At 70.6% G+C, this 57,671-nt stretch carries 48 protein-coding genes, 3 tRNA genes and 1 other RNA gene (2 of these 52 only partly in view); 30 read left to right on the forward strand and 22 right to left on the reverse strand.

Going from position 1 to position 57,671, the window contains the following annotated elements; translation table 11 throughout:
* Nucleotides 1-54 carry the 3' portion of a helicase HerA-like domain-containing protein gene (locus EDF50_RS06685; protein ID WP_123518768.1) on the forward strand. It extends 1,968 nt beyond the left edge of the window, so the window shows 54 of its 2,022 coding nt (coding positions 1,969-2,022); the start codon falls outside the window, past its left edge; its stop codon occupies nucleotides 52-54.
* Between the two features lie 21 nt (nucleotides 55-75).
* Here the strand turns inward: EDF50_RS06685 and EDF50_RS06690 are convergent, their stop codons facing one another.
* The 3 genes from EDF50_RS06690 to EDF50_RS06700 all read right to left on the reverse strand — a co-directional run bounded on the left by EDF50_RS06690 (nucleotide 76) and on the right by EDF50_RS06700 (nucleotide 1,828).
* On the reverse strand, nucleotides 76-714 hold the full coding sequence (locus EDF50_RS06690; RefSeq protein ID WP_123518769.1) for a hypothetical protein: 639 nt from the start codon (nucleotides 712-714) through the stop codon (nucleotides 76-78).
* 158 nt (nucleotides 715-872) lie between these two features.
* Entirely contained in the window at nucleotides 873-1,253 is a 381-nt protein-coding gene (locus tag EDF50_RS06695) for an RNA-binding S4 domain-containing protein (RefSeq protein WP_056257719.1), read from the reverse strand.
* A gap of 50 nt (nucleotides 1,254-1,303) precedes the next feature.
* A complete protein-coding gene (locus tag EDF50_RS06700; RefSeq protein WP_123518770.1) occupies nucleotides 1,304-1,828 on the reverse strand; it encodes a YbaK/EbsC family protein in 525 nt (174 codons plus the stop codon).
* Nucleotides 1,829-1,947: 119 nt separating this feature from the next.
* Here EDF50_RS06700 and EDF50_RS06705 point away from each other — a divergent pair.
* Nucleotides 1,948-2,032, forward strand: a tRNA-Ser gene (locus EDF50_RS06705).
* Between the two features lie 383 nt (nucleotides 2,033-2,415).
* Here the strand turns inward: EDF50_RS06705 and EDF50_RS06710 are convergent.
* Nucleotides 2,416-2,907: a GNAT family N-acetyltransferase gene (locus tag EDF50_RS06710; protein ID WP_123518771.1), complete on the reverse strand. Its 492-nt coding sequence runs from the start codon at nucleotides 2,905-2,907 to the stop codon at nucleotides 2,416-2,418.
* Nucleotides 2,908-2,983: 76 nt separating this feature from the next.
* Between EDF50_RS06710 and pta the strand changes: the two genes are divergently transcribed.
* Both pta and EDF50_RS06720 read left to right on the forward strand, forming a co-directional pair.
* Nucleotides 2,984-5,116, forward strand: a complete 2,133-nt coding sequence (gene pta / locus EDF50_RS06715) for a phosphate acetyltransferase (protein ID WP_123518772.1) — start codon at nucleotides 2,984-2,986, stop codon at nucleotides 5,114-5,116.
* Nucleotides 5,113-6,306 carry an acetate/propionate family kinase gene (locus EDF50_RS06720; protein WP_123518773.1) on the forward strand — a complete coding sequence of 398 codons (1,194 nt, stop codon included), beginning with the start codon at nucleotides 5,113-5,115 and terminating at the stop codon, nucleotides 6,304-6,306. Before pta ends, EDF50_RS06720 begins: the two co-directional genes overlap by 4 nt.
* A gap of 116 nt (nucleotides 6,307-6,422) precedes the next feature.
* Here EDF50_RS06720 and EDF50_RS06725 read toward each other — a convergent pair whose 3' ends face one another.
* Complete coding sequence (locus tag EDF50_RS06725; RefSeq protein WP_123518774.1) at nucleotides 6,423-7,103, reverse strand: SDR family oxidoreductase; 681 nt, start codon at nucleotides 7,101-7,103, stop codon at nucleotides 6,423-6,425.
* Nucleotides 7,104-7,157: 54 nt separating this feature from the next.
* Here EDF50_RS06725 and ffs point away from each other — a divergent pair.
* The 4 genes from ffs to recR all read left to right on the forward strand — a co-directional run bounded on the left by ffs (nucleotide 7,158) and on the right by recR (nucleotide 19,847).
* Nucleotides 7,158-7,254: signal recognition particle sRNA small type (gene ffs, locus EDF50_RS06730), an RNA gene on the forward strand.
* Nucleotides 7,255-7,682: 428 nt separating this feature from the next.
* A complete protein-coding gene (locus EDF50_RS16600) occupies nucleotides 7,683-16,673 on the forward strand; it encodes an S-layer family protein (protein WP_158612649.1) in 8,991 nt (2,996 codons plus the stop codon).
* Between the two features lie 147 nt (nucleotides 16,674-16,820).
* Nucleotides 16,821-19,244, forward strand: a complete 2,424-nt coding sequence (locus tag EDF50_RS06770) for a DNA polymerase III subunit gamma and tau (protein WP_123518776.1) — start codon at nucleotides 16,821-16,823, stop codon at nucleotides 19,242-19,244.
* Nucleotides 19,245-19,247: 3 nt separating this feature from the next.
* Nucleotides 19,248-19,847, forward strand: coding sequence for a recombination mediator RecR (gene recR / locus EDF50_RS06775; RefSeq protein ID WP_043595550.1), 600 nt, complete (start codon nucleotides 19,248-19,250; stop codon nucleotides 19,845-19,847).
* A 42-nt stretch (nucleotides 19,848-19,889) separates the two neighbouring features.
* Here the strand turns inward: recR and EDF50_RS06780 are convergent, their stop codons facing one another.
* Nucleotides 19,890-20,699: a DUF1206 domain-containing protein gene (locus tag EDF50_RS06780; protein ID WP_123518777.1), complete on the reverse strand. Its 810-nt coding sequence runs from the start codon at nucleotides 20,697-20,699 to the stop codon at nucleotides 19,890-19,892.
* Nucleotides 20,700-20,856: 157 nt separating this feature from the next.
* Here EDF50_RS06780 and EDF50_RS06785 point away from each other — a divergent pair, with 157 nt between their 5' ends.
* The 8 genes from EDF50_RS06785 to EDF50_RS06820 all read left to right on the forward strand — a co-directional run bounded on the left by EDF50_RS06785 (nucleotide 20,857) and on the right by EDF50_RS06820 (nucleotide 30,101).
* Nucleotides 20,857-22,122, forward strand: a complete 1,266-nt coding sequence (locus EDF50_RS06785) for an aspartate kinase (RefSeq protein ID WP_055971466.1) — start codon at nucleotides 20,857-20,859, stop codon at nucleotides 22,120-22,122.
* Nucleotides 22,123-22,261: 139 nt separating this feature from the next.
* Nucleotides 22,262-23,314 carry an aspartate-semialdehyde dehydrogenase gene (locus tag EDF50_RS06790; RefSeq protein ID WP_123518778.1) on the forward strand — a complete coding sequence of 351 codons (1,053 nt, stop codon included), beginning with the start codon at nucleotides 22,262-22,264 and terminating at the stop codon, nucleotides 23,312-23,314.
* 132 nt (nucleotides 23,315-23,446) lie between these two features.
* On the forward strand, nucleotides 23,447-24,928 hold the full coding sequence (locus tag EDF50_RS06795) for a malate:quinone oxidoreductase (RefSeq protein WP_123518779.1): 1,482 nt from the start codon (nucleotides 23,447-23,449) through the stop codon (nucleotides 24,926-24,928).
* Nucleotides 24,929-25,004: 76 nt separating this feature from the next.
* On the forward strand, nucleotides 25,005-26,180 hold the full coding sequence (locus EDF50_RS06800; protein ID WP_123518780.1) for an Rv2578c family radical SAM protein: 1,176 nt from the start codon (nucleotides 25,005-25,007) through the stop codon (nucleotides 26,178-26,180).
* 172 nt (nucleotides 26,181-26,352) lie between these two features.
* Nucleotides 26,353-27,591 carry a sensor histidine kinase gene (locus tag EDF50_RS06805; protein WP_123518781.1) on the forward strand — a complete coding sequence of 413 codons (1,239 nt, stop codon included), beginning with the start codon at nucleotides 26,353-26,355 and terminating at the stop codon, nucleotides 27,589-27,591.
* Nucleotides 27,588-28,760 (forward strand): hypothetical protein, encoded by a 1,173-nt coding sequence (locus EDF50_RS06810; RefSeq protein WP_123518782.1) that lies wholly within the window; start codon nucleotides 27,588-27,590, stop codon nucleotides 28,758-28,760. The genes EDF50_RS06805 and EDF50_RS06810 overlap by 4 nt, the downstream gene beginning before the upstream one ends.
* Nucleotides 28,747-29,496, forward strand: a complete 750-nt coding sequence (locus tag EDF50_RS06815) for a response regulator (RefSeq protein WP_123518783.1) — start codon at nucleotides 28,747-28,749, stop codon at nucleotides 29,494-29,496. Before EDF50_RS06810 ends, EDF50_RS06815 begins: the two co-directional genes overlap by 14 nt.
* On the forward strand, nucleotides 29,496-30,101 hold the full coding sequence (locus EDF50_RS06820) for a thymidine kinase (RefSeq protein ID WP_123518784.1): 606 nt from the start codon (nucleotides 29,496-29,498) through the stop codon (nucleotides 30,099-30,101). Before EDF50_RS06815 ends, EDF50_RS06820 begins: the two co-directional genes overlap by 1 nt.
* A 129-nt stretch (nucleotides 30,102-30,230) precedes the next feature.
* On the opposite strand, the gene EDF50_RS06825 is transcribed toward EDF50_RS06820, so the two are convergent.
* The 3 genes from EDF50_RS06825 to EDF50_RS06835 form a co-directional block, all read right to left on the reverse strand.
* Nucleotides 30,231-30,307, reverse strand: a tRNA-Pro gene (locus EDF50_RS06825).
* Nucleotides 30,308-30,385: 78 nt separating this feature from the next.
* Nucleotides 30,386-31,306, reverse strand: coding sequence for a metallophosphoesterase (locus EDF50_RS06830; RefSeq protein ID WP_123518996.1), 921 nt, complete (start codon nucleotides 31,304-31,306; stop codon nucleotides 30,386-30,388).
* A 44-nt stretch (nucleotides 31,307-31,350) separates the two neighbouring features.
* Nucleotides 31,351-33,909, reverse strand: a complete 2,559-nt coding sequence (locus EDF50_RS06835; RefSeq protein ID WP_123518785.1) for a transglycosylase domain-containing protein — start codon at nucleotides 33,907-33,909, stop codon at nucleotides 31,351-31,353.
* Nucleotides 33,910-33,959: 50 nt separating this feature from the next.
* Here EDF50_RS06835 and EDF50_RS16805 point away from each other — a divergent pair, with 50 nt between their 5' ends.
* Nucleotides 33,960-34,118, forward strand: coding sequence for a hypothetical protein (locus tag EDF50_RS16805; RefSeq protein WP_167599048.1), 159 nt, complete (start codon nucleotides 33,960-33,962; stop codon nucleotides 34,116-34,118).
* Nucleotides 34,118-34,588, forward strand: coding sequence for a RidA family protein (locus EDF50_RS06840; RefSeq protein ID WP_123518786.1), 471 nt, complete (start codon nucleotides 34,118-34,120; stop codon nucleotides 34,586-34,588). Before EDF50_RS16805 ends, EDF50_RS06840 begins: the two co-directional genes overlap by 1 nt.
* Nucleotides 34,589-34,657: 69 nt before the next feature.
* Here EDF50_RS06840 and acs read toward each other — a convergent pair whose 3' ends face one another.
* On the reverse strand, nucleotides 34,658-36,610 hold the full coding sequence (gene acs, locus EDF50_RS06845; RefSeq protein ID WP_123518787.1) for an acetate--CoA ligase: 1,953 nt from the start codon (nucleotides 36,608-36,610) through the stop codon (nucleotides 34,658-34,660).
* A gap of 368 nt (nucleotides 36,611-36,978) precedes the next feature.
* On the opposite strand from acs, the gene EDF50_RS06850 reads away from it, so the two are divergent.
* From EDF50_RS06850 to EDF50_RS06895, 10 genes are all read left to right on the forward strand, one after another.
* Entirely contained in the window at nucleotides 36,979-38,061 is a 1,083-nt protein-coding gene (locus EDF50_RS06850; RefSeq protein ID WP_123518788.1) for a TadA family conjugal transfer-associated ATPase, read from the forward strand.
* On the forward strand, nucleotides 38,058-39,095 hold the full coding sequence (locus EDF50_RS16605) for a type II secretion system F family protein (RefSeq protein ID WP_158612650.1): 1,038 nt from the start codon (nucleotides 38,058-38,060) through the stop codon (nucleotides 39,093-39,095). Before EDF50_RS06850 ends, EDF50_RS16605 begins: the two co-directional genes overlap by 4 nt.
* 102 nt (nucleotides 39,096-39,197) lie before the next feature.
* On the forward strand, nucleotides 39,198-39,452 hold the full coding sequence (locus EDF50_RS06860) for a DUF4244 domain-containing protein (RefSeq protein ID WP_123518789.1): 255 nt from the start codon (nucleotides 39,198-39,200) through the stop codon (nucleotides 39,450-39,452).
* Nucleotides 39,449-39,835, forward strand: a complete 387-nt coding sequence (locus EDF50_RS06865) for a TadE family type IV pilus minor pilin (RefSeq protein ID WP_123518790.1) — start codon at nucleotides 39,449-39,451, stop codon at nucleotides 39,833-39,835. Before EDF50_RS06860 ends, EDF50_RS06865 begins: the two co-directional genes overlap by 4 nt.
* Entirely contained in the window at nucleotides 39,832-40,212 is a 381-nt protein-coding gene (locus EDF50_RS06870; RefSeq protein WP_123518791.1) for an Rv3654c family TadE-like protein, read from the forward strand. Before EDF50_RS06865 ends, EDF50_RS06870 begins: the two co-directional genes overlap by 4 nt.
* 159 nt (nucleotides 40,213-40,371) lie before the next feature.
* The gene (gene topA / locus EDF50_RS06875; RefSeq protein ID WP_123518792.1) at nucleotides 40,372-43,290 is read left to right on the forward strand and encodes a type I DNA topoisomerase; all 2,919 of its coding nucleotides are present in this window, start codon (nucleotides 40,372-40,374) and stop codon (nucleotides 43,288-43,290) included.
* Nucleotides 43,291-43,330: 40 nt separating this feature from the next.
* Nucleotides 43,331-44,479, forward strand: coding sequence for a DNA polymerase III subunit delta' (locus tag EDF50_RS06880; protein WP_123518793.1), 1,149 nt, complete (start codon nucleotides 43,331-43,333; stop codon nucleotides 44,477-44,479).
* 84 nt (nucleotides 44,480-44,563) lie between these two features.
* Entirely contained in the window at nucleotides 44,564-45,226 is a 663-nt protein-coding gene (locus EDF50_RS06885; RefSeq protein WP_123518794.1) for a TetR/AcrR family transcriptional regulator, read from the forward strand.
* 57 nt (nucleotides 45,227-45,283) lie between these two features.
* Nucleotides 45,284-45,356: transfer RNA gene (locus EDF50_RS06890), tRNA-Thr, on the forward strand.
* Between the two features lie 134 nt (nucleotides 45,357-45,490).
* Nucleotides 45,491-45,685: a hypothetical protein gene (locus EDF50_RS06895; protein WP_148076775.1), complete on the forward strand. Its 195-nt coding sequence runs from the start codon at nucleotides 45,491-45,493 to the stop codon at nucleotides 45,683-45,685.
* A gap of 58 nt (nucleotides 45,686-45,743) precedes the next feature.
* Here the strand turns inward: EDF50_RS06895 and EDF50_RS16610 are convergent, their stop codons facing one another.
* Nucleotides 45,744-45,884 carry a hypothetical protein gene (locus EDF50_RS16610; RefSeq protein ID WP_158612651.1) on the reverse strand — a complete coding sequence of 47 codons (141 nt, stop codon included), beginning with the start codon at nucleotides 45,882-45,884 and terminating at the stop codon, nucleotides 45,744-45,746.
* A gap of 84 nt (nucleotides 45,885-45,968) precedes the next feature.
* Here EDF50_RS16610 and EDF50_RS06900 point away from each other — a divergent pair, with 84 nt between their 5' ends.
* Complete coding sequence (locus tag EDF50_RS06900; RefSeq protein ID WP_123518796.1) at nucleotides 45,969-46,286, forward strand: hypothetical protein; 318 nt, start codon at nucleotides 45,969-45,971, stop codon at nucleotides 46,284-46,286.
* A 26-nt stretch (nucleotides 46,287-46,312) separates the two neighbouring features.
* Nucleotides 46,313-47,623: an O-antigen ligase gene (locus tag EDF50_RS06905; RefSeq protein ID WP_123518797.1), complete on the forward strand. Its 1,311-nt coding sequence runs from the start codon at nucleotides 46,313-46,315 to the stop codon at nucleotides 47,621-47,623.
* On the opposite strand, the gene EDF50_RS06910 is transcribed toward EDF50_RS06905, so the two are convergent.
* The 11 genes from EDF50_RS06910 to EDF50_RS06960 form a co-directional block, all read right to left on the reverse strand.
* Nucleotides 47,606-48,889, reverse strand: coding sequence for a hypothetical protein (locus EDF50_RS06910; protein ID WP_148076776.1), 1,284 nt, complete (start codon nucleotides 48,887-48,889; stop codon nucleotides 47,606-47,608). The genes EDF50_RS06905 and EDF50_RS06910 overlap by 18 nt on opposite strands.
* 81 nt (nucleotides 48,890-48,970) lie before the next feature.
* Nucleotides 48,971-49,312: a hypothetical protein gene (locus tag EDF50_RS06915; protein WP_123518799.1), complete on the reverse strand. Its 342-nt coding sequence runs from the start codon at nucleotides 49,310-49,312 to the stop codon at nucleotides 48,971-48,973.
* 10 nt (nucleotides 49,313-49,322) lie between these two features.
* A complete protein-coding gene (locus tag EDF50_RS06920) occupies nucleotides 49,323-49,631 on the reverse strand; it encodes a hypothetical protein (RefSeq protein ID WP_123518800.1) in 309 nt (102 codons plus the stop codon).
* Between the two features lie 8 nt (nucleotides 49,632-49,639).
* Nucleotides 49,640-50,128 carry a hypothetical protein gene (locus tag EDF50_RS06925; RefSeq protein ID WP_123518801.1) on the reverse strand — a complete coding sequence of 163 codons (489 nt, stop codon included), beginning with the start codon at nucleotides 50,126-50,128 and terminating at the stop codon, nucleotides 49,640-49,642.
* Entirely contained in the window at nucleotides 50,125-51,009 is an 885-nt protein-coding gene (locus EDF50_RS06930; protein ID WP_233570398.1) for a D-alanyl-D-alanine carboxypeptidase family protein, read from the reverse strand. The genes EDF50_RS06925 and EDF50_RS06930 overlap by 4 nt, the downstream gene beginning before the upstream one ends.
* A gap of 11 nt (nucleotides 51,010-51,020) precedes the next feature.
* Nucleotides 51,021-51,554, reverse strand: coding sequence for a hypothetical protein (locus tag EDF50_RS06935; protein ID WP_123518803.1), 534 nt, complete (start codon nucleotides 51,552-51,554; stop codon nucleotides 51,021-51,023).
* 7 nt (nucleotides 51,555-51,561) lie between these two features.
* Entirely contained in the window at nucleotides 51,562-52,443 is an 882-nt protein-coding gene (locus tag EDF50_RS06940; RefSeq protein ID WP_123518804.1) for a hypothetical protein, read from the reverse strand.
* Nucleotides 52,440-53,567 (reverse strand): hypothetical protein, encoded by a 1,128-nt coding sequence (locus tag EDF50_RS06945; protein ID WP_123518805.1) that lies wholly within the window; start codon nucleotides 53,565-53,567, stop codon nucleotides 52,440-52,442. The genes EDF50_RS06940 and EDF50_RS06945 overlap by 4 nt, the downstream gene beginning before the upstream one ends.
* A gap of 9 nt (nucleotides 53,568-53,576) precedes the next feature.
* Entirely contained in the window at nucleotides 53,577-54,524 is a 948-nt protein-coding gene (locus EDF50_RS06950; RefSeq protein ID WP_148076777.1) for a hypothetical protein, read from the reverse strand.
* On the reverse strand, nucleotides 54,521-57,361 hold the full coding sequence (locus tag EDF50_RS06955; RefSeq protein ID WP_123518807.1) for a phage tail tape measure protein: 2,841 nt from the start codon (nucleotides 57,359-57,361) through the stop codon (nucleotides 54,521-54,523). Before EDF50_RS06955 ends, EDF50_RS06950 begins: the two co-directional genes overlap by 4 nt.
* Nucleotides 57,362-57,397: 36 nt before the next feature.
* Nucleotides 57,398-57,671 carry the 3' portion of a hypothetical protein gene (locus EDF50_RS06960; protein ID WP_148076778.1) on the reverse strand. Its footprint extends 101 nt past the window's final position, so only the last 274 of its 375 coding nucleotides appear in the window; the start codon falls outside the window, past its right edge — the gene reads right to left on this strand; it ends in the stop codon at nucleotides 57,398-57,400.

Raw genomic sequence — 57,671 nt, forward strand, 5'->3', positions numbered from 1 at the left:
GCGGTCGTGCGCGAGGTCGTCAAGGGGATCTTCGGCACGCTGCGTCGACGCTGATCCCGAGCCGGCCCGCTCGGGTCAGATGCCGCTGCCGAACGCCCCGAAGAGCACCACGAGGGTGCCCGTCGCGAGGGCGAACAGGCTGCCGGCGACGGTCACGCCGATCCACGGGCGGCTTTCGTACCAGTAGGGGCTGTCCGGGTAGGCCGCGAAGAACTCGCGTCGGGTGAGCGGTCGGGGCAGGACGGTCGTCGGGATGCCGAGCGCCTCGACGACGGCGTCCACCGACCCCTCTGGCCAGTAGGTGCCCCGCATGCGGAACAGGCGGCGTCCCTCGTCGTCGAGGGCGAGCAGCTGGGTGACGGTCTCGGTCGAGTGGTCACGGTAGGTGCGGAGGAGCACGAGCGAGTCGATCTCGTCGCGGCGCAGTCGCACGAAGCCGGGCAGCCAGCCGCGTTTGACGAACTCGGTGCGCGTGACGGCGGCGAACGAGAGGCGGTAGCGCCAGTACATGAGCAGCCCCATCACCACGACGCCGCAGGTGACGGCCAGCACGCCGGCTTGGTGACCGGTCGGCAGCGTCAGCCAGAGCACCGCGATGAGCACGGGCGAGAGGCTGAAGACGCCGGTGAGCGTGGCGCCCCGGGCGAGTTCGCGCCGTGGCAGCACGGTGACGGTGCCGCGCTCGGTCGGCATCGCCGCGTCGGTCGTGCTCATGTCGTCCCCCTGAGGTCGGCGTGACCCCGAGTCCCCCGACCCGAGGCTGCTGCTGTCGGGGCAGCGCCGTGCTTTCAGAGTAGACGATGCGTTCGCACAGATACCGGGTCGATCCACCCCAGTGCGGGGAGCCCGCGATCGGGGGAGTCGAGCGAGTGTCAGCTCTCGGCGCGGTCCCGGAGGCGCTCGATCTCGCGGCGGTCACGCTTGGTCGGGCGGCCCGCGCCGCGGTCGCGGACCGGCACGGCGGCGACCTCTTCGCGCGGCGGCGGTGGGGGAGTGAGGTCGGTCAAGGCCTCGGCCGCGGCCGGTGCGCCGACGCGTTTCACCAGGCAGGTCTTGACGACGACGATGCGCTCGAAACCCGCGATGCGTGCCCGGACCTCGTCGCCGGGGCGGACGGCCTGGGCGGCCTTCACGCGGTCGCCGTTGACCCGCACGTGACCGGCGCGGCACGCGGCGTTGGCGGCCGAGCGGGTCTTGTAGAGCCGGACGGCCCAGAGCCAGGCGTCGACGCGGGCGGACGAGAGGGGCGGCATGCGTCGATGCTACGGGTGGCTGCCGACGTCGACGACCGTGGCGGTCGGGTTCAGAGGTCGTCGTCGGCGACGCGTACCGGGGTGCCGCCGGTCACGCGCACGAGCTCGTCGAACGTCGTGGCGAAGACGGTGTTCGCCGTGCCGGCGCTCGCCCAGAGCACGTCGTGGGCCTCGAGAGCGGCGTCGACGAGCGTCCGCACCGGGCTGGGGTGGCCGACCGGGGCGACGCCGCCGATCACCTGGCCGGTCGCACGCTTCACCTGGTCGGCGTTCGCCCGCATGATCGGGCCCCGGCCGAGCGTCGACGCCACCAGGTCGGTGTCGACGCGGTGGGCGCCACTCGTGAGCACGAGCAGGGCTTCGTCGCCGGTGCGGAACACCAGGCTGCTGGCGATCGCGCCCACCTCGCAGCCGAGGGCTGCGGCGGCCTGGGTGGCGGTGTGCGTGGACTCGTCGAACTCGCGGACCTCGCCCTCGGCACCGGCGGCACGGAGGGCGGCGACGACGGTGCGGGCGCGCGGCGGCAGCGCGGCGGCGTCGAGGTGCTCCGAGGAGGGGCGGTGCGCGTCGGTCATGCCCCCGACGGTAGCCATGAGGGAGCCTCAAGGTCATCAGCGACACGGGCGTCCTCAGGTCACCGCGGAGTCCGGTACGCTGATCTCGGTCGTGCGACGGTTCGCCGTGTGCCCGCCCTGGAGGATTCGCCTAGTGGCCTATGGCGCACGCTTGGAAAGCGTGTTGGGTGCAAGCCCTCAGGGGTTCGAATCCCCTATCCTCCGCGACGAAATGGCTTCTCCCTCCGGGAGGAGCCATTTCTTGTTCTGTGCCGGTCCGGCGCCCTCCGGGCGCGGACGGCTTCGCCGCGCACGAGAAGTCATCGAGTTCGGAAGCCCGAAGACGAGCACATTCACTTGCGGACGGCCCCGCTCGTCGCTGCCTTCGTCTACGCGGTCATCGGCGTCGCCTATGCGATCTCCGGGTGGAAACAACGATCCCGCCGAGTGTCGGCGTGACGTCGACCGCGCGAGGCCATCGTCGGGGCCTCTGCACCTCGTCAACACGGCAGGCACGGCGCCCATCCAAGGGCCGTCCACGTGAACCAGATGGTCTTACCCGTCTTCGTTCACGACGACGGTCGGTCGTGGACCCCGTCGGACAACCCTCAGGCCAGGGGGCGGGTCATGTACCTGAGGTCGAGCCACTCGCCGAACTTCGTGCCGACCTCGCGCAGCACACCGGCGTCGACGAAGCCGAGTGACGCGTGCAACCGCACCGACGCCTCGTTGCCCGCCTCGATCAGCGCCACCATGACGTGCAGGTCGTCCCGCGTGGCCCGGTCGATCAGCTCGGTCATCAGGGCGCGGCCGAGGCCCTTGCCTTGCTGCCCCTGACGCACGTAGACCGAGTTCTCGCAGGTGTGCCGGTAGCCGTCCTTCGCGTGGAACGGCCCGTAGCTGCCGTAGCCGACCACCTCGTCGCCGTCCACCGCGACGATCGCGGTGCGCCGCGCCTCCTGATGGCTGGCCAGCCACTCGCGTCGACCGTCGAGGGTCGGGGCGACGTCGGTCCAGATGGCCTTCGAGTGCGCGACGGCGTCGGCGTGGATCTCGAGGACGCCGGGCAGGTCGGCTTCGGTCGCGGTGCGGATCTGCATGCCGACAGCCTAGGAGGGGCGTCACGGCCTCCGGCTTCTCCGGCGGCTCGAAGGCGGCCGCCCTAGGCTGGCGGGCGTGTCGACACGCATCTACATCACCTCTGCCGAAGGCCACACGGGCAAGTCCACGATCGCCCTGGGCGTGCTCGACACGCTCAGCCACGAGGTGGGCCGCGTGGGGGTGTTCCGACCCGTCGCCCGGTCGACCGACGAGCGCGACTACGTGCTCGAGCTGCTGCTGTCCCACGACAGCGTCGACCTCGCCTACGACGAGTGCGTCGGCGTCAGCTACGACGCGGTGCACGCCGACCCCGACGCCGCGCTCGCCACGATCGTCAGCCGGTTCGCCGCCGTCGAGCGCCAGTGCGACGCGGTCGTGGTGATCGGCTCCGACTACACCGACGTCGGCAGCCCCACCGAGCTGTCGTACAACGCCCGCATCGCCGCGAACCTCGGCGCGCCCGTGCTCCTGGTGCTCGGCGGCCGCAGCGCCGACGGCCAGACCCGGCGGTCGGGTGCCGACATGCGGCAGGTGGCCGAGTTGACCACCGCCGAGCTGCGCTCCGAGCACGCGAGCCTGCTGGCCGTCGTCGCGAACCGGGTCGACCCCGACCACCTCGACGAGGTCGTCGACGGAATCGGTCACGCCCTCGAGGCGTCGCCCACCGGTCGCGTCCCGATCTGGACGCTGCCCGAAGACCGGGTGCTCGTCGCCCCGACGATGCGCGCCGTGCTGCAGGCCACCGGTGCGACCCTGCTGCGCGGCGACGACGCCCTGCTCGACCGCGAGGCGCTCGGCGTCGTCGTCGCCGCCATGTCGATGGAGAACGTGCTGCCGCGCCTCACCGAGGGGGCCGTCGTCGTCGTGCCCGGCGACCGATCCGACGTGCTCGTCGCCACGGTGCTCGCGCACGCGTCCGAGACCTTCCCGTCGCTCGCGGGCATCGTGCTCAACGGCGGGTTCGCCCTCGCCCCCCAGGTCGAACGCCTGCTCGAGGGGCTCGACAGCCCCCTGCCGATCGCCACCACCAGCACAGGTACCTACGACACCGCCCTCGCCATCACCCAGACCCGGGGCCGACTCGCCGCGGACTCGCCCCGCAAGTACGACCTCGCCCTCGCCCTCTTCGAGACGCACGTCGACGGGGCCGAGCTGCTGCGCCTGCTGCAGGTCAGCCCGTCCGGCGTCGTCACCCCCCTCATGTTCGAGTACCAGCTGCTCGAGCGCGCCCGAGGGGCGCAGAAGCACATCGTCATGCCCGAAGGCGACGACGACCGGGTGCTGCGAGCCGCCTCGACGCTGTTGCAGCGCGGCGTCGCCGCCATCACGCTGCTCGGCGACGAGACGGCCATCCGCGCCCGAGGGGCCGAGCTCGGTCTCGACCTCGCCACCGCCCGGGTGCTCGACCCGTTCGACCCCAGCCTGCAGGTGCTCTTCGCGACCGAGTACGCCAAGCTGCGGGCGCACAAGGGCATCGCGGTCTCGCAGGCGATGGACACGGTCACCGACGTCTCGTACTTCGGCACCATGATGGTGAAGCTCGGCCTGGCCGACGGCATGGTGTCGGGCGCCAAGCACACCACGGCGCACACCATCCGGCCCGCGTTCGAGGTGATCAAGACGCTGCCCGACGTTGGTGTCGTGTCGAGCGTGTTCCTCATGGCGCTCGCCGACCGGGTGCTCGTCTACGGTGACTGCGCCGTGATCCCCGACCCGACCGCCGAGCAGCTCGCCGACATCGCGATCTCGTCGGCGCAGACCGCGCAGCAGTTCGGCATCGAGCCCCGTGTGGCGATGCTGAGCTACAGCACGGGCGACAGCGGCTCCGGTGCCGACGTCGAGAAGGTCCGTGCCGCCACGGCCCTCGTCCGCGAACGCCGGCCCGACCTGCTCGTCGAGGGGCCGATCCAGTACGACGCCGCGGCCGACCCGACCGTGGCCGCCGCGAAGATGCCCGAGTCCGAGGTCGCCGGTCGGGCGACGGTGTTCATCTTCCCCGACCTGAACACGGGCAACAACACGTACAAGGCCGTGCAACGCAGCGCGGGCGCCGTCGCGATCGGGCCGATCCTGCAGGGCCTCCGCAAACCGATCAACGACCTCTCGCGAGGGGCCCTCGTCGGCGACATCGTCAACACCGTGGCCATCACGGCCATCCAGGCCGGAACACAGGCCGCCACCACCAGCACCGAAGGAGCCTCCTCGTGAGCACCGTCCTCGTCGTCAACTCCGGCTCGTCGTCGTTCAAGTACCAGCTGATCGAGCTCGACGGCGAACGCACGCTCGCCAGCGGTCTCGTCGAGCGCATCGGCGAGGCGGTCGGGTCGACCCGTCACCGCAACGAGGTCACCGGTGACGAGACCCGCAACGACACGCAGCCGATCGCCGACCACGCGGCCGGTTTCGCCGCCATGCTGAGCGCCTTCGACGCGCACGGCCCGTCGTTCGCCGAGTACCCGCCCGTCGCGGTCGGTCACCGCGTCGTCCACGGCGGTGAGGAGTTCGACCGCGCCACGGTCGTCACGACCGACGTCGAGAAGGCGATCGACCGCCTGTCGGCCCTCGCCCCACTGCACAACCCGGCCAACCTGCAGGGCATCCGCGCCGCGAAGGCCGCCTTCCCCGACGTGCCCCACGTCGCCGTCTTCGACACGGCCTTCCACCAGACGCTCGCCCCCGCCGCCTACACCTACGCGATCGACGCCGAGCTGGCGAAGAAGCACCACGTGCGCCGCTTCGGCTTCCACGGCACGTCGCACAAGTACGTCAGCGAGAAGACCGCCGAGTTCCTCGGACGCCCCCTGTCCGAGCTGAAGACCATCGTGCTGCACCTCGGCAACGGCGCGTCGGCCGCCGCGATCGACGGCGGCAGGTCGATCGACACGAGCATGGGCATGACGCCTCTCGAGGGGCTCGTCATGGGCACGCGGTCGGGCGACATCGACCCCGCCGCCGTGTTCCACCTGCACCGTGAGGCAGGACTCGACTTCGCCGAGCTCGAGACCCTGCTCAACAAGGGCAGTGGGCTGCTCGGCCTCACCGGCAGCGGCGACATGCGTGACGTGCAGGACAGCGCGTCGCGAGGCGACGCCGTGTCCGAAGCGGCACTCGCCGTCTATCGGCACCGCCTGCGGCACTACATCGGTGCCTACGTCGCCCAGCTCGGCGGCCTCGACGCCGTGGTCTTCACGGCGGGCGTGGGCGAGAACAACGCCCTGCTGCGCCGCCGCACGTTGATGGGCCTCGAGTTCTTCGGCATCCACGTCGACGACGACCGCAACGAGCTCGCGTCCCGTGACACGCGCTACATCTCGCCCGAGGGGTCCCGGGTCTCTGTCCTGGTCGTCCCGACGAACGAAGAGCTCGAGATCGCCCGGCAGGCCGCCGCCCTCAGCTGAACGGTCCGGCCGGGGGCGGGACCCGGCCACCCCGAGACGCGAGAGAGCCCCGGTGCGCAGGTCGCGCCTCCGGGGCTCTCGTGCCTCGACCGTGGGTGACGGCCAGGAGGCGCAGGTCAGTACTTGATGGTCGCCAGCGCGTCCGAGACGGGGACGTCACCCGAGACGGCCTCGAACTGCGTCTTGACGGCGGTGCCCTCGATCAGCGCCGTGGCGATGATCTCGGCCACGTCGGCGCGGGGGATGCTGCCGCGCTCGACCGTCGTGCCGACCGACACCTGGCCGGTGCCGGCGTCGTCGGTCAGGCCACCCGGGCGGACGATCGTCCAGTCCAGGCCCTCGCGACGGCGCACGTCGGCGTCGGCCTCGCTCTTCGCGCGCATGTACACCTGGTACACGTCGTCGTCGTTCGCCGCAGGCAGTTCGGCGCGCGCCGGGTCGAAGTCGTCGGTGCCGATGGCCGAGACCATCACGTAGCGCGTGACGCCCGCCTTCTCGGCGGCGTCGGCCAACAGCACGGCGCCGTCCCGGTCGATGGTCAGCTTGCGCTCGGCGCCACTGCTCCCGCCGCCGCCCGCGGCGAAGACGACGGCGTCGGCTCCGTCGAGGTGGCCGGCGAGCGTGTCGACGTCGGTCTTCTCGAGGTCGAGCACGAGCGCACGGGCGCCCGCGGTCTCGAGGTCGGCGGTGTGGTCGGGGTTGCGGACGATGCCGACAGGGTCGTGCCCGGCGTCGGCGAGTCGGCGTTCGAGGAGCTGGGCGATCTTGCCGTGTCCTCCGGCGATGACGATTCTCATGCCCCCAGGCAACACCCCGGGTCGCGGTGACCACTCAGTTGCCGCTAAACTCGTCGAGGCTCCTCACGTGGCGTCATCCAGGCCAACTCCCCCAGGGCAGAAATGCAGCAAGGGTAACCGGGCTCTGGCGGGTGCGTGAGGGGTCATTTCCTTTTCCGGGGCCGAACGCCCCGTGACCCCCCTTCGTGGGGTGGGCGATCCTGGCGATGCCCCCTATGCTCGGCAGCACGACGAGACCGAACCAGCTCGTCGGGAGCGATCAACCACCGCTCCGGCCGCACCCCTCACCACGGTGCGACCTCGCGCGACGGCGCCGTCGCACCCGCACCACCCGATCAGGATCAGGACCGATGAGCCCCTCACCACGGCACGTCAGCAGCACCCGCACCAGGCGAACGACACCGCGCACCGCGCGGTAGTGCCGTTCGCCTCGTCGTCGTCCCCGGACGGCGCCCCCGCGGCGACACGGCGAGACGACAACAGAACAGCAGCACAACAGAACAGCAGCACCTCCCGCCTCACCAGCGGGGGTTCTTCGGATCAGGCGGCGGGCACGTCCCGTCAGGAAGAGGCACACCCATGCGAAGCCAGGCGATCGAGCGTCCCCGGCGCTCCCACGCGTCCCGCGCACTGAAGGCGACGGCGGCCGCCGTCGTCGCGGCGGTGGTCGGCGCGCTCGTCGTCGTCGTCCCCGCCCAGGCGGCCACGACCGATCGCAGCGAGGCCGAGGCCTCGTTGGTCGGCGGATCGGGCATCGTCTCGCTCGACCAGGTCGCCGCCCTCGGCGGGGCCTACTCGGCCTTCGGCACCACGCAGAACCCGCCGACCTCGCGCAACCCCCTGAACCTGAGCGCGCTGCAGCTCCTGAACGTGGGCCTGGGCAACGGCATCCGCCTCCTCGGCGGCAACGGGCTGCTGACCCTCGGCGTCGACGGCCAGTACGCGAACGCCACCGCGACCGGTGCCACGGCCTCGGCCGGCCTCATCGGAGCGGACGGCTCCATCGCCGTCGGCGACGGCAGTCCGGGCCAGGCGACGACGCTGCGCCTCCAGCCGCTACTCGCGCAGGTGCCGGCCACCCAGGGCGTGCTCAGCGACGTCACGCTTCAGCTCGGCGCGCTCTCGTCGCAGATCACCCAGCAGCGCGGTGCCACCGCGGGCACGCCCACGACGGCCTACCAGGTCGCCGGCGCCCAGTACACGATGACCAGCCCCGCGGTCGCGGGCGTCACCTCCTCGCTGCGCAGCACGGTCACCGGCCTCGGGTCGACGGTCAACGCGGTCGGCGGCTCCGCGGCCCTCACGAACGCCGTCGCCCCGGTGACCGCACCGCTCGTCGCCCTCGTCAACGCCGTCCCCTTCGCCAGCGCGGGCCAACCCACCGTCGTCGTGAGAGGCGCAGTGGACCTGACGTCGACCATCGACACCGAGCTCGCGCGTCCCCTCACCTCGGGCATCGTGACGCTGACGCCGTCGACCGGGCAGATCGTCATCGACCTGCAGGCGCTCAACGGGCTTCCGGCGAACAGCGACCTGCTGAGCCCCGCCACCCTCACGGCGGTCACGACCGGCCTGACCGACATCCTGCAGAACCAGTTGCCGACGAACCTCGTCGCCGCGGCGAACAACGCCATCCGGTTGACCGCCCTCACCGTCGACCTGCAGGTCCCCGTGCGTCTCGCCGGGGCCAACCTGTCGCTCGGCGCCACCACCACGACGACGATCGGGCAGCTGATCGACGGTACGACCCCGCCCGACGCCACGGTCGTCACGGCTCCCCTCGGCCTGGGTGTCCTGCTAGGCAGTGTCACGAGCCTCGTCACCACGAGCCTGTTGCCGACCGTGGGCTCCCTCTACTCGCCCGTCGTGAACGGCACGGCCCTCGCCGCGACGACTGACACCCTGCGAATCACGACCGCCGCCGTCATCACGACCCTCGCGCCGCTCACCAGCGTGCTGAACCAGCTCGTCCGCGTCACGATCAACGCCCAGGACGGCGTGGGCTTCCGGGACGGCCGGGGCACCGACGCGGGCTCGAGCTCCGTCCACGCGGTCAGCATCTCGGTCCTGCCGCTCGTGAACGCGTCCCGCGTCGACCTCGCCACCTCCACGGTCCGGGCTTCCGCCCTCGCCACCCTCAGCATCGCCACGCCCACCGCCGGGCAGGTCTTCGTGGTGCCGAACACCCCCGACGCCACCCGCAGCATCGTGCTGACCGGTGCCGGTGAGCCCGGCGCCACCGTCCGCGTCGACCTCGGCGCCGGTCGCACGGGCACCGGCACGGTGGCCGCGGACGGCAGCTGGAGCGTGACCGTCGCGAACGTGCCCGCAGGGGCCTACAGCGCCTCCGTGACCCAGGCACTCGGGGCCGTCACCACCGGACCGGTCACGCGTGACTTCACCGTCGTCGCGCAACAGCCCCTCGTCGTGGCCGCGCCCACCGCGGGACGCGTCTTCACCGTCCTCGACGCCGACGCCACGACCCCCGTCATCGTGTCGGGCACCGCCACGCCCACGGCCACCGTCGCCGTCGACCTGGGTGGCGGCCGCACGGCCACCGCCGTCGTCGCCACGGACGGCAGCTGGACGACGACCGTCCCGGGCGTGCCCGTGGGCGCCTACACCGCGTCGGTGACGCAGGCCCTCGGCGGCGACGTCTCGGCGGCCGTCACCCGGGCCTTCAGCGTCGTCGCCGGCGCGGGCCTCACGATCACGACCCCCACCTCCGGCACCCAGTACCGTCTGCCCGGCGCCGACTCGACCCGTGACGTCACCGTCTCGGGCACGGGTCAGGCCGATGCCCCCGTCGCCGTCTCGCTCGGCGGCGGCCGCGACCTCACCGCCACGGTCGCCTCCAACGGCACCTGGGCCGTGACCTTCCCGGCCCTGCCCGTCGCCGCCTACACGGCCACCGCGACGCAGACCGTGGGAGGCGCGGTGTCCGCCCCGCAGACCACCACCTTCAGCCTCGTGGCCGCGACCGGTGTGACGATCTCGACGCCGGCTCCCGGTGCGACCCTCACGGTCGCCGACGCCACCTCGACCACCCCGGTCACGGTGACGGGCGCCGCCGAGCCGAACGCCCTCGTCCGCGTCGACCTGGGTGACGGCTACGTCGCGACGACGACGGCCGACGGCGCGGGCGCCTGGACGGCGACGGTCTCGGCCGTGCCCGTCGGCACCCGGACGATCAGCGTCACGCAGACGGTCGCGGGCGTCATCTCGCTGCCGGTGACGCAGTCGCTGACGATCGCGGCCGGTGCGCCGCTCGTCATCGAGGCACCGGCGGTCGGCACCACGGTGCGCGTCGCGAGCAGCGCCTCCTTGTCCGACCTCCCCGTCTCGGGCACCGCCCAGCCCGGCGCCGACGTCCGCGTCGACCTCGGCGACGGCCTCACCGGCCGCGTCACGGCCGACGCCACGACGGGCGCCTGGTCGGTGATCGTCGCCGACGTGCCCGTCGGCCAGCGCACGATCTCGGCCACGCAGACCGTCAACGACACCGTCTCGCCCGTGCAGACGCGCGTCGTGACGATCGTCGCCGGGACCCCGGTCGCCATCTCGACACCCGCCCCCGGGGCGACCATCCCGATCGTCGGCGGGAACACGGCCGACGTGACCGTCACCGGCACGGCCGACCCGGGAGCCACCGTCGCGGTCGGTCTCGGAGCCGGCTTCGAGGTGCAGGCCACGGTCGACCCCGCCACCGGAGCCTGGACGGCCGTCATCCCCGACGTCCCCGCCGGGGACCGGACGCTGGGAGCGACGCAGACCCTCGGGGGCACCACCTCGGCACCGGTCACGCAGCCGTTGACCATCGCGCAGGGCACCCCCCTCGACGTGACGACGCCGCTCGAGGGCGCCGAGTACTTCGTCTCCGGCCCGCTCGGCACGACTCCCGTCGTGGTCTCGGGCACCGGCCAGGTCGGGTCGACCGTCGTGGTCGACCTCGGCGACGGGCTGATCGGTCAGACCGTGGTGCCGGTGTCCGGCACCTGGTCCGTCGCGATCGCCGGCGTCCCCGCCGGCCCGCACACGATCTCGGCGACCCAGAGCGTGAACGGCTCGACCTCGGGCGCCGTGACCCGTGACATCCAGGTCAGCGAGGGAGGCGCCGTCGTCATCCAGGCACCCGCCCCCGGGACCCGCCTCGTGGTGGCCGACGACCAGGGCACGGCTCCGGTCACGATCTCGGGCACCGGCGTGGCCGGGCTGCCCCTGGTCGTGACGGTGGACGGCGTCGACCAGACGCCCGTCGTCCCCGACGCCCAGGGCGCGTGGCTGCTCGAGCTGCCCGCCGTCGCCGTCGGGAATCACGCCGTGGGTGCGAGCCAGCAACAGGGTCCCGACCTGCTCGAGGCCGCGCCGACGAACTTCTCGGTGGTGTCGGCGCAGGCCGAACTCACCATCACCGCCCCCGGCGACGGCGACGTCGTCACGGTCGCCGGTGACGACAGCACCACCGCCGTGGTCGTCACCGGCACGGCACACCCCGACGCCGCGGTCCAGGTCACCCTGGCCGGCACCGTCGTGCCGACGACCGCCGGGCCCGACGGACTCTGGTCCGTGACGGTCCCGGGCGTCCCCGTCGGCGACCAGGTCGCGTCCGCGGTCCAGACCGTCGGCGCCACGACGACGACCGTTCCCGTGACCCGGGACTTCGAGGTCCGCGCCGGTGCCGACGTGGCCATCACCACGCCTGCCGGCGACATCCGGTACGTCGTCGGCTCGCCCGACGCCACGCAGGACGTGCCGGTGGCCGGTACGGCCCAGCCGGGTGCCGCCGTCACGGTGACCCTCGACGGCGTCGCGGTCGGCAGCGCCCTCGCCGACCCCACGACCGGCATCTGGTCGGTCACCCTCGTCGGCGTCGGTGTCGGTGAGCGCGTCCTCGGCGCCTCGCAGGCCGTGCGCGACACGGTCCAGCAGGCCGAGACACGCGTCGTGACGGTCGCCCCGGCCGCCGCGCTCACCATCGTGGCGCCGGCCGACGGCGTCCCGATCGTGCTGGCCGACCCGACCTCGACCACGACCCTCGTCGTGTCGGGTCAGGCCGAGCCGGGTGCGGTCGTCCGCGTCGACCTCGGCGACGGCGTCACCGACACGGTCACGGCCGACGCCACGACCGGTGCCTGGACCGTCTCCTTCGACGGCGTCCCCGTCGGCACGCGCACCATCACCGCCACGCAGACGGTGGGCACCTCGATCTCGGCTCCCGAGACGCGGGTCGTGCAGATCCTGGCCGGTGCGCCGCTCGTGGTCCTGGCCCCCGCCGACGGCTCGGTCGTCGACGTGGCCGGTCCCGACGTCCTGTCGACGGTGACCGTCTCGGGCACGGCGGCGGCCGGAGCCACGGTCGACGTCGTCCTCGACCCCGCGACCGGTGCCGACCTGGTGAGCACGACGACGGCCGACCCCGACACGGGCCGCTGGTCCGTCGACGTGGCGGGCGTCCCCGTGGGCACGGTCGACCTGTCGGTCACCCAGAGCATCGGTGGGACCACCTCACCGGCGCAGGAGAGCTCGTTCGAGGTGCGCGCGGCGGCACCGGTCGTCATCCTCGACCCGGACGACTCGGTCTTCACCCTGCTCGACCCGGCCGGTTCGGTCGACGTGCCCGTCTCGGGCACGGCGTCTCCCGGCGCCACCGTCTCGGTGCGTCTGAACGGGGGAGCGGCCGTCGTCACGACCGCCGACCCCACGTCCGGCGACTGGTCGGTGCTCTTCTCCGACCTGCCGGCGGCCGTCTACCAGGTGAGCGCCTCGCAGAGCGTGAACGGCACCAGCTCGACCCCGGTCCTCGCCTCGTTCGAGATCGTGGTCGGCGCCGGATTGGTCGTCCAGCAGCCCACGCCCGGCGCGGTCGTCACCGTCGCCGACGCGACCGCCTCGACGGCCGTCACCGTGAGCGGCACGGCCGAGCCCGGGGCCACCGTCCGCGTCGACCTCGGTGACGACCTCGTCGCCTCGACCGACGCCGACGGCACGACCGGCGCCTGGAGCGTCGTCGTCCCCGGCGTCACGGTCGGCGAGCGCACCCTGAGCGCCACCCAGGCGCTCGCCGGCTCCGTCTCGCCCGCCGTCACGCAGCCGCTCTCGGTCGTCGCCGCGGCGCCGGTCGTGATCGAGCAGCCCGCCCTCGGTGCGGTCGTCGTCGTCGCCACGCCGGACGCCACGACCGACCTCGTCGTCTCGGGCAGTGCCGAGCCGGGGGCCACCGTCACGGTCGACCTCGGTGACGGCCTGACCGCCACGACCACGGCCGACGACGAGACGGGCACGTGGACCGCGACGGTCCAGGACGTCCCGATCGGTGACCGCACCATCGCGGTCACCCAGCTCGTGGGCGGCTCGACCTCGGCACCCGTGACGCGTGACGTCTCGATCGTCGCCGCCCCGGCCGCTCCCGTCATCGTGACCCCCGCCCCCGGAGCGACCGTCTCGCTGCTCGACCCGGCGGGCACCACCGCGGTGCTCGTCACGGGTACGGGCCAGCCCGGAGCCACCATCGCGGTGGACCTCGGCGACGGCCTCACCGCCGATGCCGTCGTCGACCCGCAGGGCGACTGGCAGGCGACGGTCGACGGCGTCCCCGTCGGCGAGTACACGATCTCGGTGACGCAGAGCGCAGGAGGCGCGACCTCGGTCCCGGCGACGCAACCGTTCACGGTCGCGGCAGCCGCGGGTCTCGTGGTCGACCGTCCCACCGACGGCACGACGGTCGTCGTGCTCGCCGACGGTGACACCGCCTCGGTGATCGCGTCCGGCACGGCCCAGCCCGGAGCGACCGTGACGGTCGACCTCGGCGACGGCCTCGTCGGGACGGTCGTGGCCGACCCGGAGACGGGGGCCTGGACCACCACGGTGGCCGGCGTCCCCGTGGGCGACCGCACCGCGTCGGTCACGCAGACCGTCGACGGCGCCGTGTCGGCCCCGATCACCCGGGCCGTGTCGGTCGTCGTGGCCGCGCCGGTCACGATCACCTCTCCGCCCGCGGGGTCCTCCGTGGTCGTCGGCGACGCCGACGACACCACCGACGTCACCGTCACCGGCACGGGTCAGCCCGGCGCCACGGTCGTCGTCCAGGTGGGAGACGACCTGTCCGAGACGACCACGGTGACCCCCGGGGGCACCTGGACCGTCACGGTGGGCGACGTGCCCGTCGGCTCGTACCCGGTCGTCGTGACGCAGACGGTCCCGGCCGGCTCGACGACGCCCGCCACGCAGCAGCTCGACGTCGTGGTCGGCACGCCGGTCACCATCATCGAGCCCGCCGCGGGTGCCACGGTCGTCGTCCTCGACGGCCAGACCACGCCGGTCACGGTGTCCGGCACCGCCCAGCCCGGCGCGACCGTCACGGTCTCGCTCGGTGGAGGCCTCACCCAGACCGTCCCGGCCGACCCGACGACGGGGGCGTGGACCACGACCTTCGACGCCGTGCCGGTGGGGGCCGGGCCGATCTCGGTGGTCCAGCAGTACGGCACCGTGACGACGGTCCCCGTGACCCGGCCGTTCGCGGTGGTGGCGGCGGACCCGATCACGATCACCGACCCCGAGACGGGCACGCGCCTCCTGGTGCTGTCCGCCGACTCGACGGTGGACCTGCCGGTTACCGGTTCGGCGCAGGCCGGCGGGACCGTCTCGGTGACGCTCGACGACGGCACGGCCGTCACGGTCGACGTCGACGACGACGGCACCTGGTCGACCACCTTCACGGGGGTCGGCGTGGGCGAGCACGTGGTGTCCGCGACGCAGACGGTCGCCGGGGTCGAGTCGGCTCCGGTCACGACCACGGTCGTCGTCGAGGCCGCCGCCCCGTTGACCGTCACGGCGCCGACCGACGGGCAGCAGTACCAGGCGGGCGACTCCGGCACCGCGCCGGTCGTCGTCCGAGGCCAGGGACAGCCGGGCGCGCCCGTCGCCGTCACGGTCGACGGGGGAGACCCCGTCACCACGACGGTCGGTGGCGACGGCTCGTGGCAGGTGCCGGTCGTGCTCGGCACGGGGACGCACACCGTCTCGGTCGTGCAGACCGTCGGCGACGCGACCAGCGTCCCGGTCGAGGTCCAGGTCGTGATCGTGCCCGCCCCGGCCGATCCCGCCGCCGCCCCGACCATCACCTCGCCGGCCGACGGACAGCTCGTGATCGACGCCGACGGCGACGGCTTCGTCGACCTGCCCGTCACCGGCACGGGCGAGCCCGGAGCGACCGTCACCGTCACCGTCGGCGGGCTCACGCAGACGGCGATCGTGACCGACGGCGGCACCTGGTCGGTCACCGTGCCGGGCGTCCCGGTCGGCACGCGCACCGTGGTCGTCGAGCAGACGGTCGCGGGCGTCGTGACCGGCACCGCGTCGGTGACCGTCACCGTCGCCCCCGCCGCGGAGGTCGCGCCGCTCGTGGTGACCTCGCCCGAGCAGGGTTCGATCCTGCCGTCGGGGACGGCGGGAACGACCGACGTCCTGGTCGGTGGCACGGCCCAGCCGAACGCCTCGGTGGCCGTCAGCCTGGACGGTGGCCTGCCGGTCACGGTCGCGGTGGACGCCGACGGCAACTGGTCGACCACCGTGGTGGGCGTCGAGCAGGGGCAGCACACCCTGTCCGTGACCCAGACCGTGGGAGGCGCGGTGTCGGCACCCGAGACCGTCGCGTTCACGGTCACCGCTCCGGCGAACACCGACGCCGTGGTCATCACGTCGCCGGCTCCCGGTGCCCTGCTCGCCGACGTCGACGGGAACGGCGTCGAGGACCTCACCGTGACGGGTACCGGAACACCCGGTGCGCTCGTGGTGGTGGACCTCGGCGACGGTCTGACGGGGACGGCGACGGTCCTGGACGACGGCACCTGGTCGGTGGACTTCGCGGACGTCCCCGTGGGCGCCTACGTCGTCACGGCGACGCAGACGGCGGACGCGGGCACGACCACGGCGAGCCAGGACCTCGTGATCGCCTCGGTCGACCCCGTGCTGATCACCAGCCCGGTGGCGGGTTCGGTCCTGCAGGCCGGAGCATCCGGCACGACGACCGTCACGGTCGTCGGAACGGCGGAGCCGAACGCGACGGTGTCGCTGCAGCTCGACGGCGGTGCGGCGCAGGTCGTCGTGGCCGACCCGGAGACGGGTTCGTGGTCGGTCGTCCTGACCGGCGTCGTGGTCGGTCCGCACGTGGTCGCGGCGACGGAGACGATCGGGGGCGCCACGTCGGCCCCGGCCACCGTCGGGTTCTCGGTCTCGGCTGCCGCCGGGACGCCGGGAACCCCCGGGACGCCGGGAACCCCCGGGACGCCGGGAACCCCCGGGACGCCGGGAACCCCCGGTACGCCGGGAACGCCGGGCTTCCCGGGGCTGCCCGGAGCCGGTAACGGCACCGGCACCGGCAACGGAAACGGCACCGGTACCGGCACCGGCAACGGCGGGGGACCGGTCGTGACCGGGTACGGTTCCGGCCTGGCGTACACCGGCTCGGACACCCTCGGCTGGTCATCGCTCGCGGCCTTCGCGTTGCTGATCGGACTCGGCCTCGTGTCGGCGACCCGGCTCCGCCGTCGCGCGACGAGGCCGACCGAGTAGTCCACCCGGCCGAGAGCCGCACCCGAGGGCCCGTCGTCACGACGGGCCCTCTCGTGCGTCCGGGCACCGCCGCGGGTGCCGACGGGGGGCACCCGGCGACGACTCCCGCCGTCGACCGTTGTCGGTGGCCCCGACTACTCTTGCTCTGTGGTCACCGCCCTGTATCGCCGTTACCGGCCAGAGAACTTCGCCGAGCTCATCGGGCAGACGCAGGTGACCGATCCGCTGCGGACCGCGCTGCGGACGAACCGGGTCAACCACGCCTACCTCTTCAGCGGCCCCCGTGGCTGCGGCAAGACGACGTCGGCCCGCATCCTGGCACGGTGCCTGAACTGCGCCGAGGGCCCGACCGACACGCCCTGCGGCGTCTGCGCGTCGTGCGTCGAGCTCTCACGCGACGGCGGCGGCTCGCTCGACGTCATCGAGATCGACGCGGCCAGCCACAACGGCGTCGACGACGCCCGCGACATCCGTGACCGGGCCGTGTTCGCCCCGGCCCGCGACCGTTTCAAGATCTTCATCCTCGACGAGGCCCACATGGTCACCCCCCAGGGCTTCAACGCCCTGCTGAAGGTGGTCGAAGAACCGCCCGAGCACGTCAAGTTCATCTTCGCCACCACCGAGCCCGACAAGGTCATAGGCACGATCAGGTCGCGAACCCACCACTACCCGTTCCGTCTCGTGCCCCCGGCGCAGATGCTCGAGTACGTGCACGAGCTCTGCGAGAGCGAGTCGGTCGAGGCGGCCCCCGGGGTCCTCCCGTTGGTGGTCCGCGCCGGCGGCGGCTCGGTGCGCGACACCCTCTCGTTGCTCGACCAACTGATGGCCGGCAGTGAGAACGGCGCGATCGAGTACGAGCGTGCGGTCGCCCTGCTCGGGTACACCCATGCCTCGCTGCTCGACGACGTCGTCGAGGCGCTCGGCGCCCGCGACGGGGCAGCGGCCTTCGCGGCCGTCGACCGAGTCGTCCAGACCGGGCAAGATCCGCGTCGCTTCGTCGAAGACCTGCTCGAGCGCCTGCGAGACCTCATCGTCGTCGGGGCGACGGTCGAGGGCGCCTCTGCCGTGCTGCGTGGTGTCACGGCCGACGAACTCGACCGTCTCGTGCACCAGTCGCACGCCTTCGGCGCCGCCGAGCTGTCGCGCTCGGCCGACGTCGTCAACCGGGCCCTCACGGACATGACCGGGGCCACGTCGCCACGGCTGCACCTCGAGTTGATGATCGCGCGCGTCCTCGTCCCCGAGAGCGACCAGACCGGACGGGGTGCCCTGGCCCGGGTCGAGCGACTCGAACGACGCGTCGGGGTCGAGGGGCCCGGCGGGGGGGCGTCCACGGCACCCGTGCCGTCGGCCGACGCCCGACCGGCCCAGGTCGGGCCAGCGTCCGGTCGACCCGCGCCCGCCGTCGCGTCATCCGTTCCGGTCGCCACGGCTCCTTCCGCCTCCTCTCGTTCCGCGTCGCCGGTCGAGGCCACCCCGTCGACCGAGGCGGCCGGCGGTGCGTCGGCCGTCGAGAGCGCGACCGCGTCCTGGGCGACGGCAGCTCCGTCGGCTCCGGTCGACTCCGCGGCCCCGGCGACGACCGAACCCGCGCCTCCGTCCGCCGCGCACTCGGCGGCCTGGGCACAGGCCCCCGACGCCGGCCGGGGGGCCGCATCCGGCGCGGCCCCCGTGACCCTCCAGCAGATGCGCGACAGCTGGCCCGAGATCGTCGAGGTCGTCCAGAAGGCGCGGCGCACGGCCTGGATGGTCGTCGTCACGGCCACCGTCGTGGACTTCGCCGACGACGTGCTGACGCTGGCCTTCCCCAGCGCGAACGACGTCGAGAGCTTCAAAAGACCCCAGGGTGCGGCCGAAGGCGTGAGCGAGTACCTGCGACGGGCGATCGTCGACGTGCTCGGCGTCAAGGTCAAGTACATCGCCCGAGTCGAGGGTGACAGGCCCGCGGGGCCCACCCCCGCCGGTGCACCGCCTGCCGCCGCCGCGGCCGCCGCCGCCGCTCCACCCGCCGCCCCCGCCCCGTCGCGTCCCGCGTCGACACCCGCCGACGACGGCCGCACCACGGTCGTCGCGGACGAGACCGTCGAGCCGGCGACTTCCGCGGCGTCGGCGACAGCGGCCGAGACCTCCTCCCGGCCACCGGCACCCGTCGCGGCGCCCGAGCCGGCCGTGCGGCCGAGCGCCGCGGCTCCTGTCACCGGGTGGGACGTCGCGCCCATCCCGCAGACCGCACCTCCCGAGCCCGACGAGCCCGAGCACATCACCGAAGAGCCGCCCGGCGGGGTGCCGACGGTCGATGCCGCGCCTCCGCCGCCCGAGGTCGACGCGGCGTCGGCAGGACGCCCCGCCGCGAGAACGTCCTCGTCACCGGCCCCGGCGCCCTCGGCTCCGGCTGCCTCGACCGGTGCCGGCCCCTCGGTGGCCGAGCGTCGTGCGGCCACCGGCGATCCGCGTCGGGGCATTCCCACCGGGTCGCGCTACGGCGAGGCCGTCGTGCGCGAGATCCTCGGGGCCCAGTTCATCGAAGAAGAGACGATCGCCCCCCGGGTCACGCCTCAGAGAAGCGAGTAGCGCGTGTACGAAGGCATCGTCCAAGAGTTGATCGACGAGTTCGGTCGCCTGCCGGGCATCGGGCCCAAGTCGGCACAGCGCATCGCGTTCCACATCGTGCAGAATGAATCGTTCGACACGTCCCGGCTCGCCGAGTTGCTCGTCGACGTCAAGACCAAGGTCCGCTTCTGCGAGATCTGCGGCAACGTCAGCGAGCAAGAGACCTGCAACATCTGCCGTGACCCTCGTCGTTCGCCTGCCACGATCTGCGTCGTCGAAGAGGCGAAAGACGTCCAGGCCATCGAGCGGACTCGTGAGTTCCGCGGGCTGTACCACGTGCTCGGTGGCGCGATCAGTCCGATCGACGGCATCGGTCCCGACGACCTGCGCATCCGCCAGCTCGTGCAGCGGCTGGCCGACGACACCGTGCAAGAGGTCATCATCGCGACCGACCCCAACCTCGAGGGCGAGGCGACCGCGACCTATTTGTCGCGCATGCTGGCGCCCTTCGGGCTGCGGGTGACGCGGTTGGCGTCGGGCCTGCCCGTGGGCGGCGACCTCGAGTACGCCGACGAGGTCACGCTCGGCCGGGCGTTCGAAGGCCGCCGCCTCGTCTCCGAATGACGACCCGCGCCTCCTGAACCCGCCCTCGGGCACGCTCGCCGGTCAGAGGCGGGCGCGCCGAGCCCGGACGACGCAGTACGCGCCGTAGGCCATGAGCCCCAGGGCCACGGCGGTCAGCACCACGACGCCGAACGGCAGGGCCGCGAGGGCCTTCAGGGCACCGTCGAGGCCCGTGGCCTCGCTCGGGTCGGCGGTGACGGCCGCGACCGCGAAGAGCACGCCGACGACGCCGAGCGCGATTCCCTTGGCCACGTAGCCCGTGACCCCGAGGACGACCGTGCCGCGTCCAGCGGTACCGGCCGGCAGCGTCAGGTCCTCCCGGAACTTCTGCTTCACGCCCTTGACGACGAAGTACGCCCCGACGGCAAGGATGGCGAGCGCGACGACGACGAGCAGCACGACGCCCCCTGGCGCGGCGAGCAGTCGGGCGCTGAACGTCTGGGTCTGCCCCGAGCTGTCCGACGACGAGCCCCGGGCGAAGGTGAAGGCCGTGAAGCCCACCGCGAGGTAGGCGACACCCTTGCCGCCCTCCTTCGCGCGTTCGGCCCAGGCGTCCTTGTCCGTCCCGCGGACGAGGGCGGCCTCGAGCAGTTGGAACAGGCCGAGCCCCCACAGCCCCACGACGATCGACCAGAGCAGGAACACCCCACCCGGCCGCGCTGCGAACTGACCGAGGGCGCCGCCCTGGTCGGCCTCACCGCCGCCGCCGAAGGCGACGCCGAGGGCGATCACGCCGATCATGACGTGCAACAGTCCGTTCATCGCGAAGCCGATGCGGGCGGCGGTCGTCAGCGCTCGGCTGTCCTGCAGGCGGCTGGCGGCGCCGCGGGCCTGGTCGGTGGTGTCGGGCATCGGTCCACCGTAGGGGACGGTCGGGGTCGACGCCCGAGGGCTCGGGCGAGCGGCCCTCGGACCCGTGTGCGTAACACGCGCGCGACACCGAATAGAATCGCCGGACGCAGGCGTGAGCCGTTCTCCGGTGCGCCCACTTCCCTTCTCAGGAGTCACCGTGAGCTTGATCGTGCAGAAATTCGGCGGGTCGTCCGTCGCCGATGCCGAGAGCATCAAGCGCGTCGCCAAGCGGATCGTCGAGACGCGTAAGGCGGGCAACGACGTCGTCGTGGCCGTCAGCGCGATGGGCGACACCACCGACGAGCTGCTCGACCTGGCCAACGAGGTCAGCCCGCTGCCGGGTGGTCGCGAGCTCGACATGTTGCTCACCGCGGGTGAGCGCATCAGCATGGCCCTGCTCGCCATGGCGATCCGCAGCCTGGGCGTCGAGGCCCGCTCGTACACCGGCAGCCAGGCCGGCATGATCACCGACGCCCAGCACGGCAAGGCGCGCATCGTCGACGTCACGCCCGGCCGGGTGCGCGACGCCCTCGACGCCGGGTACGTGGCGATCGTCGCCGGCTTCCAGGGCTTCAACCGGTCCACCGGCGACATCACGACCCTCGGTCGCGGTGGCTCCGACACGACCGCCGTCGCCCTCGCCGCGGCGCTCGACGCCGACGTCTGCGAGATCTACACCGACGTCGACGGCGTCTTCACGGCCGACCCGCGCGTCGTGCCCAAGGCCCGCAAGCTCGACCGCGTCACGAGCGAAGAGATGCTCGAGCTCGCCGCCGCCGGGTCGAAGGTGCTCTACATCCGCGCCGTCGAGTACGCCCGACGCCACGGCGTCACCCTGCACGTCCGCTCGTCGTTCAACAACAACGAGGGCACGCTCGTCGTCAACCCGAAAGAGGGAGAGAACGTGGAAGAACCCATCATCAGCGGGGTCGCGGGCGACCTCAGCGAGGGCAAGATCACCGTCGTCGGCGTCCCCGACGTGCCCGGCAAGGCCGCGCAGATCTTCCGCACGGTCGCGAAGACCGGCGCCAACATCGACATGATCGTGCAGAACGTGTCGGCCGCGTCGACCAGCCGCACCGACATCTCGTTCACCCTGCCGAAGTCCGAGGGGGCGGTCGTGCTCCAGGCCCTCGAGTCCGACCGGGCCGAGATCGGCTTCGAGTCGCTGCAGTACGACGACCAGATCGGCAAGCTGGCGCTCGTCGGGGCGGGCATGCGCACGAACGCCGGCGTCTCGGCTCGACTGTTCACGGCACTCTTCGAGGCCGGAATCAACATCGAGATGATCTCGACCAGCGAGATCCGCATCTCGGTCGTCACCCGGGCCGACACCCTGAACGACGCGCTGCGCGTCGTCCACACGGCGTTCGGCCTCGACGCCGAGGTCGACGCCGTCGTCCACGGCGGCACCGGCCGCTGACGCGCCCCGGCCCTCGACCACAGGAGGCGCGGGCGGCTCCCGCATCGCGCCTCCCGGCCCTGCTCCCGCCGTGCCGGAAGCTGCACCACCGAACCCTTCACCACCGAACCCCATACCACCGAACCCCCAGGAGGCACCCATGGCCGAAGGACTGCGCGTCGGCGTGATCGGCGCGACCGGACAGGTCGGCAAGGTCATGCGCACGCTGCTCGACGAGCGTGACTTCCCGATCGCCGAGATCCGGTTCTTCGCCACCGCCCGCTCGGCGGGCACGACCCTGCCCTTCCGCGGGGTCGACGTCGTCGTCGAGGACGTCGAGACGGCCGACCCCGCCGGTCTCGACATCGCCCTGTTCTCGGCCGGTGCCACGGGATCACGGGCCCATGCGCCGCGTTTCGCCGCGGCCGGCGCGCTCGTCATCGACAACTCGAGCGCGTGGCGCATGGACCCCGAGGTGCCGCTGGTGGTCAGCGAGGTCAACCCCCACGCCATCCGCGAGGCGGTCAAGGGCATCGTCGCGAACCCCAACTGCACGACCATGGCGGCCATGCCCGTGCTCAAGGTCCTCGACACCGAGGCCCCCCTGCAGCGGTTGATCGTCAGCACCTACCAGGCCGTCTCGGGCAGTGGCCTCGCCGGCGCCGACGAGCTGCTGCAGCAGACCCGGGCCGCGATCGAGGGCGACACCATCGGCCTCGTGCACGACGGTCGCGCGGTCGACCTGCCCGAACCGGTGACGTACGTCCGTCCCATCGCCTTCGACGTCATCCCGCTCGCGGGCAGCATCGTCGACGACGGCACGCACGAGACCGACGAAGAGAAGAAGCTCCGCAACGAGAGCCGCAAGATCCTCGAGCGTCCCGACCTGCTGGTCAGCGGCACGTGCGTGCGTGTGCCGGTCTTCACGGGACACTCGCTCTCGATCAATGCCGAGTTCGCTTCGGACATCACGGTCGAGCGCGCCGAAGAACTGCTGCGCGACGCCCCCGGGGTGGTCCTCACCGACGTCCCGACCCCGCTCGAGGCGGCGGGAGCCGACCCGAGCTTCGTCGGTCGCATCCGTCACGACGAGGGCGTCCCCGGTCACCGTGGGCTCGCGTTCTTCATCAGCAACGACAACCTCCGCAAGGGCGCGGCGCTCAATGCGGTGCAGATCGCCGAGCTCGTCGCCGCAGAGCGCGCCCTCGCCTGACCCCACGGCGGCCCGCCGCCCCGATGCGCCGCGGACGCACCAGGCCCCGGTCTCTCGACATCGAGACACCGGGGTCTCGTCGTACGGCGGCCACCCGGGGGCGCCGAGGGGGCCGGGCCTAGACTGACCCTCGTGACCGATGCGAAGAAGCCCGTCGACGTAGCCCTCATCGGGGCCGGCATCATGAGTGCCACCCTCGGTGCCATGATCAAGCAGCTCGAGCCGAGTTGGACGATCCAGATCTACGAGGCGTTGGGTGACGTCGCCCTCGAATCGAGCAACCCCTGGAACAACGCGGGCACGGGGCACTCCGCCCTGTGCGAGCTCAACTACACGCCCGAGCGGTCCGACGGCAGCATCGACACGTCGAGCGCCGTCAAGGTCAACGAGCAGTTCCAGGTGTCGCGACAGTTCTGGTCGTTCCTCGTGGCCGAGGGGGCCCTGCCGCAGCCCGACTCCTTCATCAATTCGACCCCTCACATGAGCTTCGTCTGGGGCGAGAAGAACGTCGAGTACCTGCGCAAGCGCCATGAGGCCCTGCGCGAGCACCCGCTGTTCCAGGGTCTCGAGTTCAGCACCGACGCGTCCGTCATCCGGTCGTGGGCGCCGGTGCTCATCCCCGGGCGGGCCAAGGGCCAGCCCATCGCCGCGACGCGCATCGCCGCCGGGACGGACGTCGACTTCGGTTCGCTCACGCGCCTCCTGTTCTCGTACCTGCAGGGCGAGGGTGCCACTCTCGAACTCGACCACCGCGTGACGAACCTCACGAAGCTCGCGGACGGCACGTGGCGCGTGGCGCTCCGCAAGCAGGTCGGTGGGACGCCGACCACGGTCGACGCGCGCTTCGTGTTCGTCGGTGCCGGCGGGGGAGCCCTGCACCTGCTGCAGAAGTCGGGCATCGACGAGATCAAGGGCTTCGGCGGGTTCCCGGTCAGCGGCGAGTTCCTGCGCTGTGACGACCCCGCGGTCGTGGGAAAGCACCAGGCCAAGGTCTACGGCAAGGCCGCCGTCGGATCACCGCCGATGTCGGTGCCGCACCTCGACACGCGCGTGGTCGACGGGCAGGCCAGCCTCATGTTCGGCCCCTACGCCGGCTTCAGCCCCAAGTTCCTCAAGCACGGTTCGATGTTCGACCTGTTCGCCTCGATCCGGCCGCACAACCTCTACCCGATGATCCGGGCCGGGCTCGCGAACCTCTCGCTGGTCAAGTACCTCGTGGGTCAACTGGCGGCGAGCAAGCAGACGAAATTCGAGGCGCTGCGCGAGTTCATGCCCGACGCCGACCCCAAGGACTGGTACCGCATCACGGCCGGTCAGCGGGTGCAGGTCATCAAGAAGGACCGCAAGAAGGGCGGGGTGTTGCAGTTCGGCACCGAGGTCATCACGGCGGCCGACGGCACCATCGCGGGCCTCCTCGGGGCGTCCCCGGGGGCCTCGACGGCCGTGCCGATCATGCTCAGCGTGCTCGAGCGGTGCTTCCCCGACCGCATCGCGTCATGGAAGCCCCGGCTGAACGCGATGATCCCGACCTACGGCGACGACCTGTCGTCCGACGAGCGGCGAGCCGCCTCGACGATAGGGGCGACCGCCGAGGCGCTGCACATCCACGCCTGACGCCTCCGATCGGGCTGCGACCTCACGTCGCCCGCACCGGGTTGACCCTGCTTCGAACGTGTGTTCGAATGGAGTCATGCGATGGTCCGAGCAAGCGGTCGACACCGAGAACGCCTCGGCGCTGCCCGGCCTGGCCCGGTTGAACAACCTGATCACCTCCGTCACGACTCCCGAGTTCGCGGGTGTCACCTTCCACGAGGTGGTCGCGAAGAGTGCGCTCAACCGCGTTCCCGGTGGCGACTCGGCTCTGCCTTTCGGGTGGACGATCAATCCTTACCGCGGTTGCAGCCATGCCTGCGTGTACTGCTTCGCCCGCCCCACGCACGAGTACCTCGACCTCGACGGCGGCGACGACTTCGACCGGCAGATCGTCGTCAAGGTCAACGTGGCCGAGGTCCTGGCGCGCGAGCTGCACCGGCCGACCTGGCAGCACCACCCGGTCGCCCTCGGCACCAACACCGACCCCTACCAACGCGCCGAGGGTCGCTATCGCCTCATGCCCGGCATCATCGCGGCCCTCGCCGACTCGGGCACACCCTTCAGCATCTTGACGAAGGGCACGCTGCTCCGGCGAGACCTGCCCCTGCTCGCCGAGGCCGCACAGCACGTGCCCGTCGACCTGGCCATGTCGATCGCCGTCTACGACGACGACCTGCAACAGTCGGTCGAGCCGGGCACCCCGACGACGGCGGCCCGCCTCGCCACCGTCTCCGCGGCCCGCGAGCTGGGGTTGTCCTGCTCGGTCTTCATGATGCCCGTGTTGCCGTACCTCACCGACGGCCTCGACCACCTGCACGCGGCGCTCGCAGCCGTCCGCGACTCGGGTGCCTCGAGCGTCATGTACAGCGCCCTGCACCTCAAGCCCGGGGTCAAAGAATGGTGGTTCGCCTGGCTCGAGCGAGAGCACCCCGAACTCGTGTCGAAGTACCGTTCCCTCTACGCGCAAGGCACCTACGCGCCGACGGGCTACCGCTCCTGGTTGGCGGCGCGCGTGCGCCCCCTGCTGCACGAGTACGGCCTCGAGAAGGGGCAGGCCGATCCGGCGACGGGGTCGATGCGGTCCGCGGCACTCGACGACAGTGCGCGATCCTTGCGTCTGATGGGGCTGAACGGCAACGGCAACGGCAACGGCACAGGAGCCGCCCTGGATGTTCTCGACGTGACGACCGGCACCGGTCGTTCGGCCGTCCCGCGAGCCCTCATCGCTCACGAGCTGCCCGGTGGGGCCCGGTCCCAGCCGCGACTGTTCTGAGCGTCCGAGGTCGAGGGTCGCCGGGGGCACGTGCCCCGGTCGGGTGAAACGGGGCACAAACGAAGCGTCCCGCCCGCCCGGCGTCGTCGATGACCCCACATGTCGGGGTACAGCCCGGGTCCGCCTTCTGCCATGATCTCTCCTGACCACGACGACACCACCAGGAGGCCACATGCTGCTGGGCCTCCCCGCCCACCTCGCGTCGGCAGCCGTCGGTGATTCGGTGTCGAGGGCCTGCCACGCGATCGCGGCCACCGTGCTCGCGGCGGCCGCCGCCTTGCTGCTCGCCAAGCAGGCCACCACACCCGACCTGCTGCTCTGGCCTGCCCTCGTCTCGCTCGTTCCGCTGGTGGTACTGCTCCTCGTGGTCGAGCGCACGCGCTCCACGACGGCACACCTCGCCTACCTGATCGTCGGGACCGCCGCCCTGTACTGGTACGCCGTCACCCTCTTCTCGCAGGTCGCTGCGGTGCAGGCGTCGGACGCCTTCTCGCTGTCGTTGCCCAAGATCGCTCTCGTCATGGTCGGCAGCACGGCCGTCGGACCTCGCCGGGGGCTCCTCTGGTCGGCGGCGGGCTACGCGGCCGGCGAGCTCGCGACCCAGTTGGCGACCTGGCACACCGGAGCCTCCCTGCGGCTCGACGTCACCGCCCTGTCGGCGTTCGTTCTCGTGGCCGTGGTGACCGCCCACGCCGAGACGTCGCGGGGGCGCGCGCGGAGGGCCCAGCCCCGGCTGCACCGTGCTGCGCTCGAGCAGCAGGTGCAGGGCATCCGCGTCGACATCGAGCAGCAGGCCGCCGCCCTCGTCCACGACACGATCCTCGGGCACCTCGCGGCCGTGGCGAGCACGCGTCCCGGTGCCCTGCCCTCCGAGACCGCTCGGGCGATCGTCGCCGACCTCGAGGTGCTCGTCGGGCGTGACTGGCTGTCGGCGGACTCCGCGCCTCCCGAGGTCGCCGTGGCGGCTGCGGACGCCTGGGAGCACAGCCGGGTGCACGCCGCCGTCCAACAGTCGCGGTCGGGCGGCCTCGAGGTGTCCGTGACGGGCGACGTCTCGGCGGTCGGTCGTCTCGACCCCGTCACCGCGGACGCACTCGGTCTGGCCGTCGCGCAATGCCTCGTCAACGTCAGCCGACACAGCGGTGTCGGCCGGGCCGAGCTCGTCGTGTTCGGTGACGGCACCGACCTCACCGTGATGGTGATCGACGACGGCGTCGGCTTCGACACGGCGGCGGTGGCCCCCGACCGTCTCGGGCTGACGAACTCGGTCGAAGGCCGTCTCGCCCGTGTCCACGGTCACGTGCAGATCTGGTCGTCCCCTGGCAGCGGCACGTCGATCGTCCTCCGGGTCCCGTTCTCCGTCGCGACGTCGACAGTCGTCGTCACCACCGACGACGGTGTGCCGGCATGACCCCCGCCGTCGCTGCCCGCCCGGCCGCGCGCGCCTCCGGGCGGACGCCCCAGCAGGTCGATCCGCTCGGTGCCCTCGCGGCCCGGCCGATCACCCTGGCAGCAGCTCTCGCCTCGGCGCTCGTGGCCGGCGCGTACACGCTGCTGCGGGCCTCCGACGTCTCGTCGCCGTGGGCCGCGGCCGCGGCGCTCGTCGCCCTCGCCGTGGGTGGTGTCGTGCTCGTCGTCTCGGCCGCGCCCCTCAGGGCGCCGTTCGGGCCCGGGGCGCTCTGGGGTGTGGCCGCGGCGGGCGCGGCGGCGGGCGTGCTGTCGGCCCTGGCCACCGCCGGCAGCAATCCCTTCGTCCGGGACGACTGGGCGGGGATCGCCGCGGGGGTCCTCCTGCTCGGGGTGGCCCCGTACCGCTCGGCGCGCGAGATCCTGACGGCAGGTGGCGTCGTGGCGGTGGTCCTCGCGGTCGTGGTCCTGGTCGAGGCTCCCGGGTTCGTCACGCCGGTGCCCGTCGCGTCGTACGTCGTCGTCGCCCTCACGCCGCTGCTCGCGCTGACGGCAGCCTCCGCGACCTTCTCGGCCGTCTTCGTCGGCCACGTCGAGGGATGGGTCTCGCGGGCCACGGGGTTCCGCAGGGCCAGCACCGACGACCTGCGGGTGACGCTCGCCCGATCGGTCCAGCAGGACCGCGTCACCGTGCTCAACCGCGAGGTCGTGCCGTTCTTCGCGCGGCTGGTCGAGTCGGGCCGGATCGACGAGCGCGACGCCGACGAGGCACGGCGCGTGGCCGACTCGCTGCGCGCCTCCTTGGTGGCCGAGGCCGACGCGACGTGGCTGGCACGGCGTCTCGGGGCCCTCGGCCGCCGGGTCCCGGCCGAGGTCGTCGACCCCGACCGGCTCGCCGATCGTCTGGGCCCCGCGTACCGCACGGCGCTCTGGGCTCTCTTCGCGACGGTGGACGACGGCGAGGCCGTCGACGCCCGCTCGCTCCGGGTCGTGCTCGAGGCCGAGGAGGCGCGGGTCGACATCGCGATCGAGCTCGCGTTCGGGTCCTCGGCCACCGCCGCACGACGGTCGCTCGCCCCCTGTCTGACCGTGCTCCGCCTCGTCTCGGGCGATCTGCGGGTCGACCGGACCCCTTCGCTTCTGACACTAAGGTTTTCTTATGACCAGCACTGAGTCGAGCGGTCGCTCGTCCCATCGTCCGGGCTTCGGCAGGCCCGTCGCAGCACCTTCGTGGGCCACCGTCGGCCCGGGCTCCGAAGTACCGCCCGCGCGTCGCGTCCGACTCGCGATCCTGGACGACCACGAGGTGCTGCTCGACAGCCTCAGCAGCTGGATCAACGTCAACGCGTACGATTTCGACCTCGTCCTCACGGCACACACCTGGCTCCAGCTGGTGCACAGCGACAACTTCCCGACCGACCTCGTGTTCCTCGACTTCCAGTTGAAAGAGCCCGTCTCGATCGAGGCTCGTGTCCGGACGTGCCGGGCTGCCGGGGCCAAGGTCGTCGTGTTGTCCAGCCTCGACACCCGCGAGTCGCGCGAGCGTGCCCTCGAGGCCGGGGCGTCGGCCTTCCTGTCGAAGACCCTCCCGATGCGCGAGGTGATGGACGCCGCCCGACAGGTCATGGGCGTCGCCCGTGACAACTCGCCCCAGCGCGACTGGCGTCCGCTGCCGGCCGGTGCGGCGAACCAGACCCGCCCGAAGCTCAGCGCCGGCGAGGCCGAGGCGTTCCGGTTGTACGTCTCGGGTTTCAGCACGAACGAGGTCGCCGCGCAGATGAACGTCCAGTACGAGACGGCGAAGACCTTCCTCCGCCGCGTGCGTGAGAAGTACGCGAAGGCCAACCGGCCCGCCAGCAAGAAGTCCGAGCTCATCCGGCGGGCCGCCGAAGACGGCTACCTGCAGTAGTGGCCAAGCTCTACTTCCGCTACGGCGCGATGAACAGCGGCAAGAGCACGGCTCTGCTGCAGGCGGCGTACAACTACGAAGAACGCGGGCAGCGCGTGTTGCTCGCCAAACCGGGGGTCGACACCAAGGGCGACGGGGCCATCGTCTCCCGGTTGGGAGTGACCCGGGTGGCGGACGTCACCTTCGCCCCCGACGACGAGGTCCGGCAGGTGTTCCTGGCCCGGCGGGACGCCGTGCGAGACGAGACGGGCTCGAGCCTCGCCTGCTTGCTCGTCGACGAGGCGCAGTTCCTGGCCCCGCATCAGATCGACGACCTGCTGCGCATCGCGATCCTCGACGACGTCCCCGTGCTGGCCTACGGCATCCGGACGGACTTCCGTACGGTGGCCTTCCCCGGTAGCCGGCGGTTGCTCGAGGTGGCGCATTCGCTCGAAGAGCTCAAGACGATCTGCCGCTGCGGTCGCAAGGCGGTCTTCACCGCTCGGACGGTGGGGGACCGGTTCGTCTTCGATGGCGACCAGGTCGCCATCGACGGGCAGCAGGTGACGTACGAGTCGCTCTGCGGCGCCTGCTACCTCGCCGAGTCCGGCGGCCGTCTCGCCTGACCCCGGGCGACCACAAGGCACAGAAAGCACGAAGCCCCACCCGCGGGTGGAGCCGATGTCGTGTCGCCCGAAGGGCGAACCAAGAGCACGAAAGCACATGGCCCCACCCGAAGGTGGAGCCATGTGCTCTGGTCGGGGTAGCGGGATTCGAACCCACGACCTCCTCGTCCCGAACGAGGCGCGCTACCAAGCTGCGCCACACCCCGATGTCTTCGCGTTCTCACGTGAAGCAACCTGACAAGAATAGCCCATGTTCGGGCCTGCTCGTGTCACCCCGGGCGAGCTCAGGCCGTGAGAGTCACGATCACGGCTTCGGGACGGCACGAGAACCGTACGGGGGCGTAGATCGACGTGCCCAGACCCGCCGAGATCTCGAGGTGTGCTGTCTTTCGGGCGTGGCTCCAGGTCGTCAATCCACTGACCTTGCTGCGAGGCAGGTCGCAGTTGGTGACCAGGGCGCCGTAGCCGGGTACCTGGACCTGTCCGCCGTGCGTGTGACCGCCGAAGATGACGTCGGCGCCGTTGTTGACGAACGAGTTGAGCACACGCTGGTACGGCGCGTGGGTGACGCCGATGCTGATGGGGTCGGGCCCGCCGCGATCGTCTTGCCAGCCGACGTTCTCGCGCAGGTCGTCGAGGGCGCCGGGGATGCGGTCGAGGCGGTCCCAGCCTCGGTGGGCGTCGTTGACACCGAACAGCTCGAGTCGCGAGCCGCGCAGCTCGAGTGCCCGTGCCCTGTTGTTCAGGTCGAGCCAGCCGAGTTGGTCGGTGAAGAAGGCCTGCATCCGATCGATGTCGAGGTCGACCGGCGTGCGGTGGGCCTTGCTCGGTCCGCCGAAGTAAGCCAAGGGGTTCTTGGGGGCGGGGCCGTAGTAGTCGTTGGAGCCGTTGACGAAGACCCCGGGGACGCCACGGAAGGGTTCGAGCGCGTACTCAAGGGCGGTGTGGGCGTCTTCGTGGCCGATGTTGTCGCCGGTGTTCACGATGAGGTCGGGTTCGAGCACGGCGAGGCCTCTCACCCACTCCTGCTTCTCGGATTGCCAGGGGGCGAGATGCAGGTCGGACAGGTGCAGGATCGTCAGCGTCCGTGAGCCGGGTTCGAGGACGGGCAGGACCTCGTGCCGCACCGTGAACCGGTTGCGTTCGACGAACACGCCCCAGGCCAGAGCCCCGAGGCCGACGGCCGCGCCCGCTGCTGCGGTCACGGCCGTCGTCTGGAGGGCGCTGGGCCCGCCGGTGCTTCGTGGGCTCACGCGCAGTTGCCCGGGTCGTTGCCGTCCTTGTCGCCGAAGACCGTCAGCCCGATCGCCGAGTCCTTGGCGACCGACGTGGCGGCGGCGGGATTCGTCGAGGCGACCTGGCAGGCGTTCCTGCCGTCTCCTGGAGTGAATCCGGCGATGGACACCTTGGACGTGTCGAAGCCGGCTCCTCCGATCGACTTGACCGCATCGCCCACCTTCTGCCTGGTGACGTCGGGAACGGCCGCGGCACCGCTGCCGTCACTCGTGAAGACCTTCACGGTCGTGCCCTTCGACACGACGGAGCCGACGGCCGGGTCCGAGCCGATGACCTGCCCGGCGGGCAGGGCCGACGGCTGGGTGCCGCCGTCCTGGTACGCCAGCGACACGCCCCTCAACAGCGCCTGGGCCGCCGAGGGGGTCGTGCCGGCCATGTCGGGAACGGCCACGCCCGAGCCTCGCAACACGGCACCGGACGCTTCACCGAAGGGGCCGCCGGGATACACGGTGTTGTTCACGCTCTGCACGGCCTTGAAGTACTGCACGCGGGCATTCGCGTAGCTCGTCACCCCCGCGAGGTTGGGGGAGTTGAAGCTGCGGAGGCTCTTCTTGGGGCCGTCGGCGACTCCCTGCCACACGGCCGTCGCGATCTTCGACGTCGCGCCGATGATCCAGATCTGGTCCTTGAGGTCGGTGGTGCCGGTCTTGCCGATCTCGGGGTAGCCGTCGGCCGGCAGGCCGCCGACGCCGGTGCCGTTCCGCCACAGGCCCTGCATGGCCACCGCGGCGGCCGCGGCCACCTGCGGGTCGACGACCTGGCTGCACGACTGCGGCTGTCCGCCGATGTCGACGCCCTTGTCGTCCTTGATGTTGTCCACGATGATCGGCGAGCAGTAGACGCCACCCGCGGCGATCCCGGCGTAGGCGGTCGCCATGGTCAGCGGAGCGATCTCGTCCGCGGTGCCGAGGATGGTCGACGGGAAGGTCTGCAACTCGCCTCCGTCGGCGCGGTGCACCCCGAGCTTCTTGGCGACGCCGTTGATGTCGGCGATGTCGAGCTTCTCGGCCATGGCGGCGTAGGCCGTGTTCATCGACTTGGCCGTCGCGTCGGCGACGCTCATCTGACCGGGCTGCTCACCCGCGTCGTTCTTGGGGGTGTACTTGTTGCCCCGGCTGCCGTCGATGGTCATGTTGAAGGTGCGCGGCTTGGCGTTGACGCTCTCGTAGATGCCGTGCCCCTGCTCGAGCCAGTCGATCAGTGTGAAGGGCTTGTAGGTCGAACCGGGCTGGAACCCGATCGATCCGCCGTAGTCCCTGTCGGTGCTGTAGTTGACCGAGGTGAGGGTGCGGTCGGGACTCGAGGTCTCGGAGAACGTGGTGTTCTGTGCCATCACCACGACGCGCCCGGTACCGGCTTCGACGGAGTCCACGACGCTGCCGAGCTGGAAGTTGCTCTCGCTGGCCGGGGCGTACTTGTCCACCTGCGCCTTGGCGTTCTCGTTGAGGTCGAGGTTCAGCGTCGTGTAGACGTCGTAGCCGCCGGTGTTCCAGTTGGCCTGACGTTCTTCGGGGGTCGAGCCCAGGACGGCGAGGTCCTTGATGCTCTTCTTCACGTAGTCGCAGAAGTAGGCGGCAGAGGGGACGGTGACGGCACCGCACCCCTGCGAGGGGGCCGTCAGCACGACGTAGCTCTCGACGGGTGTGGCCAGCGAGGCGTCGGCCGTGGCCTGGTCGATGTCTTTCTCGGCGAGCATCGACTTGATGATGACGTCGCGTCGGGCCTTGTTGGCCGGGTACTTCTCGGGCGTCGACATGTTGCGCGAGTCGGGGTACTGCACGATCGCGATGAGGCTCGCGGCCTCGGGCACCGTGAGGTCGGCCGCGCTCTTGTTGTAGTAGTGCTGCGCGGCGGCCTGAACACCGTAGGTCTGGTCGCCGAAGTACGCGATGTTGAGGTAGGCCAGCAGGATGTCGTCCTTGCTGTACTTCTTCTCGAGTCCGATCGCGAACTTCATCTCTTCGAGCTTGCGGTCGAGGGTCGTGGTCGTCGCCTCTTTGTAGGCGGCGTCGCGCTCGTCCGCGGTCGGCAGCTGCTGCGACTGTGCGATGCGGATGTTGCGCACGAGCTGCATCGTCAGGGTCGAGCCACCACCGCTGGCCCCGAGCTCACCGGCGCCCGCCGAGCCGACGGCCGCGCGCACGAGGGAGGTGACGTCGACGCCGCCGTGCTCGTAGAAGCGGCGGTCCTCGCCCGCGACGACGGCGGTCTTGAGGTTCGGGCTGACCTCGTCCCACGAGAGTTCGACGCGGTTCTCGCTGTAGAGGGTCGCGAAGGGCACCTGCTGCCCGCCCTGGGTCGCGTACAGCGTGTTGCGCTGCTGCAACTTGCCGATCTCGATGTACTCCGGGATCGATTCGAAGACCCCGATCGAACTCGAGGCCGTCATGCCGGCGACCGCGATGGCCGGCGTCACGCCGATGGTCACCAGGAGGCCGGCCAGGACGCTGAAGCCGACGAATCCGAAGAGTGCCCCGATGGCGGACGTGGGCTTCGATTTTTGGGCAGACATAGGATCAGGGTAAGCGACATCGCCGATTTTCAAGCTGAACGGAAGCCGAAATGGTCCTTTGGGAGTACACGACGACGCCCCTGCTGGTGCACAACAGCACGGCGATCCTCAACAACTGGGGTTCCGACGGGTGGGAACTCGTCCAGGTGACCCAGGGCCCCGAGGGCGGTCCCGTCGCGTGGCTCAAGCGCCCCCGCCAGGACGCCTGATGGCGACGGTCGACGAGCGACTGGCCGAGCTCGGTCTCGTCCTCCCACCGGTGGCGGCGCCCGCGGGCTCGTACGTCCCGGCCCTCCGCACCGGGTCGCTCGTCTACACGGCGGGTCAGCTGCCCTTCGTCGACGGTGAACTGTCGTCGACCGGCAAGGTCGGCGACGGGCACGGCCTCGTCGAGCCTGCCGATGCCCAGGCGATGGCGGCGACGTGCGTGCTGAACGCCCTGGCCGCCGCGGCGACGGTGCTCGACTCGCTCGACGACGTCGTCCGCGTCGTCAAGCTGACCGGTTTCGTCGCCTCCGATCCCGACTTCTCCGGCCAGCCCGGCGTGATCAACGGCGCCTCCGACCTCCTCGGGCGGATCTTCGGCGAGGCGGGGCGTCACGCCCGCAGCGCCGTGGGGGTGGCGGTGCTGCCGCTCGACTCGCCCGTCGAGGTCGAGCTCGTCCTCGAGGTCCGCTGACGCGCCTCCTCGTCCGGTCACGACCACGGCCCCTCCTCTCGGCGAGGAGGGGCCGTGGTCGTGCCGGGGTCAGCGCATCTCGGCGGTGATGACCGACATGACCGAGGTGTCGGCCAGCGTGGTCGTGTCGCCGACCTCGCGACCCTCCGCCACGTCGCGGAGCAGGCGGCGCATGATCTTGCCCGAGCGCGTCTTCGGCAGCTCGTCGACGAGCACGACGCTGCGGGGACGCGCGATGGCGCCGATCTGGTGGGCGACGTGCGCGCGCAACGCGGCCACCGCCTCCTCGGGGGTCTGCGTCGTCTTCGCCTTGTTCCGCAGGATGACGAACGCCACGACCGCTTGACCGGTGGTCTCGTCGGCCGCGCCGACGACGGCGGACTCGGCGACGATCGGGTGCGACACGAGGGCCGACTCGATCTCAGCGGTCGACAGGCGGTGGCCCGAGACGTTCATGACGTCGTCGACGCGGCCGAGCAGCCAGATGTCGCCGTCCTCGTCGCGGCGGGCGCCGTCGTCGGCGAAATAGCGGTCGCCGAAGCGGCTCCAGTACGTCTCGACGTACCGGTCGGGGTCGCCCCAGATGCCGCGCAGCATGGACGGCCACGGCTCGGAGACGACCAGCAGGCCGCTCTCGCCGTTGCCCACGGGTGTGCCGTGGTCGTCGACCACGTCGACCACGATGCCCGGCAGAGGCGTCTGGGCCGACCCGGGCTTGGTGGTCGTGACGCCCGGCAGCGGCGAGATCATCTGCGCGCCCGTCTCGGTCTGCCACCACGTGTCGACGATGGGTGTGCGCCCGGCTCCGATGACCTCGCGGAACCACAGCCAGGCCTCCGGGTTGATCGGCTCACCGACGGACCCGAGGAGGCGCAACGACGTCAGGTCGCGGGCCCCCGGGATCTCTCTGCCGGACTTCATGAAGCCCCGGATCGCCGTCGGGGCGGTGTAGAAGATCGTGACGCCGTACTTCTCGACGATGTCCCACCAGCGGCCCGGTGCCGGGAAGTCGGGGGTGCCCTCGTAGAGCACCTGTGTCGCGCCGTTGGCGAGCGGGCCGTAGACGACGTAGCTGTGCCCGGTGATCCACCCGACGTCCGCCGTGCACCAGTAGACGTCGGTCTCGGGGTGCAGGTCGAAGACGACGGAGTGGGTGTAGGCGACCTGGGTGAGGTAGCCGCCCGACGTGTGCAGGATGCCCTTGGGTTTTCCGGTCGTACCGCTCGTGTAGAGGATGAAGAGCGGGTGCTCGGCCTCGAAGGGCTCGGCGACGTGTTCGGCCTCGACGGTCTCGATCGCGTCGTGCCACCAGACGTCACGGCCGTCGGTCCATGAGACGTCGTTGCCCCCTCGCCGGACCACGAGGACGTGTTCGACCGTCGAGTCGCCGTCCACCGCCAGCGCCTCGTCGACGGCCGCCTTGAGGGGGGAGACCGCCCCCTTGCGCCAGCCGCCGTCGGCCGTCACGACCAGACGGGCACCGGCGTCGTCGATGCGGGCTCGCAGGCTCTCGGCGCTGAACCCGCCGAACACGACCGAGTGGACGGCTCCGATCCGTGCCACGGCCAGCATGGTGACGACGGCCTCGGGGATCTGCGGCAGGTAGACGATCACACGGTCACCGGCCCGCACCCCGAGGGAGAGCAGCAGGTTCGCCGCACGCTTGACCTCGTGGGTCAGCTCGGCGTAGGTCAGCGAGCGGGCGTCGCCGGGCTCGCCCTCCCAGTGCAGCGCGACGCGGTCGCCGTGCCCGGCCTCCACGTGACGATCCAGGCAGTTGTAGGCGACGTTGAGCGTGCCGTCGGCGAACCACCGGGCGAACGGTGCATTCGACCAGTCGAGCGTCTCGGTCGGAGCCTGGGCCCAGGTGAGCCGCTCGAGGGCCTGCTCGGCCCAGAAGGCGAGGCGGTCGGCCGCGGCCCGTCCGGCGAGGTCGGGGCCGGCCGAGGCGGTCCGGGCGAAGTCGGCGGGCGGGGGGAAGGTGCGTCCTTCGATGGGCTGGTCGTCGGTGCCGTCGAGCATCGGAGTCCTCTCGCGTCGTTGCGTGAACCGCGGCACGGAGCCGCGCCGACGACCTTACTCCGGAGATCGCGTCGGGCAGAGCGGGGCGACACGCTCGGCGGGTCCCTGCGACGTGGTGTTCCCAGGCCGTTCTGGGGTACACTGGACGAGTCGGATTCGATTCCGACGTGCGTCGCGCTGATTCCCCCCAATCGCCCGACGCACGTGGCGGCACCGGTTCCCCCCAACCGGTGCCGCCCCTCTCTTTTAACCCGCCGGTCGCCCGGGTGGACGGTCGTCTCGTCCCCAGGGGCGACGAGTCGTGATTCGTCCCCAAGGCAGCTGACCGATCTGTCTGTTCCGGTCGGTCGCTTCCTACGGTCGTGTCCATGTCACACGAGCCCCGAGCCGGTGTCGGCGGTCACCCGTCCCTCACCCTCGATCACCCTCCCACTCGCTTCGCCCTGCATCCGGCCGCGACCCTCGCCACGGGGCGGGGTACAGAACGTCAGTTCGGGGTACAAGGACGGTTCACGCGTCAGGAGCGTGCCGCGTTCGGACCCCTGGCCCGTCTCCTCGACGACCCGGCCGTCACCGACGTGTTCGTGACCGGAGGCGTGGGCGTGTGGGTCGATCGCGGCGCCGGGGCCGAGCCCGAGACGAGCCTCCACCTCGCCGAGGCCGCGGCGCGGCAGGTGGCGGTGCGCCTGGTCTCGCTCGGGGGACGGCACGTCGACGAGTCGAGTCCCTGCGTCGACGTGCGCCTGGGAGACGGCCTCCGGGTGCACGTCGTGCTGCCGCCGCTCGCCGTCGCGGGCACCGCTCTCTCGATCCGCGTGCCCCGCGCGGAGTCGCTCTCCCTCCTCGACCTGGACCGCAGCGGATTCTTCCCGCCAGGAGGACTCGAGGCGGTGACGGGATGCGTAGAGCGACGGGCCAACGTCCTGGTCAGCGGGTCGGGTGGTGCCGGCAAGACGACGTTCCTCGCCGCGTTGCTGTCCGAGGCTCCCGGTTCCGACCGCATCGTGACCATCGAGGACGTCGCCGAGCTGCGACCACGTCACCCCCACGTCGTCGCGCTCGAGACGCGTCAACCCAACCTCGAAGGAGCGGGCGGAGTAGACCTGTCCCGTCTCGTCCGAGAGGCCCTCCGGATGAGACCCGACCGTCTCGTGGTGGGCGAGGTGCGGGGGCCGGAGATCCGCGACCTGCTCTCCGCCCTGAACACCGGGCACGACGGTGGTGCGGGCACCGTCCACGCCAACGGCCTGGAGGACGTCCCCGCGCGGCTCGAGGCGCTCGGGGCGCTCGCCGGGCTCGGGGTCCACGCCCTGGCCCGTCAGGCCGTGAGTGCGATCGACGCCGTGTTCCACCTCGAGCGACGGGGTGGCCACCGGAGGCTCGCCGAGATCGGCCACCTGGCCGTGACACCCGACGGGCGCCTCTGCGCCCGGTCGGGACCGCGGGGGTGAGCGGGGGCCCGGGGTCAGCTCCCCGCCGGCGGAGGGCGAGGCGTGCGCGGCCGACACCGGCGGCCGTCCTGGTCGAACGTCTCGCCGTCCTCGTCGGTGCGGGTGTCGCGCCGTCCCGAGCCTGGGGGCACGTCGGCGCCGTCGAGCCGCCGGGCCCGATCCGGCGACTGGCCGAGGTGGTCGCCCTCGACGGTGGCGACGGCGTCGCGGTCTCCGACAGTCTCGTGTCGTGGCTCGACACCCGGCCTTTCGAGGGTGCCGTCGACGCCGACGGGCACGAACGGACCTGGCGGCAGGTCGCCTGCGCGTGGCGGGTCGCCGAGACCAGTGGGGCGCCGATGGCCGACTGCCTGCACTCCGTCGTCTCGGCCCTCCGCTCGGCCGACGAGGCCCGCCGAGACGTGCAGGTGGCCCTGAGCGGACCACGGGCGACGGCGACCGTGGTCCTCGCCCTCCCTCCGGTGGGCCTCCTCTTCTCCTTGGGGCTGGGATTCGATACCGGCACGGTGCTCGTCGGCACCCCGATCGGATGGGCGTGCCTCGTCGGCGCGGCCGGTCTCGTGACCGTCGCGCGTCGGTGGAACGCCCGTCTCGTGCGCGCCGCCCTGCCGTCGTCGAGGGTGCCGGGACTGCGCCCGGAGCTCCTCGCCGTGGCTCTGTCCGGGGGAGCCTCGTGGTCGTCCGGCCTCGCCGTCGTCGATGAGGCGATCGCCTCGTGCGGCGTCGGGGCCGCATCGCCCGGGACACGAGGAGGCGCGGGGCCGGTCGACGAGTCCGCCGACCGGGTCGAATTCCACCGGTGCGAGGCGGTGCTCGACCTGTCCCGTCGTGCCGGCGCGCCGGCGGGCCTCCTCCTGCGCTCCGAAGCCCGCGAGTTGCGGCTCGAGGCCCGCACGGCCGCCCAGGCGGCGGCCGGCCGGCTCGGGGTCACCCTGATGCTGCCCCTCGGCGTGTGCATCCTGCCGGCGTTCCTGATCGTCGGGGTCGTCCCCCTCGTCGTCTCGCTCGTGTCGTCCACAGCGGGCTCCTGGTGACCGACCGTCCCCAGGCCGGGACGACGCCCGCGGCCCGTCCGCTCCATCCCGCCAGGCTCGACTCGTCACCGGAGAGGTGACGACGACCACGAGAGGAACATCATGACCGTTGCCACGACCCCACCGCCCGCCGTCTCGCCGACGGGGCCCCGCGCCTCCTGCGCCTCGGCCGCAGGCCGGATCGCGTCCGTCGCGCATCGCCTGGCCCGGGCTGACGACGGTGCGGCCACGGCCGAGTACGCGATCGTCATCATGGCGGCGGTGGGCTTCGCCGGACTGCTCGTGACGATCATGAGGTCGGACGAGGTCCGGGGCGTCCTGTCCGACCTGGTCCGCTCGGCCCTCACCGTCGGATGACGGCCGAGCAGGCGGTCGAGGTCCGCCGCCGCCTCTCCCGCCTCGGCCGGGGTGCCCACGACGAGAAGGGGAGCGCGACGGTCGAGTTCGCGATGACGATGCCCGCCGTCGTCTTGGTCGTGGCGTTCGTCGTCGCGAGCCTGGGCGTCACCTCGCAGTCCGTGCGGCTCGCGGACGCCGCAGCCGTCGTCGCCCGGCAGAGTGCCCGAGGTGATCGCGGCTCGGTCGGCGCGACTCTGGAGCGGCTCGCACCGGGGGCTTCGTCGTCCGAGTCCGTGGGTGCGGACCTCGTCTGCGTCGACCTCCGCCGCACGGTGCGGGTCGGCCCCGTCGGCGAGGTCGCGTTGACCTCCCGCAGTTGCGCGCCGACGGCCGGACGATGACCGTCCGCCGCGTCGTCGCCGGCGACCGCGGCGGCTCGACCGTCCTCCTGGCCGGCGGCATCGTGACCATCGCCACCCTCTGCGTCGTCCTCGTCGGATCGCACTCGGCCCTCGTGGTCCGGTCGCGTACGGCCGGGGCGGCCGACGCCTCGGCGCTCGCCGCGGCCGATGCCCTCGCGGGGGTCGTCGTCGGCTCTCCGTGCGACCGGGCCGCCGTGACCGCCGAGGCGAACGGCGTCGACCTGACGGCCTGCGTCGTCTCGGGCGCCGAGGCCACGGTGGAGGTCTCGACGGCCCTCGGACCGATCGGCGTCACGGCCCGCGCGTCGGCCGGTCCACCGCCCCCGTCGGCCCCGCCCCGGGGCCGTGTCCCGTGAAGGAGGCCCGAGTGTCGGGTGTGTATGGTGTGGCTGTCGGCTGCACGGCTCCCGACGTTCCTCGGGGTCGGTGGGAGCGATCGAGCACCCCGTCCTCGCCCTGCAGCCCCTCGCCCGGTCCGTCGGACCGGGTCGCCGCACCACCACCCAAGGAGTCCCGTGCCAGGCACGAAGAAACTGGTCATCGTCGAGTCGCCCGCCAAGGCCAAGACGATCGGGCAGTACCTCGGCGACGGATACGAGGTGCTGGCCTCCGTCGGTCACATCCGCGATCTCGTCGAGCCCAAGAACCTCCCGGCCGAACTGAAGAAGGGGTCGATGGGTAAGTTCTCCGTCGACGTCGAGAACGGTTTCGAGCCCTACTACGTCGTGTCGGACGCGAAGAAGAAGACCGTCTCGGATCTCAAGCGCGCGTTGAAGAACGCCGACGAGCTCTACCTCGCGACAGATGAGGACCGCGAGGGCGAGGCGATCGCGTGGCACCTCCTGCAAGAGCTCAAGCCCAAGGTGCCCGTCAAGCGCATGGTCTTCCACGAGATCACCAAGGACGCCATCCAGAAAGCCCAGGAGAACACGCGCGAACTCGACACCGCCCTGGTCGACGCCCAAGAGACCCGCCGCATCCTCGACCGCCTCTACGGCTACGAGGTCTCGCCCGTCCTGTGGCGCAAGGTCGGCCCCGGCCTCTCGGCCGGCCGTGTCCAGTCGGCCGCCACCCGTCTCGTCGTCGACCGCGAACGTGAACGACTGGCGTTCGTCTCCGCCTCGTACTGGGACCTCACCGCCACCTTCGAGCCCGTCGCGACCGAGGGTGAGGCGAAGGTCGCCTTCGGGTCACGCCTCGTCCGCGTCAACGGGGGACGCGTGGCCGCCGGCCGCGACTTCGACGACCGTGGTCGGCTGAAGGGCGAGGCGGTCGCGCTCGACGAGGCGGCGGCACGTGCACTCGCCGAGGCCCTGAGCTCCGCCGACGTCGAGATCGTCGTCGGCTCGGTCGACTCGAAGCCCTACACGCGCCGTCCCGCTGCTCCTTTCACCACGTCGACGCTCCAGCAAGAGGCCGCGCGCAAGCTACGGTTCTCGGCCCGGCAGACCATGAGCGTCGCGCAGTCGCTCTACGAGAACGGCCACATCACCTACATGCGCACCGACTCGCCGGCGCTGTCCCAGCAGGCGATCGGTGCGGCGCGCAGCCAGGCGGCGAAGCTCTACGGGCCCGAGACGGTTCCCGAGAAGCCGCGGCTGTACACCGGCAAGAGCAAGAACGCCCAAGAGGCCCACGAGGCCATCCGTCCGTCGGGGGACACCTTCAAGACTCCCTCCGAGATGCAGAACGTGCTGCGCGGCAACGACTGGAAGCTCTACGACCTCATCTGGAAGCGCACGGTCGCGTCGCAGATGGCGGACGCCAAGGGATCGACCGCCTCGGTCGTCGTCTCGGCGACCACCCCGGGCACGGTCGAGGGCATCGCCTCCCGCACGGCCGTCGGCACGCTCGCCGAGTTCGCCGCTTCGGGCACGGTCATCACGTTCCGCGGGTTCCTCAACGCCTACGAAGAGGGGCGTGACGAGGACCGCCACGGCGCGGCCGAACCCGCCGAGGCCAAGCTGCCTCCGCTGACCGCCGGTCAGGCCCTCGGGCTCGACGAGGTCGAGGCGAAGGGGCACGACACGTCGGCTCCGCCGCGCTACACCGAGGCGAGCCTGGTCAAGACGCTCGAAGAGCTCGGCATCGGTCGCCCCTCGACGTACGCCGCCATCATGTCGACCATCGTCGACCGCGGCTACGTCACGCCCCGCGGGACGGCCCTCGTCCCGAACTGGATCGCGTTCTCGGTGGTCCGTCTGCTCGAGGACTACTTCGCCGACCTGGTCGAGTACGACTTCACGGCCAGCATGGAGGACGACCTCGACCTCATCGCCGGCGGCGACGCCGACCGCGTGGACTGGTTGAACGGCTTCTACTTCGGCAACGAGTCACACCGAGGTCTCCGCAAGGTGATCGACAACCTGGGCGAGATCGACGCGCGCGACATCAACTCCATCGTCCTCGCCGACGGCGTGACCCTGCGCATCGGTCGCTACGGCCCCTACCTCGAGGCGCCGGGCGACGATCCCGAGACGCCGCGCCGGGTGAACGTGCCCGAAGACCTCGCGCCCGACGAGTTGACCGCCGAGAAGGCGCGCGAGCTGATCGAGGCCCCCGTCGTCGGTGACCGCGTGCTGGGGCTCAACCCCGAGACGGGCAAGGAGGTCATCGCGAAGGACGGCCGATTCGGCCCGTACGTCACCGAGCGGACCCCCGAGTCGGCGACCCACGAGGGTTCGGGCGAGATCGTGGCCGACCCGGCGACGGGCGAGGTGACCGAGCCGGCGGCTGCCGCCACGACCACGGCCGGGGCGAAGAAGACCCCCGCCAAGAAGACCCCCGCCAAGAAGGCCGCCGCTCCGAAAGAACGCACGGCGTCGCTCTTCAAGAGCATGGGCGTCGACACGATCGACCTCGACACGGCCCTGCGACTGCTCGACCTGCCCCGCACCGTCGGCACCGACCCCGAGAGCGGCGACGAGATCCAGGCGCAGAACGGTCGTTACGGTCCCTACCTGAAGAAGGGGACCGACACCCGGTCGTTGACGAGCGAGGACCAGATCTTCGACATCGACCTGCCCGGGGCGCTCGAGCTCTACGCCCAGCCGAAGTACGGCGCCCGCAAGGCCAGCAGCGCTTTGAAAGAGTTCGAGGCCGACCCGGTCAGCGGCAAGCCCATCAAGGTGAAGGACGGTCGATTCGGTCCGTACGTCACCGACGGCGAGACGAACGCGACGATCCCACGCGGCGAGACCGTGGAAGAGGTCGACTTCGACCGTGCCGTCCAGCTGCTCGCCGACAAACGCGCCAAGGGCCCGGCCAAGCCCAAGGCGGCCGCGAAGAAGGCACCTGCCAAGAAAGCGCCCGCCAAGAAGGCGAGCACCGCCAAGGCGCCGGCCAAGAAGGCGGCGACCACGGCCGCCAAGAAGGCGCCGGTCAAGAAGGCCCCTGCGGAGAAGACCGCGGCGCCCGAGGCTCAGGCCGAGTGACCGGCGCGGTCGACCCCCGAGCCGAGGGCGCACGCTGACCATGCCCCTCTGGGAACACCTCACGGGTCAGCCCGATGCCATCGAGGCGTTGACCGCGGCCGCCTCCACGCAGCCCGGCAACGCCTCGATGACGCACTCGTGGCTGATCACCGGGCCGCCCGGCTCGGGGCGCTCGAACCTCGCCTACGCCTTCGCGGCCGCGCTGCTCTCGCGGGAGCCGGCGGACGAAGACGCGACGCTCCGCCAGGTGGCCGCCCGATCGCACCCCGATCTCGCGGTCCTCAGCACCGAGCGCATCATCATCACGATCGACGAGGTCCGCGCTCTGGTCGCGGCGAGCCAGTTCTCACCGTCGGTGGGCCGTTACCGGGTGGTCGTCATCGAGGACGCCGACCGCATGACCGAGCGCACCTCGAACCTCCTGCTCAAGGCCCTCGAAGAACCACCACCCCGCACCGTCTGGCTGCTGTGCGCTCCCAGCGAGGCCGATCTCATCCCCACGATCCGCTCCCGCGTCCGCAGCGTGCGCCTCCGCATGCCGGCCGTGAGCGACGTCGCCGCCCTCCTCGAGAACCGTGACGGCGTCGACCCCGAGATCGCGCTCGTGGCGGCGCGCGAGGCCCAGAGCCACATCGGCATGGCGCGGCGTCTGGCGCTCGACACCTCGGCGAGGTCCCGACGTCGGCAGACCCTCGAGACCGCACTGGCGATCCGGAGCGTCTCGGACGCGGTCATCTCGGCGGCGACCCTGCTCGCGGTCGCCGGCGACGACGCCAAGGCCATCACCGAAGAACGCGACGCCGAAGAACGGGCGGGTGCGTTGCGGTCGCTGGGCGTCGAACCGGGTGGCACCGTCCCTCCGGCGCTGCGCAGCCAGCTGCGGGCCCTCGAGGACGACCAGAAGCGTCGGGCGACCCGGAGCCTCCGGGACGGGATCGACCGCATCATGGTCGACCTCCTCTCGCTGTACCGCGACGTCCTGCTGCTACAGCTCGGCGTCGACGAGCAGCCCATCAACGAGAGCATCCGGGCACAGCTCGACATCGCGGCGGCGGCGTCGACGCCGGCCGCGACCCTGGCCGTGCTCGACGCCATCACCCTGGCCCGACGCCGCATCGAGGCCAACGTGTCGCCGGCCATGGCGCTCGAGGCCATGCTCGTCGTGGTCAGTCGGCGCACCGGCCGCTGATCGGCGGTCGACGCCGGCGAGACCACCACGGAGGCGAGCGTCCCGTCCATGCCTTTCCCCGGCTGCATGCGCGATGATGGCCTGATGAGCGACCCGAACGCCGCCCCCGGTCTGCGTGAGCGCAAACGTCTGGCCACCCGTCGAGCGATCCAGGTCGCCGTCCTCGACCTCATCGTCGAGCACGGCCTCGAGGCGGTGACCGTCGACATGGTCAGCCGCCGGGCAGACGTCTCGCCGCGCACCTTCTTCAATTACTTCCCGTCCAAAGAAGAGGCCGTCGTCGGCGATCCGCCGGCGCTGCCCGACGGCCACGACCTCGAGCGGTTCGTGGCCCAACGCGACGAGCCCGTGTTGTCGAGCCTGATCCAGCTGCTCACGAACGCCGTCGAGTCGGCCACGGTCGACCGCGAGCTGGTCGTCCTGCGCCGGCGGGTGCTGCGCGCCCACCCCGACCTGCTCGCCCGCCGCATCGCGTCGACGCGGGTCTTCGAGGAGCGTCTGACGACCGTCGTCGCGCAGCGCATGGCCGCCGACGCGGGTGTCGCGGACGACGCGGTGGACGCCTCGTTGGTCAGCCGCGCGCACCTCGTGTCCCTGGTCAGCATCGCCGCCCTGCGACACGCGTGGGCGGAGTGGATCGACGACGACGACGTGGACCACCTCAGCGACATGCGGTACAGCTTGCGTGCCCGCATGGAGGCCAGCTTCGACGAGCTCGGCCGCCTCGTGACACGTGAGGTCCGCTGATCCTGTACAGTATCTAATCGTGCCGCGAGGCACGGGCAACCGGCTCAGGTCGGTCCCGCCGCTTTAGCTCAGTCGGTAGAGCGTCTCACTCGTAATGAGAAGGTCATCAGTTCGATTCTGATAAGCGGCTCCCTCAGAGGCCCGGATCTACACCGATCCGGGCCTCTTCCCGATTCAGGAACCGACGCCCCGGAGGGCAATCAGAGGGCAACACTCATGACGGAGGGCTACCGCCAGCCCACCGAGTCGACGTACGATCGCCGCATGAGAGCACTTCAAGTCGTCGGCGTCATCTGCCTGATCCTCGCGGGCCTGGCTCTCATCATCGCCATCACCGGCGGCTCCTACCTGTTCGGCGCCGCAGCGATCACTCTCGGCCTCATCGGCGGGTTCTCGATCTACACGCTTGCGCAGAAGGAGATCGCCCAGTCACGCGCGAAAGCGACGCCCGAGGCCTGATCGGCTCACTGAGACGACGAAAGACCCCCACCCAGGCACTAAGCCGGATGGGGGTCTTTCAGATCGCCGAAGCTGCTATCTCGTCGAGCTGATTGAGAGCCAAGAGCAGAGCATCCCACTCCAGCTCGGTCGTCTGGGGGTTGTCGGATACCCGCGCTACGAAAAGCGCAAACTGATGAATCAAGTCGTCGGCGGTCATCCGCTCATCTTGTCGGGCGGTGGACCTAAGTAGGCACTTATCCCCAGATGTCAGAGGACCTGCGTACGCTCCCCGATCGTGGGAGTGAACGGATCAGGCGACGCGTACAGGCGCATCATCAACAAGCCCATCCCCGCACACCCGCACGCGCACGGCGGGTTCGGTCTCTGGACCATCCAGGTCAAGCCAGGGCCGGCCCTCGGCTGGGTCATCATCCGTTCGAACGGCCACGAGCCCCGCTACCACGCCTACGCCTACTGCCGCGATGCCGGCGGGCGCCGGCCGTGGCTGCGCGAGTTTGGCACGTTGAACAGCGCCGTCGCGTGGATGCTGCAGCATGAATCAGAGATCCGCGAACTCATCGCCGGCAGTGAACCGGAGCCGGACGAGCCGATCACCTAGGCTTTGCTCTCATGAGACGACCTCAAGTGACTGCCGGAAGCAAGCTGGCAGCCCTCGCGCTCATGGCGATGATCCTCGCGACCGCGGTCAGCCCTCGTATCCGCCTCGGCGGCTCCGAGGCGCAGCTAGTTGACTTGCGGCTTCAGGACCTCATCCTCATCCCGGTCATGGCGTACCTTCTATTTACGCGTCGTCGCGATGGACGCTCGCCGGCGAGGTACTTGCTGAGACCGCTCCTGCCGGCCCTCCTCCTTGGCATCGTCGCGGTGACGCTCACCGTCACCCTGCTCCACCCCGAGGTCAGCGTCCTACGGCGAGTCGGGTTCGCCGGCCGCACCCTCGAGCTGTTCGTCCTCGTCATGGCCGTAGCGGGGCTTTACTGGCGCGCAGGTGATCGGGCCTTGAAATGCACACTTCGCGCCTTCCATCTTGCGGCCATCGCGAACACCCTCTGGGTGCTCTACCAGGCCGCGACCGGCAACATCGGGACCCTCTTCGGCAGCACCATCGGTGACGCCGTGGAATCCTACGGTCCGAAACTGCTAGGCGAACCTTCCGCGTTCGGGACGGGACAGTTCTTCGCCATTACCGCCGCGGTAGGGCTGGCCGAGATCCGTGCAGACAAAACACGCCGCCTCACGGGCTGGCTCATGGTGGCCGCGGGGTTCACCGGCGCGACGCTGGCTGAGTCTCGAATCTCGATGGGCGCGATCCTTGCAGGAGTGGTCCTTCTGCTGACCTTCTCGCGAATCAAGGGGCAAGTGCTGAACCCCTTCAGATTGACCATGATGGTCCTTCTCGGAACGGCCGCGGCCCTTGTGGTCGTACCCCGACTCGGCGGTCGGATCTCGGTTGAAGACCTTGAGTACGGGGTCACCGGCCGGGCGGACACCATCTGGAGCGTCCTCCTGCAGGAATCGGCAGACCACCCTTTCGTCGGCTTGGGTGCAGGGGGCCTGGTTGGTGACCTTCGCAGTGAGGCTCACAACATCTATCTGCGCGCCGTGCTCGACTTCGGCTGGTTTATTGGCGCGCTCTTCATCGCCGTCTTCGTCGTCGCACTCGTCCGCGCCTATCGGGAGTCGAAGAACGCAACCACCGCCGAAGCCCGCCTCGGAGCCACCCTCGCGTTCTTCGCCCTGACGTCAGTTCTGATTTCAGGTTTCGTGCAAGATGCACTGACGGCTGTCACATCGTCGCACCTGACGATTCTGACCGTCGGTATTTTCGCTGCAACGTACGCTTCATCCTGCCAAAACCCGGAAAAGCACCCGCCGACCGCTCGGGGCGGTCGACGGGTGCTAACGGTTCAAGGCTCACTAAACGGGCGCGCCTGAGGAGTCAACCCACGCAGATCCAGACCACCAGATGGGCCTGCCAAGGGTGACATCGAACCACTGGGCGCCAGGGCGGAGCCCCGTTGACGAGGGGCGGGCAGCTGTCGTACTCGAGCTGCCATTGATCACCCCGTCAGCGCGAACGTCGAAGTAGGTTGCACCTCCTCGGCGTCCCCTGAAGAAGAAGCCTGCAGGACGCTCTGTTTCGGCCTGGACGGTCACAGGTGTACCGGCGGTCGTGACGGGGTCCCGGAACACCACCAGTGGCGTTTCTGAGCCGCCGTTCACGGACCGCTCGAAGGCATAGGAACCGCTGACGCTTTGGGTGGCGCTGATCTGACGTTGGCTGCCGATGAAACTGCCGAGGTGGGTCGTTCGGCTGCCGTTGTCCGTGAAGGTGTAGGCCGCGAATTGCATCGGGTAGAGGATCTGCGTGTCACGTACGTTCGTGCTGGTCACGTTCCATGCCAGCGTGTTCGACTCGAACCGAGTCGCGATGAAGGCGTTTGCGTCCGAGAAGGCGGCCTGGCTTGCCGACACTCGGAAACCCGTAGTGCACAGCTCTATCTGACCGCCGATCCAGGTCGTGTTGTTTGCGTCGACGATGTCGATGCCGATGTCGCACGCATTGGCTCGGCACCCGAGCATTTTGGTGGCGTTGGACCCGATCGGCCCGAGATAGAAGCCGGTCCCGCAGACGGACGCCGTGACGTTCTGCAGGTAGTTGAAGACCGCGCCCCCGTTGATCGACGAGGTGATCTTGATAGCGGTCCCGAAAAGCCGAACTACGACGTCCTGGATAGATGCGCTGGTGACGCTGCTGAGGTCGATTCCCGTCGTAGACGTCGACTTGCCAGGCCCGCTCAGGACGAACCTGCGGAATTCTACGTAATAGGAGCGAGTGTCCGGGCTCTGAGGTGCGAAGGCGGCGCCACTGGACCCCGTGAAAGTTATGGTCGTGAGACCGCCGCCGAGGCCCTCGAAGACGCTGCCAGAGGCGTAGAGGATCGTCGACGCGATCGTGTGTCCACCAAAGCCGAGGACGAAGCGCGCGGGTCCGTTTGCCGAACTGACTGCCGCGGCGATCGTCTTCTTGGGCTTGGCCACGGAGAGACCTGAGTTGTTGTCGTCGCCTGACGACGCCACGAAGTACGTGCGTGCGGCATCAGTTCTCAGCACACCGAATGCGCTCAACATGGCATCCATTACATCCGGGTTGGCGGGAAGGTTGGTGTCGGTGTCGATCGTCTCGATGACGTTGGCCATGAGGTCCTGCTTTCTGCCGCGCACGGCGGCGATACGACGAAACGCGGGCCGCCCCTGAGGACGGCCCGCGAGGTAGATGGGTCAGGCCTGCCGCAACGGGGCCAGCCAGGCGGCGTGCGTCGTGATCCACGCGTTGACGACGGGATTCGCCATCAGACGGGTCACGAGGGCGATCAGCAGCGCGGTCACGGCCAGGATGCCGTTCAGGACCAGGAACACCCAGCCCGGGACGACGAGATCGGTCTGCTGCTGGAGCACGACGATGACGATGCCGGTCGCGACGTTCAGGACCGGCACAGCGCCGATGACGAACTGCGTGACGGTGCGGACGGTCGCTCGGACAGGGTTCGCGATCTGCGTCCCGAGGTCGGCCAACGAAGGTCGCTCGTCGATGGTGGCGAGGTGTCGGGGAGTGTCGGTCATGGAAGCCTCCTCAGGCTCTGGTGATGTCGATGTCCGGCGGGTTGCCGGGCACCAGGCCGTTCTCGATCAGTTGACGACGCAGCTCGGAGGCGTACTCCTGAAACGATCGCCGCTTGCCTGCTTCTTCGTCCGCTCGAGCGTCAGCAGCGTTCGCTCGCTCGATCGCCTCGTCGCGCTGCTGCACGATGTCGGTCTTGCGCTTGCCCTCCTTCGCGGAGACGCCGGAACGGATGGTGGCGAAGACGGAAACGAACTCGCGGAGCATGAGCGCGACGCCGGCGCCACCGCCGAGCGCGACGAGCAGTGTGGTGTCGACCACTGGACCCCCTAGTAGTGCTGGCGGCGGACGACGTACCCCGTGCGGCGGCGCAAGAGCGACCGCACCTTCTCGGTGAACGTGGTGAGCCCCGGCTCGCTGGTGAAGATCTGCAGCTCGCAGTAGCGGCGGAACATGCCAAGGAACGCGAGCACCACCATCCCGAGCAGCACAAGCGACGTGCCGCCGACGACGGCTGAGAGAACGATGATCGCGTAGCAGACGGCACCGGACCAGGCCGAGACGTTGAGGAGCACCTCAAGCGCCCACCAGCCGACGAGGCGGCCGACGAACCCGCCGAGGCCACCGGCGAGCATGAGCGCGCCCCACAGGATGATGACGCCGGGAAGACGGATCTCGTCTTGTACGAACGGGGAGGTGAACCAGAGCGCCGAGGCGCCGTTGATCGCCATCACCGCGTAGGCGACGAGGTCGATGATCCAGATCGTGCGTTCCCACCGGAGCCGCCGCTCGTTCAGCTTCGGATCGGTGGCGATCACGCGAAGTCCTTCGCCAGGGCATCGAACTGCGCCCCCGAGATCGGCACGGTGGCGACCTGAGCCTCTGTGAGCGCGTTGACGGTGTTCATGTCCGTTACGACCGAGAGCTTGCGGTCCTCGAGGAGGGCGTAGCCGCCGCCATCGACGAGGAAGAGCACACGCGACCCACTGCGGAGCGCGACCTGCAGGAGGATACGGCGATGGAGCGAGGCGGGGATCTCAAGGACCAGCGGGGCCGCGCCCTGCAAGACCTTCATGCTGCCCTCCTCGCCGGGGGCGAAAGCGACGTGGCCTGCGTCGGGGACGAGTGCGCCCTGGCCGTCGGAGCTGTGAAGGATGATCACGGTGTCGACTTCTTTCGTCAGAGCTCGCTCGAGCTCGGGGATGGGGGTGTAGTCGCTGCTTGCGACATTGATGCGAGTGCGGACGCGGGCGCGTTCCCACTTCCAGTGCCAGGGCTCGCCAAAGTTGGCCCCCTCGCAGTACCAGCCGAGGTCAGCCGCGATCTCGGCGAACGCCTTGTGCTCGGCCGACTTGAAGGACGCGTCGATGCCAGACCAGAGGTCACCGGCGACGCCGTCGCCGTGGTTGCTCTCGCCGGGCTTCGCGGCGGCCGCCTTGCCGGCCCTCTTCACCCACCAGGCCGAAGCCCAGTAGATGGCCCCGCCGACCTTGACCTGCCGGTACCGGTCACGGAAGTAGGACTCCTGTGTCTCGATCGAGCGCCAGCCCTCGGCGAGGACGAGGCGTTGACCGGTGCGGGCGTAGAAGCGTCCGGCGGCTTCGATGAGGTAGGGCAGGACGTCGCGGTGGATGCGCTGAGTGCCGCGGACATCGAGGGTCGAGCTCGAGTGGACGAAGACGATGTCGTCGTTCAGCACGCCGTTAGCCATCAGTGCCCCACCGCGAGATAGAAGACACCCACGGGCGACGCGCCGCGGCCCGCCCAGAACGTCTGAAAGCCCGTCCTGGTCACCGATCCATCCACGACCACCGGCGCAGCTGTACCAACACCGGACTGGTTACCGAGCGTCAGCGAGAGGTGGTCGCACGCCGTGGGGAACGGCGTCGAGAACGTGTGCCCGAGGACACCGCCGGCGTTCGTCGTGCCGGTCGCGGACCGCGCCTTGAACAGCGGCTGATCGACCGTCTCGGGAGTTGTCGTGCCCCACGGGCTGAGCTCGTGGCCGCCAGCGATGCGCTTCCACCCCGTGGCGGTTCCGTCGATGTTCCTCCACACGGTCTTGTCGGCGTTGACCGACATGAGACGGCCCGGCCACAGCGGCGCGACCTTCGCCAGGTCAGCGACCGCGGCGACCGCGTCGGGGATGAGGCTGTCGACGTCTTCCGCGACGGCGGTGATCTGTGCAGGCCCCTGCATGGCCGCGGTGTTCGCGACCGTTCTGATGCCCTTGCTCGTTGGCATAACGCTCCTAGAGGTCGTAGGTGATGATGAGTCGGCCGCTGTCGGGCGCGACGGCGTAGACGTGTAGCCCGCCGTGGTTGGTGCCGATGCCGAGCTGCTCGCCCGTCTTGAGGCGGTCCCCAAACGCAGTTGGCAGGGTCTTGCCACCAGACCCGTTCGGCACCGCGACAGCGTTCGCGATGGTGGGTGCACCGGTCCGGCCGGCAAGGCCATGGGTGCCGATCGTTGCGAGGGCCGAGGGGAACCGGTTCGTCGTCTCGATGACGCTCAGCGTCACGCTGACAATGCGCGCGGTGTCGGGGATCGTGTCGGCGATCTGCGTGCCGTAGAAGTAGCAGCCGAGCAGGGTGTCCGAACACCAGACATCGTTCTTCGTCCATGTGCCTGAGGACTCGTAGAACGACCCTGACCCGATCGGAACGAACTCCCGCGTCTGCCTCTGCGCTGCAACCGGCGGCGGCGCTACGGGATCAACGATCGTGCTGTCCGACGAGAGCCGGTAGGCCACAGAACCGGACTGCCAGTCGATCGCGACGCGCTGGTTCGTGGCGAACTCCGTGTGGTCGAAGTTGAACGGCAGCGAGTAGGTGCCCCCGTCATCGCCTCGGACGCCGACCTTCCCACCGGCCGGCGCCGACGTGATCGTGCCCTGTGCAGACTTCGCGAGAGGCCCGAGGCACAAGGGCTCGCCCGCGAGGTACCCGACCCATACCTGGTCGCCAACTGCCGGCGCGATGCCCGTCATGGGCATCGCTTGCTGCCCACCGCCGATGTTCACGGTTACGAGCCCTGTCGGCCAGTCGATCGCCAGGCAGGTGCCACGTTCTCGACCCGCGAGCTGTGCGCCGAGGGTCGCAGTGGTCTCGCCGGCCTTACGGCCGACGCTCACTGGTCCGCCTCGGCTTCGTAGCTCAGCTCCTCGGAGACGATCATCGTGCCGGTCATGTCCGCGTTGGGGTCCATCGAGAAACGCATGTCGGACACCTCCCCGAGGAACACCCGACGGGCGTTGCGGTCGATGACCTTGCCGAAATCGCCGACCTCGATGTCTGGCCGGGGAAGACACGAGAACGTGATCGACCGAGACTGCTTGCTCGACACCCGCCGCAGGATCGTCGTCGACTCGGCGTCCGCCTGAGCCTGCCGCTCGATCAGCGGTGACGAGTGCTTGTACGTGCGCCGGCGCAGCGGCCCCGTGACTGACAGCGGGTTGCTCGGATCGTTGATCTCCCGAACGCTCACGATGTCGTTGCTGCCAGTCGAGGAACGCACCGACACCGCGTTGTAGCGCTTGTTCGACATGCCTCCGCCGACGTCGATCACACCGTCGATCGTGAACACTGGGACCGTCTCGGTCAGCCAGGCGTCCTTCTTCCGGGCTGTCAGCGTCCCCTCACGCGTGAGGTGCGGGATACCGCCGATGTTCGACATGAGGTCTTCGATCGCTTCGAGGCGGCTCTTGTACGCCAGCGACGGCGGTACTGAACGGTCCGGCAGGCTCCGCACGATCGGGAGGGGTGAGAGCCGCTGGATCTCGGCCCACGTCGAGTTGCCCGGCTTCGGTGACTCCGGCACGAGAAAGTCGTCCGCGTCGATGATGTCGAACCGGTCGACGAGCTTCAGCTGGCACTCCCACCCGACGACCTCCTTCATGGACGGGAACAGCCGGAAGTACTCGCGCATGTCGGGCACTTCCTCGATGCGGTAACGGCCCATGGGGATCTCCCACTCGGTTTGCCCCACTCGGACGACCCGCGCGATCGAGATCTCCTGTCCCGTCGGCGCGAGCGGGTCCGTGTCCGTGCGCGGGACCAGCGAGCGACCGTCCTGCTTGCGGACGTACACCGACCCTGTCGCCGAAGGCGTGGCGTCGCCGCTGAAGGACAGCGACCCGTCGACGTCGAGTGGGACGTCGTCGACGGTGAGGTCGGCCCCGTAGAACGCTCGGGCACGGTACGAGGGGGTGTGGTTGTCCTCGAGGGCCTTGCGGGCTTCGTCCGAGATCGGCAGCACGGTGGACTCCTAGGTGGCGACTTGGTAGGCGGTTGGCCTCCCGCTGACGGGTGCGAGGCCGTTCGTCGAGTAGGCGGTGCTCGAGGCGGGCGCGAGGTTGCCGGGTGTGTAGCGCCCCGACCCCGCCGGCGTCTCCGTCATGCCGCCACGCACGATCGGTGGCGCATCCGGGTCTGGCGGGTTCTCCATCGCGTCAAGCCAGGTGGCGTACGCAGCGTTGAACTCCGCCCAGGTCGGGTAGACGTCCATGTAGGTCTGCCAGGTGACGATCGGCACGACGATGTCGGTCACGGAACGGGACACCTCAGCGCCCTGCAGCGGGTAGATGCTCCACCCGCCGCCGTACTGAACGTCGATGTCCTCGACTTCGGGCTGGTCGATCGCCACGTAGAGCTGCCGAGGGATGCGTGCTGGCGGCATCGACCTGACGAGGACAGGCATCGCCTCGAGCACGGCATTCAGCGTGGCCGCTTCGTCGGCTGTCCACGTCTGCACCGCGAGGCCGACGGCCTCAAGTAGACCAAGGGGCGCGAACAGGCCGATGGTGCGCGAGCCGACACGGAAGGTGTTGCCCGGGCGGCGGCGCACTCGTTTCGTCCCGAAGTCGCCCTTCGCCTCGAGGATCACCCGGTTCGACGGAACCAGCGGGTCCGAGAACACCACGAGCGACGGGTCGATGTCGAGCTGTGTCGACGCCGAATCCGTGTAGCCGAGGTCGGCACCGTCAGCGCTGAACATCTGCCCCCGGTACGTCACGACGACCCCGAGAGGGGCTTCGTGGTCCACGACCTGGAACCCGCCAACCGCGTACGCGCGGTCTGCCTGCCGTACCGGGTAGCTGCCCTCCTCCGTGATGGCGACGACGGTCATCGTCTGGGTCTTCGGGTCGACGGTGCTGAACCGGACGCCGACGCTTGTGTCGTCGACGTCCGGTGTCAGCACAGGGGCGTAGCTCACGTCTTCCTCCATCGCTGATTCATGCGCTGCTCCTCCGTTGCCAGAGCGAACTGGATCTCCTGGCCAGCCACCCCACGGACGAACCCGAGAAGAGTGCCGTCCGCGACGATCGGGGCGTCGATGCTGACCGGTGCCGCAGCGACGCTCACGCGAGGCGCGAACGTCGGAGGGGCGTAACGAGGGGCGACCGAGGAGCCGACCGGCCCGCCTCCAGCGAAGCCAGGAGCGCGCCGGCTGGCGAGGATCTCGCGACGAAGCGCCATGACGCTGCCGTGACCACCAGCCGCGGCGACCTCACGAGCCGTCCAGACGTGCTCGCCATTGGACAGCCAGGCTCGGATCGAGTCCGACGTGCCCGTGCCAGGCCCACGGACGGGGCCACCCTCAGCGAACGGCACGCCGCCCACCGTGGACTTCGCGCCGCCCGCCCGGTTCGCCGCACTGATCGACTCGTTCACACGAATGTTCAGTGACACCGCCCGGTCACGAGCGAGCTGAGTGATCTGAGCCTCCGCTGCAGCCACACCCGTCAACCGGGCAGCCGTCGAGATGTTCGACGGGATCAGACCCAGCTTGTCGGCGTATTGCTCAGCCGCGGCACCCGTGATGCCGAACTGGGCCAACGCCTCGATCAGCCGCTGCCGCCCGGTTGCGAGCGCCGCCGACGCCTGCTGCTGCGACCCGGTCTGGGTCAAAGTCGCAGACGACAGCCCGAGCGTCGACTTCGCGATGTCATCGAGCGCCGCCTGGTTCGCACGGCCCTTGGCCGTCGACACGTCGAGTGTCGACCCGTTCTCGGTCACGGACGCTGACAGGTCGTCGACGGCCGCCTCGAAGTCGCGCGTCGCCGAGTTCACGTTCAGCTGAGCCGACCCGAAGCCCTCGATGGTGGCCTTGAGGTCGTCGATGTCGACCGAGGCGTCCTGTGCCGACCCGGACAGCTCCGAGAGGGCCTGCGTCTGCTCCTCTGTCGCGCCGGACATCTCACCGGTCGCCAGCTTCAGCAGAGTCGCCTTGTCAGCCGTGAGGCCGAGCTCGGTCGCCTGAGCGACCAGGCTGTTCTTGAACTCGCCGCTGTTGTCGATGAACGAGAACAGCTGGTCGTCGGTGAGCTTGTACTCCTTCTGCAGCTTCGAGACCTTCGCCTGCGCCTCATCGAGGGGCAGGCCCGACAGGGACGATCCCAGCGCCTCGAGGCGGTTCCGCACCTCGTTGACGCCCGACCCGGCCTTGCCGGTGAAGACGTCACCGAAGACGCCGAACGAGCGGGTGTCAGCCGACGACGAGACGGCGTCGAGGGTCGCGCCGAAGTCCTTGAGCGCGTTGGTCTGCTCGCCGAAGAACCCCTTCGAGAAGACACCGTCGACGTCGCCGACACTCTCCTTCAGCGCGTCGCCGATCTTCTGAGTCTTGAGCGTGTTCGTCAGCTCGTCAGACGAGGACTGCAGGCCGTTGATCTGCTTGTTTGCCTCGTTCAGCAGAGGGATGGCGACCGAGATGACCGCGAGGGCCGCGAACCCCTTCCCAAAAGCGCCGATCGCCTTGGTCGCCAGGGGCGCCTCGGTCTTGAGCGTCGAGATGGCGTTGCGGTACTCGACGAGCTTCGGCGCACCGATGAAGAACGCGGTCCCGGCGATCGCTGCCGCCGTCCCGACAGCGAGCAGGTTGAACGTCGTCCCCTTGAGCACCTCGGGCGCACCGTTGTAGACGTCGATCAGGTTCGTGCCGGTCTGCACCAGCCCACGGAGGGCGCCGTCGGCGTTCTCTCCGGTCTGGATCAGCGCAGTGTCGAAAGCGCCCCCCAGGGCCTCGACGTCGCCCCGTAGGTTGTCGAGCCGGATCGCGGCCGTCTCGGTCGCGTAGCCGCTGTCGGTGACGGACTTCGTCCACTGGTCGACACCCTCGGAGCCGGCCTGGTACAGCGCCGTCGCCGCGGTGATCGTCTCGCGGCCGAAGATGATGCCAAGCGAGGCGTTCCGGGACTCGTCGTCCATGCCCCGGTACGCGCCCGCGAGCTGCCCGGCCGCGTTGCTGAGGCCGAGGAACTTGCCGTTCGCGTCGTAGAGGTTCAGGCCGAGGCGCTTGATCTCCTCGGCGGCGGCGCCCGACGGTGCGGTCAGGGATGACAGGACGCCACGGAGCGAGGTGCCGCCCTGCTCGCCGAGGATGCCAGCCTGAGCGAACAGCGCCAGGGTGCCGGTCGTCTCCTCGAGGCTGACACCCATCGACTGCGCGACGGGCCCGACGAACTTGAGGCCCTGCGCCAGGTCCTCGACGGAGCCCATGGCCTTGCCCGCGCCAGCTGCGAGAGTGTCGGCCACGCGGCCCGCCTGGGAGCCGTCGAGCTTGAACTGCTGCAGCGTCGTCGACGCGATCTCGGCCGCCCGCGCGACGCCGAGGCCACCCGCCGCGGCGAGGTCGAGCGAACCGGAGAGGCCACCCGCGAGGATGTCCTTCGTCGACAGGCCTGACTTGCCGAGCTCCTCGATCGCGTTCGCCGACTCCGTCGCGCTGAACACGGTCGACGCACCGGCGTCGATCGCCGCGGCGCGCAGCAGACCCATGTTCGCAGTCGTCTCGTGCGTGCCTGCCTGCACGAACGACATCGCCTGGTCGAACTCAGACGACTTCGACACGATCGCGCCCAGCGCCAGGACGCCGGCAGCGCCCGCGACGGCGAAGCCCTTACCGACCTGCTCGAAGTCGGCCTGGTTGCGGGTCAGCTCCTTCGTGAGGCCCTGCGAGAAGTCCGTCGCGGCCTTGCGGCCCTTCTGGAACTCGGACACCAGCCCAGAGAGGTTCGCCCCGACGTTGACCTTGACGCTGCGTTCCGCCATGCGTGACCTCGATTCGTCGGGCCCGCGTGGGCGTAGCTACTGCTGCTGTGGAGTTGTTCCCGGCTGCGGCCGGTGCTTCCGCTTCGCTCGTGGCACCCGGAAGACGGGGACGATGACGCCGTTCGTCGGGTCGGGGTCGCGCTTGTGCAGCCGGTCGAGGAAGTCGAGGCGGGCCTTCTCTGCGAAGTCGACGACGGGCGCCCGGAGGCGGTGCCCCTCCGGCGACACGACCGGGACGCCGGCGACGAACTTCCAGACGCTGTCGTGGTCCGAGGGGTCCGCGTCCGGCGACGTCGCGTCGGTCATCGTG

The organism is Frigoribacterium sp. PhB24 (genome assembly GCF_003755185.1).
In the GTDB taxonomy this organism is placed as follows: Bacteria; Actinomycetota; Actinomycetes; order Actinomycetales; family Microbacteriaceae; genus Frigoribacterium.

Coding starts and splice junctions, on each gene's coding strand:
- EDF50_RS06690 (WP_123518769.1), bottom strand. CDS start 714: ATGAGCACGACCGACGCGGCGATGCCGACCGAGCGCGGCACCGTCACC.
- EDF50_RS06695 (WP_056257719.1), bottom strand. CDS start 1,253: ATGCCGCCCCTCTCGTCCGCCCGCGTCGACGCCTGGCTCTGGGCCGTC.
- EDF50_RS06700 (WP_123518770.1), bottom strand. CDS start 1,828: ATGACCGACGCGCACCGCCCCTCCTCGGAGCACCTCGACGCCGCCGCG.
- EDF50_RS06710 (WP_123518771.1), bottom strand. CDS start 2,907: ATGCAGATCCGCACCGCGACCGAAGCCGACCTGCCCGGCGTCCTCGAG.
- EDF50_RS06725 (WP_123518774.1), bottom strand. CDS start 7,103: ATGAGAATCGTCATCGCCGGAGGACACGGCAAGATCGCCCAGCTCCTC.
- EDF50_RS16600 (WP_158612649.1), top strand. CDS start 7,683: ATGCGAAGCCAGGCGATCGAGCGTCCCCGGCGCTCCCACGCGTCCCGC.
- EDF50_RS06780 (WP_123518777.1), bottom strand. CDS start 20,699: ATGCCCGACACCACCGACCAGGCCCGCGGCGCCGCCAGCCGCCTGCAG.
- EDF50_RS06790 (WP_123518778.1), top strand. CDS start 22,262: ATGGCCGAAGGACTGCGCGTCGGCGTGATCGGCGCGACCGGACAGGTC.
- EDF50_RS06800 (WP_123518780.1), top strand. CDS start 25,005: ATGCGATGGTCCGAGCAAGCGGTCGACACCGAGAACGCCTCGGCGCTG.
- EDF50_RS06805 (WP_123518781.1), top strand. CDS start 26,353: ATGCTGCTGGGCCTCCCCGCCCACCTCGCGTCGGCAGCCGTCGGTGAT.
- EDF50_RS06810 (WP_123518782.1), top strand. CDS start 27,588: ATGACCCCCGCCGTCGCTGCCCGCCCGGCCGCGCGCGCCTCCGGGCGG.
- EDF50_RS06815 (WP_123518783.1), top strand. CDS start 28,747: ATGACCAGCACTGAGTCGAGCGGTCGCTCGTCCCATCGTCCGGGCTTC.
- EDF50_RS06835 (WP_123518785.1), bottom strand. CDS start 33,909: ATGTCTGCCCAAAAATCGAAGCCCACGTCCGCCATCGGGGCACTCTTC.
- EDF50_RS16805 (WP_167599048.1), top strand. CDS start 33,960: ATGGTCCTTTGGGAGTACACGACGACGCCCCTGCTGGTGCACAACAGC.
- EDF50_RS06840 (WP_123518786.1), top strand. CDS start 34,118: ATGGCGACGGTCGACGAGCGACTGGCCGAGCTCGGTCTCGTCCTCCCA.
- acs (WP_123518787.1), bottom strand. CDS start 36,610: ATGCTCGACGGCACCGACGACCAGCCCATCGAAGGACGCACCTTCCCC.
- EDF50_RS06850 (WP_123518788.1), top strand. CDS start 36,979: ATGTCACACGAGCCCCGAGCCGGTGTCGGCGGTCACCCGTCCCTCACC.
- EDF50_RS06860 (WP_123518789.1), top strand. CDS start 39,198: ATGACCGTTGCCACGACCCCACCGCCCGCCGTCTCGCCGACGGGGCCC.
- EDF50_RS06865 (WP_123518790.1), top strand. CDS start 39,449: ATGACGGCCGAGCAGGCGGTCGAGGTCCGCCGCCGCCTCTCCCGCCTC.
- EDF50_RS06870 (WP_123518791.1), top strand. CDS start 39,832: ATGACCGTCCGCCGCGTCGTCGCCGGCGACCGCGGCGGCTCGACCGTC.
- EDF50_RS06880 (WP_123518793.1), top strand. CDS start 43,331: ATGCCCCTCTGGGAACACCTCACGGGTCAGCCCGATGCCATCGAGGCG.
- EDF50_RS06885 (WP_123518794.1), top strand. CDS start 44,564: ATGAGCGACCCGAACGCCGCCCCCGGTCTGCGTGAGCGCAAACGTCTG.
- EDF50_RS06895 (WP_148076775.1), top strand. CDS start 45,491: ATGAGAGCACTTCAAGTCGTCGGCGTCATCTGCCTGATCCTCGCGGGC.
- EDF50_RS16610 (WP_158612651.1), bottom strand. CDS start 45,884: ATGACCGCCGACGACTTGATTCATCAGTTTGCGCTTTTCGTAGCGCGG.
- EDF50_RS06910 (WP_148076776.1), bottom strand. CDS start 48,889: ATGGCCAACGTCATCGAGACGATCGACACCGACACCAACCTTCCCGCC.
- EDF50_RS06915 (WP_123518799.1), bottom strand. CDS start 49,312: ATGACCGACACTCCCCGACACCTCGCCACCATCGACGAGCGACCTTCG.
- EDF50_RS06935 (WP_123518803.1), bottom strand. CDS start 51,554: ATGCCAACGAGCAAGGGCATCAGAACGGTCGCGAACACCGCGGCCATG.
- EDF50_RS06955 (WP_123518807.1), bottom strand. CDS start 57,361: ATGGCGGAACGCAGCGTCAAGGTCAACGTCGGGGCGAACCTCTCTGGG.